This window comes from Klebsiella sp. RIT-PI-d (assembly GCF_001187865.1).
GTDB lineage: Bacteria > Pseudomonadota > Gammaproteobacteria > Enterobacterales > Enterobacteriaceae > Superficieibacter.
The window spans coordinates 1-57,671 of sequence record NZ_LGIT01000018.1 but is presented as its reverse complement, the minus strand read 5'-3'; the positions used below and the strand labels follow the sequence as shown (position 1 = coordinate 57,671).

The window sequence follows — 57,671 nt, the reverse complement described above, 5'->3', positions numbered from 1 at the left end:
AGTCAGTCATTTTTATTGGCAGAGCAAGATAGCTACTTCTGCATAATTTATGACAACGCCTAAAGGAAAAAAAGTGAAAAAAATAGCTCTGGTCGTAATGCTCGCTGGCAGCATGGTAAGCGGCACTGTAATGGCAGATGATCATTCAGTATCAGTAGGTTATGCTCAAGGTAAAGTAGAAGGCTCTAAAAATATTCGTGGTGTAAACCTTCAATATCGTTATGAATTTGATTCTCCACTCAGCGTTCTGGGTTCATTCACTTATTTGAAAGGCGACGACAGTCAGGATTATTATTTTGAAGGCGATGCTGTTCACAATAATATTGACGCTAAATATTATTCACTGTTGGCAGGGCCGGCGTACCGAATTAACGAATATGTTTCGCTGTATGCTTTAGGTGGGGTAGCGCGAACAAAAGTTGATGCCAAAACGACCTGGCGTAATGCCGGAGATGGGTATGTTGGGCGTGAAAGTTATAACGAAAAATCCACTTCATTTGCGTATGGTGCCGGGGTGATATTTAATCCGGTTGAGGACCTTAGCGTGAATGTCGGCTACGAAGGCACCAATATTGATATTGATGGCTCGCGTTCTATCAATGGATTTAATGTTGGCGTAGGCTACCGGTTCTGACATTGTGACGACGACACCGGCCGGTTGAAACGGCCAGTGTCGTTTTCGCTGTCACTACCGTTCACGCAGCGCCTCTTTCGCGCGGTTAAACGGTTTGATCAGATAATCCACAATCGTTTTTTCCCCGGTTTTAATATCCACTGTGGCGATCATCCCCGGTGCAATTGAGAACCGGCGACCAGCTTTATTGAGCAGAAAATCTTGATGGGTGCGGATAAACACGCGATAGTAAAAAATTTCCGGCTTCACTTTATCCTGAATAGTATCCGGGGAGATGGTTTCCACTTCACCTTCCATGCCACCGAAAATCGCATAATCGTAAGCGGTGATTTTGACCAGTGCCCGCTGACCAGGATGAATAAAGGCAATATCACGCGGCGATAAGCGGGCTTCAATTAATAACCGATCGTCGATGGGCACAATCTCCATCATCTCGCCGTTAGGCGGGATCACGCCGCCGATGGTCGTCACCTGAATATTCTTCACAATACCGCGCATAGGGGCACGTATCGTCAGACGGGTAACGGAATCTTCCCGGCCTTTAATGATCGCTGACAGCATCTCGACTTCGGCATTGGCTTTAGACAGTGCTTCGCGGGCCTGAACGTAATACTGAGAGCGCACATCGCTGAGTTTCAGGCCCAAATCGCTTTTTTGCCGCTGCAAACGCAGCACTTCGACATGGCTGGCCGCGCCGCTTTTCTCCAGCCGCTGGGTGATTGCCAGCTCTTTATTAACCGACGTCTGCGCTTCTTTAAGTTCGGATTGCGCATCAGCAAGCTGCGCCCGGCGGGAGGTATAAAGTCGGGTTTCAGCCGCGATCAGCTCTGGCCAGGCTTTTAGCGAATCCGGAAACACCAGCGGCTTGTCGCTGACCTCGGCATACAGACGCGCGCTGGAGGCCAAAGAAGCCCGGTAACGCGCCGCACTTTCGCCGACGTTGGATTCAGATCGTGTCGGGTCCAGGCGCGCCACAACCTGTCCGGCCTGAACCTGATCGCCCTCACGCACCATCAGTTCTGCCAGCACGCCACCGTCCAGCGACTGTAAAAGCTGTTCGCGTGAACTGGGCACCACCTTCCCCGTGCCGGTAGATACCTCGTCCAGAACGCCAAACCATGCCCAGATGCCCATGATGGCAAACAGCGCAGTGCACAGTACAATAATACGCGTTGCCCCGGAGAAAACATTCTCGCGCTGATCGTTGAGATCGTCAAAAGCGGCGTCACGCTGACTGGTTTTCATTATTCGCCTCCCGCCCGGTTGTTGGCATAGTCTTACGACTCTGGCTTAACGCCTGATTTTTCGGCGCGTCCATCACCAGTTGTCCCTCTTTCAACACCACTACTCGCTCGACCAGATCGAGTACCGGCACACGGTGCGTGGCGACGATGAGGGTGCGATGACCCAGCCATTCACCGAGCCGCTGGATAAATTCCCGCTCGGTATGTTCATCCAGCGAGGCGGTCGGCTCATCAAGCAGCACGATATTGGGCGAGCGCAACAGCATTCTGGCCAACAGGATCGACTGACGTTGCCCGCCGGAAAGCCCTGTACCGCCCTCCATAATCAGATGATCCAGTCCCTTCGGCTGGGTTTTAACAAAATGCGCCGCGCCGCTTATCTCCAGCACCTTAAAAATCTCGTCATCGCTGGCATGGGGCGCACCCAGCATCAGGTTTTCCCGCAGCGTACCGTAGAACAGGCGCGCATTTTGACTGAGAAAACCGATATTACGCCGCAGGTCGGCCATATCAATTTGCGCCAGACTCAGGCTGTCAAGTCGCGCCTCGCCGCCCGCCAGCTCTATACCACCCGCCAGCGCCTGAAGCAGCGTGGATTTCCCGGCACCGTTACGCCCGAGAATGGCCACGCGCTCGCCGGGCTTAATCTCCAGCCGATTCACCCGCAGCGGAATGCGCTGATCGTCGTTGTAATAGCGAAATTGCGCCGCCTCAAACTGGTAATGGCCGTGGAAAATCTCCTGATGAACCAGATTGTCATCGCGCTGCGTCTCGGTGGGCAGTTGCATAATGCTGTCCAGGCCAACCTTCGCTGCTTTGACCTGTTGCCAGCGGGCCAGCACGCCGCACAGGTTTGCCATTGGGGCAATCATTCGTGAGGCCAGCATTGACGCTGCGACCACTGCCCCGGTCGTCATGGTGCCTTCAATCACCAGCGGCGCACCGAACATCACTACCGCTGCGTACACCAGACTCTGGACAGTGATCCCCCAGCTGATCAGCCCCTGCGACAGCTCACGCGTGCGCAGGCCCGACTCGGCAGTGATCCGAATATAGTGATTCCACTGCTGTAAAAAGCGGTTTTCCGCCTGCATCAATTTGATATCTTCCAGCCCCTGCACGCTCTCGACCAGCACCGCATTGCGCAACGTGGCTTCGTGGGCCGACTGGTTCGCCAGCACCGCCAGCTTCTTCTGTAACAGCAGACCTGGCAGGATCATCATCAGCGCCGCGACTGGGGCAATCCACGCCAGCGGCGGGGCGATGATCGCCAGCACCACCATAAACAGCAAGAAGAAGGGCAGATCGACCACCGTTGACATGGTGGATGAGGTCACCATTTCGCGGATCTGCTCCAGCTCGCGTAACTGGGAGATAAAGCTGCCGGTCGAGCGGGGGATCGCGCTGTTGCGCAGGCGCAGGGCGTGGCTGAATACCCGGTCGGAGACACGCATATCGGCCCGTTTCCCCAGCAAATCCATAATATTGCCGCGCGCGATGCGCAGCAGGAAACCGAAGATCACCGCGATCAACACCCCGATAGCCAGAACGTACAGCGAGGGCCACGACTGCGCCGGGATCACCCGGTCATAAACCTGCATGGAAAAGATGATCCCGGAAAGCGACAGGACGTTGATTAGCAGCGCTGCCAGCATCACCGGGCCGTACGGTTTGAGATCTTTCATTACCAGGCTTTTCAGCCAGTCCGGGCGAAAGCGGGAGAGATAGCTATCAACCCGACTGTCCTTCAGCGCCGACAGTGGGCGCAGCGCCACCACGGAGCGGATCTCAGTCAGCAGGGCGCTTAACGCCACCCGGTTACGCTGCCGCTGGTCGCCAATAACGCTTATCTCAAGCGTGTCGTGACCGTCAAACTGTTCGATTATCGCCAGTTGATCGTCCGCCAGCACCGCTACCACCGGCAGTTGCCAGCGGGAGAGCGCCAGCTCAGGCTCCTTTAATGGCTGAAAAGAGAGCCCGCTCTGGCGCGCCATCTGGGTCAGTGCAGGCAGCCACGTCTTACCCTGAAACCACGGCGCACTGGCCTGAAGGGTTCCTGGTGAACAGGAGATACGGTAATGCGCGGCCACATCACTGATAGCCAGCGCCCAGCGCGCCAGTTTGTCGCGGGTTAAGGTGCTATCCTCGGGGATCGCGTTGTGCATCATGGCTGGATCTCCACAGACTGAATTCGACGGTTCTCAAGGCCAAACGCGCTGCGCAGTTTGCCGGTGTTATAGAGGCAGTTAAGCTGAAGCTGGTGGAGTTGACTCAGCGTTTGCTGCTGCGCGAATCGCGCCTGATAGACCTCCTGTTCGGCGTTCAGTACGTCCAGCAGCGGACGCGAGCCTAAATCCAGATATTGTTGCTGATAGAGCTGACGGGTGCGCTCACTGAGCGCCTGCTGACGGGCCTGCACCTGAAGCGAGGTCGCCAGGTTCAGGGCTTCGCTGCGTGCTTCGAGCAGCTTCTGGCGCACCTGGAGGCGCACGCGCTGGATCGTGGACTGGGCGGTGTCAACCGCATGACTGGCCGCACTGCGTCGTGCGGTAAGGCCGCCGCCCTGATAGATAGGCATCTGCACCCGTACCCAGGCAGAGTATTGCGTGCGATCCAGTTCGGCGTTGTTGGCATATTTATCATTAAGATAGTGTCTGACTTCCGGCTCCAGCGAAATGGTCGGCGTCATCTGGGCATCGGCATATTCCAGATTGGCCTGGGCGACGTTGGCCTGCGCCCACGCCGCCAGCACCGACGGCACCAGCCGGTCATCTGGCTGCGCGATATCGCAACTGCGGTTCAGTTTTGCGGGAAAATCGTTGCTGATGTCGTTGAGGTTATTCCAGCCAAGCCAGGTCATGAGCGTCGCCTGAGCGCTTTCAAGACTGGCCTGATACTGGACAAGCTGTGCCCGTGCGCCTTCGATACGCGCCTCGGTTTGGACCACATCAGACAGCGAACTGGCTCCTTCGTCGTTGCGCTGATGGGCAAGACGGCCAATCGTGCTCAGTGCGTCGAGTTGCTCCTGAGCAATAACCACCATCTGCTGCCAGGTCTGGACCTGAACCAGCGCCGTGGCGGTATCATGCCCGACGGTATCAATACTCAGCAGCACGTTAGCCTGCTCCTGTGCCACGCCCGCACGTTCGGCTTTGACCTGACTGGAGACCTTGCCAAAGTCATAGAGCATTTGTGACAGCGACAGCACCAGTGACGGGCTGAAACCGCTATCGGAGTAGGTATTGCTATAACCGTTGTTCATCCCGGCGTTAACCTGCGGATAATATTTCGCCCGGGCAACGTCAACTTGATCGTTTTGCGATGCCAGCTTGCCCACGGCTTCGCCAATCGACGGATGCCATGCCACGGCGCGATCAACGGCTTTTTCAAGGCTGAGCAGCCCCGGCGCAGCGGTCTCCAGCGGTAACGCGCTCACGCCGTCCAGAGACGGTAGCGCCTGCTGCCGGGCAAGTTCAGCTGAAGCGATAGTCGGCGGAGCTTCGGCGGCAGACAGTGGAAACGGACACAGACAGCTTACCAGCCATCCGACAACGGGCCGTAATTTTCGCATAGATTATCCCTAATAAAATGTTGCTGCTTGTCTTGCCCCGGACGACATCGTCCGGGGCTATTTTGTGTCTATCAGGTAATGATGTGATTTTGTTGAATCAGCTCCTCAAGGTTGGTCTGTACGTTCTCCAGGGTGACCAGATTGGTGGATTGATATGTGGTTCCGGCTCCGTCGCGGTCAATCGCGATAGTGATGTTATTGCCGCTGGTGGTGACAGTCAGGTAATTGCCCAGCGTGGCCTGATCGCCGTTCCAGCCCACCAGCAGGTCGCCAATGTCGATTTTGTCACCCTGCGCCAGCGAGAAGTTGCTCCACGTATCGTTGCCGTTACCGCCGGTAGCGCTGGTGGTATTCAGCAACTGATAAATCAGCGTATCTGCATAGGCTGTACCAATGACCGTATCGTTTTGCGCGGTGCTCACAAATTGCGGGGCCATGTCGATGGTCAGCGTGGCGTTATCGGTATGCCCGTTCTGGTCGTTGAGGGTGTAATTGAACGTCTCCCTGGTGGTCATGGAGGCCGTGGCGACGCCCGGTCGCAGCGCGTAGCTGTATGCGCCATCGCTGGCGATGGTCAGGGTGCCGTAGTGACCCTGAACCGTTCCACTGGCTCCGTTACTGGTAAACGGATCGAGCGTGACAGTACTGCCGTTAAAGCCGGTAATGGTCAGTCGGGTATCAACGGTGGAGAGCTGATCCACCACGCCGGCGGCATCACTGCCGTCATAGATATTGCCGTTGATGGTATGCACGCCGCTGGTTTCGAAGTTATCCAGATCCCAGGCGGTGCCGGTGATCCGCGGGGTGATGGTAATGTTGCCAACAGACAGCGCGCCGATACTGCCGGTATAGCTCAACGTATAGTTGCCGGAATGCAGTTCCAGCCCGCCGAGGCTCACTGCAATAGCGTTGCCGAGCAGAGCACCGCCGCCAAATGAACCGGTGCGCACGGCTGTTGCGCCGTCATACAGGGTCCAGTTGACGGTCAACCCTCCCAGAGCCAGACCGGAGGCAACGGTAAAGTTCAGTACCGCATCTTTCACCGCGGTCCCCGCTGCGACTTCAATAATGCCGCTGCCGGTCCCGCTGGTGCGCGAGATGAGCGAACTGGTCCAGGTGGCGCTGCCGACGGAATTGTCGGCAAAGGCTGTCGTATCCTGTAGCGTGGTGAAGGTCATTAGCGGGCTAACATCGTCGACGGCATTGACCGGCAGCGGGGTCGCAATAATGTTCAACGAGGCGCTGTCCGTGCTGCCATCCGGCGTACGCACGGTGTAAATAAAGCTGTCCGGTGCGTTAATACTGTCCGCCCCGACGCCGCTGCGCAGTGTATAGCTGTAATTCCCGGCCTGGTCGATGGTTAGCGTGCCGTGGCTGCCGGTGATGGTTGCGCCTCCTGCGCCCACCGCAACACCATTGACTTCCGTGACCAGCGTCCCGGCTGGCGCAACGTCGTTATCCAGAACATTACCGCTGGTGGTGGCGGTGAGGCTTTCCACGTTGTAGACGCGATCCTGAAGGATATTCAGGGTATAGCCGGTCAGCGCGGTCACCCCGGACGCATTATTCAGCAAGAACAGGTATTCACCGCCCGGCAGGGTCAGCGTGAGCTGGCCGGATTGACCGCCCAGGAGCGGCACCCGCAGCCAGCCGGGTTCCACCCGATATTGCTCAAACTGCTGAATCGCATCGTTAAAGCGATAGACGTACAGGTCGAAAGTGGAGAGCAGCGCCACGCCACCAGCGCTGGATTGCAGCGTCAGCGTGCGGGTAGAGCCCTCCTCAACATCGAACACAATCGGGTTAGTGATGTTATTCAAAATGTTGGCATTGAGCACATTGCCGAGCGCAATGCCGACCACCGAGAAGCTGCTCTGCGATGACGGGCCGTTATTAACGATCTCCACCTGCGTTTCATAGGTCAGCGTTGCGGTATTATCGACCGCCGTAACCGTGCTCCCTGCGGTTCCCGCGCCGAGAGCCACCACCAGCTGCGCGCTGTCACTGACGCCGTTATGCGTAATGGTGTAGGTGAAGCTTTCGGTGCGGCCCAGTACCGTGGGCGAGGTGCTGGTCAGCGCATAGCGATAGCTTCCGTCGGCATTAATGGTCAGCGTGCCGTACAGACCGTCAATGATGGCTCCGCCTGCACCCACGGTGACTGTCTGACCGCTGGCATTACTGACCTGGCTTACCACCGTACCGTTTGGCGCACTGTCTCCACCGCTCACCGGATCGATATCCTGGATAACGTTGCCGACGTGAACCGTTTCGCCGTTCAGCGTTCCGGCACTGGTTTGAACCACCGACACATTCAGGCTGGTGAAGGAGCCGGTCGCCAGCAGGTTAGAGTTATAGCTCAGCACGCGGTACGTGCCGCCGGTCAGACCGTCGAGGGTAAAGTTGACGCTGCTACCGTTGAGGGTCAGAAGATCGGCAAACTGCGGCTGGGAAGAATCTGCTACGGTCACCCATGCATTGCTGGTGGGGTCGAGGCGCTGCACGGCGATTTGCTGGGTATTAAGCAGTGACAGCACAATGCCGGTGGCCGCAGAATCAATACTCAGATCTGCCCGACCGCCCTGGGCGACAGTAAAGGTGACCTGCGCAGTGTCGTTACCCAGCACCGTCGCATTATTACCCAGCGCGCCGATCAGCAGGACGCCGTAGTCGGTATAGTTTTCCGTGGTCACGGTAGCGTCGGTGGTCAGATCCAGTTCCGTGACGTTATCGCTGGCTGAAAGCGGCAGCACCGGCGCGGTCAGCGTTGTTGCAGGCGAAACGTTACCTGCGCTGTCACGGGCGGTGACCGCAATGGCTTCGCCTTCGGTCTGCCGGTCGCTCAGGGAAATGCTCCATGCACCGCTGGCGCTGGCCGTGGTCGTGAGCTGAACGTTACCCGGCAGCGTGACAATAACCGTGCTACCGGCTTCGGCGGTTCCACCGATCGCGCCGCCGTCGGCACTAAGTGTTGCCTGCGGTGCTGGCGGGGCGAGGGTATCCACAATCACGCTATAGAGCGCCGATGCGCCGCCGGTATTACCTGCGGCATCCGTGGCAGTAGCGCTCAGATTATGTGTGCCCTGCGCCAGGTTGATGCCTGGCGTAAAGGACCAGCTACCGTCGGTTGCCACGGTAGTGGTGCCAATTTGCACGCCATTGTCCAGAATACGCAAGGTGGCTCCGGCCTCGCCGGTACCGTTCAGCGTCGGGCGGGCGTCGTTGGTGGCGGCACCGTTGCCCACGATGCCGGTGATCGGGGCGATATCATCGGTAATGCTGACAATAATCGGCACATCCGGCGCGGTCGTATCCACGGTCAGAGTGAAAGGCGCGGACAGCGCACTGGTGTTACCTGCCGCATCGGTCAGAGTAGCGGTGATGCTGTGCAGACCGCTGGCCAGCGCCGTGGCCAGTGTCAGGCTCCAGTCGCCGCTTGCCGCGACCGTTGTGCCGCCAATGTCCACACCGTTATCAAACAGCCGCAGGGTCGAACCCGGCTCGCCCCGGCCGCTGAAGGTAGGCTGGGTATCGTCGGTAGTGCGTCCGCTGACCAGCGGGCCGGTAACGCTGCCGACATCATCGTTAGCCAGGGCAATAACCGGGGCCGTCGGGGCGACGGTATCCACCACAATAGTGAAGGACGCTGACGCCGGGCCGCTGTTGCCTGCCGCGTCGGTAGCTGATGCCGTAAAGGTATGGCTACCGTTAGCCAGCGCGGTTTGCGGGGTGAACGTCCATCCGCCGGTATTGTCAGCCTGCGTGGTACCGATGACGACGCCATTGTCGATGATTTGTACCGTCGCACCGGCTTCGCTGGTTCCGGTCAGCAGTGGCCGGGTATCGTCGGTAGATTGACCGCCTGTCAACGTGCCGGTCACGCTGCCGACATCATCGGCAATGCTGGCGATGACCGGAGCCGCGGGCGCGCTGGTATCGACAGTAAAATTAAACGCGCCGGACGCCGGGCCGGTATTGCCTGCGACATCCGTAGCCACTGCGGTGATAGCGTGTGGCCCCTCGGCCAGCGGGGTTTGCGGCGTAAAGACCCAGCTGCCGGTGCCGCCAACGGTCACCACGCCGATCTGCACACCATTGTCGAACAGTTGCAGCGTGGAACCTGCTTCCGCGCTGCCGCTCAGCGTTGGCCGGGTTTCGTCGGTGGTTTGTCCCGCAGTCAGCGCCCCGGTCAGCGGACCGGTGGCGTCAACCACCGAAACCAGGGCCGGAGCCAGCGGGGCCTGGGTATCCACGTTGAGCGTAAAGGCCGGGGAGGCGGCGCTGGTATTGCCCGCCGCATCGCTGGCGGTGGCGGTAAAGCGGTGGACGCCATCGGCCAGTGCCGTTGTCGGTGTAAAAGTCCATGCGCCCGTGTTATCAACCTGCACGGTGCCAATCGGTGCGCCGTTATCAAGCACCTGCACCGTTGCACCCGGTATCCCGGTACCGTTCAGGGTCGGCAGATTATCATCGGTAACCTGACCTTCTGCCAGCGCGCCGGTGAGGGGGCCTGCATCATCAATAATGGTCGCAATGACCGGCACGGCAGGCGCGGTAGTGACAATGTTAATGTCAAAACCGGCGGTAGTCGGGCCGGTATTGCCTGCCGGATCGACGGCGCTTAGCGTAAAGCTGTGCGGACCGGCGGCCAGCGCCGTGGTGGGGGTAAAGGTCCACGCGCCGGTGCCGCTGACCAGCGCACCGCCAATCTGCACGCCGTTATCAAAAACCAGCACGGTGGCATTCGCTTCGGCGGTGCCGTTAAGGGTTGGAGTGGTGTCATCGGTACTCTGCCCGGTGGCGAGTGACCCGGTGACGGTTCCGGCGTCATCCACGACGTTTGTCAGCACCGGCAGCGGCGGAGCAAGGGGGTCGACAATCACCGTGAACGGTGCCGAGGCCGGGCCGCTGTTGCCTGCGGCATCGGTTGCCACGGCGGTCAGATCGTGCGGACCGTCGCCCAGCGCAGCCGCCGGGGTAAAGGTCCAGTTGCCCTCGGTATCAGCCACAACGCTGTCCAGCACTTGCCCATTATCATAAATGCTCACCGTTGCACCGGCTTCGCTAGTGCCAGTCAGCGTTGGCTGCGCATCGTTAGTGATTTGGCCGTTGACCAGCACACCTGTCTGGGCATCAACATCGTCAGCCACCTGGACTATCGCCGGCGCATCCGGCGCGACGGTATCGACAGTCAGGGTGATCGGCGAGGAGGTGCCGCCGGTGCCGTTCGCATTGGTTGCATTCACCGCAAAGGTATGCGGACCATCGTTGAGCGTACCGGGTAGCGTGTATGACCACGCGCCGTCGGCATCGGCCGTCACGCTATCAACAATTGCGCCATCAACGATGATCGTCACGACGACATTCGGCTGGGCGGTCCCGCTCAGTGCGAGTTGATTATCATCGGTGCTCTGCCCGTTGGTCAGATTGCCGGTGAGGGTGCCGACATCATCGGTAATGACCGTGATGGCAGGAACCGCAGGCAGGCCCGAGTTCGACGACGGGAAGGTCGTCGGCGAACTGATATTACCTGCCGCATCCTGTACCACAACGGTCAGTGTTCCGCCCCCGGTCTGCGCCGGGGTCAGCGTCACGGTAAAGTTGCCGTTTTCACCGGTGAGCGCGCGTCCCAGCACATTCCCCAGCGCGTCGCTGACTATAGCCGTCGTCCCCGCTTCGGCCGTGCCCGACACGGCGGTGCCGTCACCCGGCGTGGTCAGATCCTCCGGCGCATCAGGGGCGGTCAGATCCACATTAAAGGTAAACGGTGCGGAGAGAACGCTGGTGTTGCCCGCCGCATCTGCCGCGCTGACGGTCAGGGTATACAGACCTTCAGTCAGTGCGGTGAGGGGGGTAAAGGTCCAGTTACCGGCACCATCCACCTCTGCTGTGCCGAGTAGCGTGGTATTGGCGTAAAGGGTCACGGTACTGTTGGCTTCTGCCGTCCCGCGGATCAGCGGCAGGGTGTCATCGGTAAACCCGCCGTTTGTCAGCGCTGCCGTGAATGGCCCGATATTATCCTCAACCGCAGTGATGACTGGCGCGAGCGGGGCCGTGGCATCGATCGTCAGGTCAAACCCGGCGGTCGCCGGGCTGATATTGCCTGCGGCGTCAGTGGCGGGGGGCGGCTGCGGGTAATTACCGTCGGCCCGCGCCGGGGCGGGGGGAAAGTTCCAGTTTCCGCTGCCGTCGGCAAGGGTGGTGCCAATCGCAATCCCGGCATTATAAATCGTGACGGTGCTGTTGACGGGGGCAGTGCCTGTCAGCGTCGGCAGATTGTCATCGGACAATGCGCCACTGGTCAGCGGACCGGTTTCTGCACCGACATTATCATTGACGCTCAATAATACCGGCGTTTCAGGGAGGGCGGTCTGCACATTGATGATGAAAGGTAGCGACGGGTTGCTAACGTTGCCCGCCGGATCGGTGGCGGTTAACGTCAGGCTGTGTTCACCCATGCCAAGCGGCACCGGCGGGGTAAAGCTCCAGTTACCGTTGGCGTCCACCAGCGTGGTGCCCAGCGCATTATCAATGCCGTCATACACGGTGATGGTATCGCCCGGCGTGCCGCTTCCGCTTAACGCAGGTTGCGTATCATTAGTTTGTTGTCCGGATGTCAAATCACCAATGCCGTCCGGCACATCGTCAGTGACTGCGTTGAGAACCGGCGTCAGCGGCGCAGTAGTATCGACCACAATAACGAAGGCGGCAGAGGCCGGGCTGACATTACCCGCGCTATCTGTGGCGACGGCGGTCAGGGAATGAGGGCCTTCCGCCAGCGCCGTAGTCGGCGTAAAGGTCCAGTCTCCGTTCTGATCGACGGTGGTGGCCCCTAACAGGATGCCGTTATCGTACAGTGTGATATTTGCTCCCGGCTCAGCGCTGCCGCTGAGCGCAGGGCGTGTGTCGTCGGTGCTCTGACCGGCGGTCAGGTTACCGGTTACGCTACCCACATCGTCGGCAATGGTCACAATCGTTGGCGCGACTGGCGCAAGGGTGTCGACCGTCAGAGTAAAGCTGGCGGCCGGGCTGACGTTACCTGCGGCATCCGTCGTACTGACGGTCAGCAGATGTGCGCCATTTGCCAGTGGTGCGATCGGGGTAAAGCTCCAGTTGCCGTTATTGCCCACCTGCACCGTTCCGATGGCTGTACCGTTATCGAAGATCCGCAGCGTGCTGTTGGCCTCGGCCGTTCCGCTCAGGGCCGGACGGGTATCGTCGGTCACCTGCCCGGCGGTCAGCGGGCCGGTAACACTGCCAGTATCATCAATCACGGCGATAATTACCGGAGCCGCCGGAATAAGGGTGTCCACCGTCAGGGTGAACGGCGTGGAAAGGGCGCTGGTATTCCCCACCGTGTCGGTGATGCTGGCCGTCAAACGGTGCAGACCGTCGCTCAGTGCGGTGGTCGGAGTGAATGCCCAGCCGCCATTCAGGTCCGTCTGCACTGTCCCGATGGCCGTACCATTATCAAAGACCGTTACCGTAGATCCTGGCTCAGCGGTGCCAGAGAGCGCAGGGCGCGTGTCATTGGTGCTTTGACCGTTGGTAATTTGTCCGCTGACCGGATTAACATCGTCCGTGACCAGGGTAATCACCGGGGCCTGTGGAATTGCGGTGTCGACCACCAGACTGAATGCGGCAGAAGGCTCACTGATATTGCCATCGCTGTCCGTTGCGGTCACCGTCAAGACGTGTCCGCCAGCGGCCAGCGGCGTTAACGGCATAAAACTCCAGTTGCCGCTGGTATCTGCGGTGACCGACCCGATTTCCACGCCGTTGTCGAGGATGCGTACCGTGGCGTTCGCCTCCGCGGTGCCGTTGAGCGCTGGACGCGCGTCGTTAGTACTTTGCCCGTTGGTCAGCGCGCCGGTGAATTCCGGCACATCGTCCACAACGCTTGTGATGATCGGCGGCTGTGGCGCTGTGATATCCGGAGCATTCACCGTGCTGGCAGGCCCGGCATTGATGGCGGTGTCGGTTGCCGAGGCGCTCAGCAGTTCGCCGTTGGTTTGTGGCGTGGTCAACGTCACCGTAAACTGGCCGTTAGCATCCGCCGTCGCGTTGCCGAGCGGGATGTTATCTGGCCCAGTGACATTGACCGTGCTACCCGCTTCGGCGGTGCCGGACAAGATGGTGCCATCATCAGACACCACCAGGTCTGATGGCGCAGCGGGCGGCGTCAGGTCCGGCGAGGTAACATTTGCCGCCGGACCGGTGTTATCGGCAGCGTCGGTGGCGGTGGCACTTAATGCCTCACCGGTGATTTGCGCCGGAGTGAGTTCGATACGGAAATCGCCGTTGTCGTCCACCTGCCCGCTGCCTACGTTTTGATTACTGGCGTTAAGAATAGTCACCGTACTGCCTGGCTCAGCGCGGCCGGTGACGATAGCGCCATCCTGAGTGATCGCCAGCCCCTGTGGGGCATCCGGCGCAGTGGTATCCGCTGCACTGGTGGACGCCGACGGGCCGCTGTTGCCTGCCGCATCTGTTGCAATCGCCATCAGCGTCTGACCGTTGGTCTGCGGCGCATTGAGTGTGACGCTAAAATTACCGCCGTCATCTGCAATGCTGCTTCCCAGAGGCGCGCCGTTGGCCCCGGTAATAGTCACCAGGCTGCCTGCTTCTGCGCTACCGCTGACGGTCAGGCCGTCAGCGCTGACATTCAGATCCTCCGGCGCGTCCGGGGCGACAGTATCAACGACAATGGTAAAGGCAACAGAAAGACCGCTGGTGCCTGCTGCGGTAGTGGCGGTGGCGGTGAACGAATAAGGGCCATCCGCCAGCGCCGCTTGTGGTGTGAAAGTCCAGTTGCCGTTGGCATCGGCAGTCACATTACCTGTGGCTATTCCGTTGTTATAGACGGTAATTTGCGCATTGGCTTCGGCTGTTCCGCTCAGCAGCGGACGCGTGTCGTCGGTAGACTGGCCTGTAGTTAACGCCCCGGTGAGGGTACCCACATCGTCAGTGATGGCGATGATGGCAGGTGTATCCGGCAGGCCAGAGTCAGAGCCGGTAAACGGCGTCGGTTCGCCGACGTTGCCTGCACTGTCCTGAATGCGTGCTTCCAGCGGCTGGCTTTGCGTCTGCGACGGTGACAGCCGGACGGTAAAGTTTCCATTCTCGTCCACGATACCGCGACCAATTTGCACGTTATCAGCATTTACCACGGTGATGGTCGCCCCGACTTCTGCCGTGCCGCTGACGGTGGTTCCGTCTTCAGCAACAGCGTTAATTACTGCCGCATCCGGCGGGGTGATATCAATAATCACCGTGACGGCAGCCGATTGCGGGCTGACGTTGCCGACGCTATCGGTCTCCTGCACGGTGAGGCTGTGGCTGCCTTCGGCAAGCGGCGTGTCTGGCGTAAAGCGCCACTGCCCGTCGTTGCCGACCGTAACGCGGCCCAGTTCAACACCGTTATCAAACAACACGACTTGATTGCCCGCTTCGCCGCTGCCGCTCAGCGCAGGACGAGTGTCATCGGTACGTTGACCGTCTGCCAGGGTGCCGGTTAGCAAGCCCACGTTGTCGGTAACTACCGGGGCAATAACCTGCGGGGCGGTCAGGTCGATAGTCAGCGTAAAGGCCGCAGACAGCGGACTGGTATTGCCCGCGCTGTCGGTGGCGTTGACAGTAAGATTATGCGTCCCCTCCGTCAGCGCGGTTGCAGGGGTAAAGGTCCAGGTACCGCTGTTGTCGGCCTGAACGGTACCGATCGCCACGCCGTTATCGAAAATACGTACGGTGGCTCCGACTTCCGTCCTGCCGCTGAGCGCAGGCTGGGTGTCGCGCGTGAGCTGACCGGTAGTTAGCGGCTGCGCGGTCCCGCTGGCATCGTCAATCACGCTAATGATGACCGGCGCGGTCGGCGCAGTTATATCAATCAGCAGATTAAATACCGGCGATGCGGTACTGCTGTTTCCGGCAGCATCGGTGGCGGAAACCGTTAGCGGATGGTTACCACTGCCCAGCGGCGCGTCCGGCGCCAGGCTCCAGTTGCCATTAGCATCAACCTGAGCGGTGGCAATCTGCACGCCATTGTCGAACAGGCGAATGGTGGTGCCGGGATCGCCGCTGCCGGTCAATGTTGGGCGCGTATCATCACTGGCCTGTCCGCTGGTCAGCGGGCCGGTCACACTACCGCTGTCATCGTTGACGCTGCCAATCAGCGGCGTGGCCGGTGCCGTAGTATTAATCGTGATGGTGAAGGGGGCTGACGCCGGGCCGGTATTACCCGATGCATCCGTCGCCGTCAGGGTAAAGCTGTGTGGACCCTCGGCCAGCGCGGCGGTCGGTGTGAAGCGCCATTCACCGTCTGCGTTCACCGGTGCGCTGCCAATCAGCGCACCGTTATCGAGGATCTGCACATTCGAATTTGGCTCTGCCGTCCCGGTCAACGTTGGCCGGGTATCATCGGTTATCTGACCTGTGCTAAGTGCGCCGGTGACGCTGCCGACATCATCGATAACTGTCCCGAGAAGCGGTGCATCCGGGCCGCTGATATCAATCACCAGGGTAAAGCCGCCAGAAAGCGGGCCGCTGTTACCTGCTGCGTCGGTCGCCACGGCCGTAATAATATGGGGGCCATCGCCCAGCGGTTGCGCCGGGGTCAGCGTCCAGTTGCCGGCGTTACTGACCCGCGCGCTGCCAATCGCCACGCCGTCACTGTAAAGCGTAACGGTTGAGCCCGCCTCGGCGGTGCCGTTGAACAGGGGTTGAGTGTCATTAGTCGCCTGACCGCTGGTCAGCGGACCGGTGCCGGGCGCGATATCATCGGTTACCGTGACGATAACCGGCGCGGCCGGAGCAGTAGTATCCACTTGCAGCGTAAAGACGGCCGACGGCGCGCTGCTGTTACCTGCAACGTCTGTCGCGACTACCGTCAGCGGATGAGCGCCGCTGGCAAGTGGCGTTTGTGGCGTCAGACTCCAGACGCCATTGACATTCGTCACCGCGCTGCCCAGCACGCTGGTTCCTTCATAAAGCGTCACGGTTGCGCCAGGCTCTGCGGTGCCGCTAAGCGTTGGCTGAGGATCGTTCGACGGCTGGCCGCTGACCAGCGGGCCGGTATTGCCTTCGACGTCATCCACTACCTGAGCGATGATCGGCGCATCCGGCGCGACGGTATCGACGATCAGCGTGAACGGCTGAGAGCCATCGCTGGTGCCATTGCCGTTGGTGGCCGTGACGGTAAAGGTCACCGTATTGACCCCTTCCGGCAGCGGCGTATTCGGGGTAAAGGTCCAGTTACCGCCAGCGTTCGCCAGCGCAGTGCCAATTTCAGCCCCATTGTTGTAAACCGTAATGGTCGCGCCCGGCTCACCGGTGCCAGTCAGGGTTGGGGTGGTGTCATCGGTGCGCTGGCCGTTGCTCAGATTGCCCACGATCGGGCCAACATCATCACTGACGGCAATAATCACCGGCACTGCCGGGAAGCCCGAACTGGTGGCAGTGAATTCTGCGGCCGGTCCCGTGTTACCGGCTGCGTCGGCCGCCTGAGCCAGCAGCGCTTGTCCGGCAGTCTGCGCCGGGGAAATGCTGATGCTAAACGTACCGTTGGCGTCGGCGGTTCCGCTACCCAGTACCACATTGCCGCTGGCATTAGTGATCGTCACCAGGCTGCCGGCTTCCGCGCTCCCGGTCACCGTTGTTCCCTGCGGTGAAACCGCTAAATCGTCAGGGGCGGCAGGTGGCGTCAGGTCAACAACAAACTGAATGACGGCGGATGGCTGGCTGACATTTCCGATTGCGTCTGTGGCGGTAAATGTCAGGGCATGAGGGCCTTCAGCCAGCGCGCTGGCTGGCGTAAAGATCCAGTTGCCATCAGTGCCGACAGGAGCGCTGCCAAGCACAAGGTTGTTATCGTACAACGTGATGGTCGTGCCCGGCTCGCCGCGACCAGTGAAGGTTGGCTGGCTATCGTCGGTGCGCATGCCGTTAACGATGTTTTCGGTGATCGGACCGGCGTCATCACTGAGCGTCGGCAGCGTCGGAACCGCAGGCGGAGTAGTATCAACGGTAAATGTGACGCCAGCCGACGGTGCGCTGGTGTTACCCGCCGTATCGCTGGCGATCACCGTAATGGCGTGCGGCCCCTCGCCCAGCGGACTGGCCGGGGTAAAGGTCCAGTTGCCTTGTTCATTGACCTGCGCAGTACCGATTTCGCTGTCGTTATCCAGAATGCGGATGGTGGCTCCCGCCTCCCCGGAACCGTTAATCACCGGCTGGGTGGCATCGGTGGACTGACCGTCCAGCAGAGGTCCGGTTATTGCGCCCTGATTATCAATAATGGCGGAGATGACCGGCGTGGCCGGCGCAAGGGTATCGACGATGAGTGCTATCGCCGGGGATGCCGGGCCAACATTGCCCGCTGCATCGGTTGCGCCAACCGTTAATGAATGCGCGCCGTCCGCCAGCGGTGCGTCAGGCGTGAGACGCCAGTTTCCGTCAGCATCTACCGTGGCGCTGCCGATGGCGGCACCATTGTCATAAAGAGTCACGGTGGTGCCCGCTTCGCCGCTGCCGGTAATCACAGGCTGCGTGTCGTCGGTACGCTGTCCGTTAACCAGCGGTCCGGTGATCGTGCCTGCGTCGTCGAGGATCTGATCGGGTACGGGTGCAACCGGAGCGCTGACATCCACCGTCAAGGTAAAGACCGCAGACAGCGCGCTGGTGCCATTCGCATTGGTGGCGGTGGCGGTAAAGGTATGCGCGCCTTCCGCCAGCGCGGCGGCTGGGGTAAAGCTCCACCGGCCGTTGGCACCGGTCAGAGCAGTCCCGAGCAGGACACCGTTATCATAAAGCGTCAGGGACGAGCCTGGTGCCGCGGTGCCTGCGAGCAGCGGACGCGTATCGTCCGTAGCTTGCCCGCTGCCCAGCGTGCCGGTCACTGCGCCGATATCATCAGTCGCAGAAACAATCACCGGCACCGTCGGGAAGCCCGAGCTGGTGGCGGTAAAGGTTGCCGCCGGGCCGCTGTTGCCTGCGCTGTCCTGTGCGCTGGCCGAGAGGGATTGCCCGGCCGTCTGCGCCGGAGAAATTACAATCACAAACGTGCCGTCATTGCCCGCGCTGCCGGAACCCAACACCGTGCCGCCAGCATCAACAATCGTCACCTGGCTGCCTGCTTCAGCACTCCCGGTAACGTTAACGCCGTTTTCACTCACTGCAAGCCCGGTGGGAGCGGCAGGCGGCTGAGTATCGATCACGAAGGAGAACGGTGCCGGGAGCGGACTCACGTTACCTGCAGGATCGGTCGCGGTAAAGGTAAGAGTATGCAGTCCCTCGGCAAGCGCCGCACCCGGTGTAAAGCTCCACTGTCCATTGTCGTCAACCGTCACTGTGCCGGTGACTGTCTCACCGTCATAAATAGTGATCAGACTTCCCGCTTCGCCCGTTCCGCTTAGCGTTGGACGGGTATCATCGGTGGCCTGGCCGTTAGTCAGCGGGCCGGTAATGCTTCCCACATCGTCAGTCACCACAGGAATTGCAGGCGCGACTGGCGCAGTGACATCAACAATCAGAGTGAATACAGGTGACGCTGCGCTGACATTACCCGTAGCATCGGCAGCGGTAACGGTAAAGTCATGATTGCCTTCACTCAGCGCCACATTCGGGGTAAAGATCCAGCGTCCGTCACCGTCTGCGATGGTGGTGCCCAGTTGCACGCCATTATCGTAGATAATAATCTGGCTGCCGATGGCCGCTGTACCGCTCAATTGCGGTTGCGTATCGTCGGTGGTTTGTCCGCTGCTGAGCGTACCGGTAAGGGGGCCGATATCATCAACAACGGCCGTAATGGCTGGTGCATCAGGGGCCGTGATTGCCACGGTGAAACCAAAGGCCGGTGAGGCGACACCGACATTGCCTGCGGTATCTGTCGCCGTCACGGTGATGCTGTGCGCCCCTTCGTTCAGCGGCGAAGAGGGGGTAAAGTGCCAGTTGCCGTTGTTATCCGCCAGTACGCTACCGATTTGCACGCCGTTATCATAGAACGTCAGTGTGGCACCCGGTTCGCTACTGCCGTTAAACGTTGGCTGACGATCGTCCGTCATCTGCCCGTTGGTGAGCGCGCCAGTGAGGGTCCCGGCGTCGTCAATCACCTGTGCGATCGTCGGGGCATCCGGGGCAAGGGTGTCAACAACCAGGGTGAAAGGCTGAGACTCGCCGCTGGTGCCGTTATTGTTGGTTGCCGTGACGGTAAAGGTAAACGCATTTTCCCCTTCCGCCAGCGGGGTCGCCGGGGTATAGCGCCAGTTGCCGGCGGCATCAGCCAGCACGCTATCGACGGCTTCACCGTTAAGATAGACGGTGATGGTCGCGCCCGGCTCGCCAGTCCCGCTCAGCGTCGGCCGGGTATCATCGGTATGCTGGCCGTTGCTCAGATTCCCTCTGATTGATCCTACATCATCGGAGACGGCGAGGATCGTCGGCACGTCAGGGTAGCCTGATGTCGAACCGCTGAACGCGGCGGTCGGACCGCTGTTGCCGGCGCTGTCGCGGGCTATCGCCAGCAGCGATTCGCCGTCAGTTTGCGCCGGGGAAATCGTGACAGAGAAAGTACCATCGCCGCCTGCCGTCGCTGAACCCAGACGGTTACCGTTAATATCACTGATCGTGACCAGGCTTCCGGCTTCCGCTGAACCGGTGACGGTGGTGCCATCGAGGGAAACAACCAGCGCGGTCGGCGCCGCAGGTGGCGTGATATCGATGTTAATGTTCAGCGTTGCGGAGAATTCGCTGACGTTACCGGCCGGATCGGTGGCCGTAAAGCGCAGGGCGTTGATCCCCTGCGCCAGCGGCGTATTCGGGATCAGGCTCCAGTTACCCTGAGCGTCAACCACCGCGCTGCCCACGATGACATTGCCTTGCCAGGCGGTGATTGTCGTTCCCGCCTCGCCGCTGCCGGTCAGGCGCGGGCGCGTTTCATCCGTCGGCTGACCGTCTGCCACCGGACCGGTGATCGTACCGGTATCGTCATTAATTACCGGAACGGCAGGCGCATCCGGTGCGATTGTATCGACCTCAAGCGTCAGCGCCAGCGATGGCGCACTGATATTTCCGGCGGCATCCTGAGCGGTGAGAGTGATGGTATGCGCACCCTCGGTCAAATCGTTCGCAGGCGTAAAGGTCCAGCGGCCGTCAGCCGCTACTACCACGCTGCCCGCAGGTAGGCCGTTATCGTAAAAGGTGAGGGTGGTCCCGGCTTCGCCAGTCCCGCTAAAGGTCGGGCGAGGATCGTCGGTGATCGGCGCGTTAATGGTCGATCCTGAACTGTCGACGATGGTCTCAATAACCGGCATCGGCGGGGCCAGGGTATCCACGACCACATTAAAGGCCGGGCTGGCGGCGCTGGTATTATTTGCTGCATCCGTTGCAGTAACGGTCAGCGCGTGGTTACCCTCTGTCAGCGGCAGCGTCGGCGTAAATATCCAGCTTCCTGCGGCAGTGGTTTGTGTTGTGCCGAGCAGCGCACCGTTATCATAAACCGTGATGATCGTGCCAGGCTCGGCGCTGCCGCTGAGGGCTGGACGGGTATCATCAGTGCTCTGACCGCCGGTCAGCGGCCCGGTTAACGGACCGCTGTCGTCAGTCACTGCCTCAAGTGTGGGAACTTGCGGCGGCGTGGTATCAGGCGCAGTGGTGCTGGCGGCTGGACTGTTGTTGCCGGTCGGGTCGCTGGCCACAACATTCAGCGTTTCACCGTTGGTCAGCGGCGGGGTCAACGGCAAGGTAAACGTGCCATCTGGTGCCGCGGTGGTGGTGCCCAGCGACTGACCGTTGCCATCGGTCACCGTTACAGTACTGCCGGCTTCGGCATTACCGGTGAGCGTTGTTCCGTCTTCTGAAATGGCCAGGCCGTCCGGTGCCGCCGGAGCGGTAATATCCGGTGCGCTAATGTCTGCGCCCGGACCGGCGTTGCCTGCCAGGTTGGTCGCCGTGGCGGTCAACGCTTCACCGTTAATCTGCGCAGGTGTCAGCGTGGCGCTAAAGGTGCCGTCCGGGCCTGCCACGCTAGTGCCAATGATATTGCCACTGGCATCAGTAATCGTCACGGTACTGCCCGCTTCAGCCGTCCCGGTGAGGGTCGTCCCGTCCCCGGTTACCGCCAGATCGCCCGGCGCGGCAGGCGGCGTAGTATCAACAATAATCGTCAGCGGTAAAGAGATGCCGCTGGTGCCGTTACCGTTAGTGGCCGTCAGGGTAAAGGTAAATGTATTCTCCCCTTCCGGCAGAGCCGGGGAAGGGGTAAAACGCCAGTTGCCGGCGTCATCCACCGAGGTCGTACCAATAGCAATGCCATTGTTGTAAACCGTGATGGTGGCATTAGGTTCGCCAGTACCGTTGAGGGTCGGGGGTGGTATCATCCGTGGTTTGTCCGTCGCTCAGATTGCCGGTAACACTCCCCACATTGTCGACGATAGCGACCAGCAGCGGCACATCCGGGACACCGGAGAGTGCACCGCTGAAGGCCGCCGAGGGACCCTGATTACCCGCCGCATCACGGGCTATCGCCGTCAGCGCCTCGCCGTCGGTCTGCGCCGGAACAATGCCAATACTGAAACTGCCGTTTTGATCGGCGGTGCCGCGGCCAAGCATATTGCCGCCCGCATCGGTAATGGTCACGGTGCTGCCCGCTTCCGCGCTGCCGGTGACGGTCGTGCCATCTTCAGAGGTCGTGAGATCGACTGGCGCAGCAGGCGGGGTGGTATCCACCACAAAATTCAGTGCTGATGACGGCGGGCTGATGTTGCCTGCGACATCGGTGAGGGTAACGCTCAGCGCGTGTGCGCCTTCGCCCAGCGGTGTCGTTGGCGTAAAGCGCCAGTTACCCGCGTCGTTAATAATCGCGGTCCCCAGCAACGTCGCTCCATCGTAAATGCTTACCGTCGCACCCGCTTCGCCGCTACCGCTCAGCACCGGGCGCGTTTCATCGGTGAATTGACCTTCAGCAATGGCTCCGGTGATGCTACCTGACGCATCGGTTGCCGCAGGGGAGAGAGGCGCATCTGGCGCAACGGTATCGATAATCACCGTCCACGGGGCTGAGAGCGCGCTGGTATTTCCCACTGCATCGGTCGCGGTAATGGTAAAGCTGTGACTACCGTCAGCCAGGGCTGTCGTCGGCGTGAAGGTCCAGCTCCTGCTGTTATCGACCGTCGCCAGGCCGATAACTGTGCCGTTGTCATACAGAGTGATGGTGCTGCCAGGCTCGGCGCGACCGGCAAATGTCGGCTGAGCATCATCACTGACTTGCCCGTTGATCAGCGGACCGGTCAGCGTGCCTGCATCATCGGTCAGGCTGGTAAAGACCGGAACGGCCGGCGCGTTAGTATCTACTGTCAGGGTAAAGACACCGGATGCCGGGCTGGTGTTGCCCGCCGTATCAGTCGCCGTCACGGTAAGCGCATGATTGCCGTTGCCCAGCGGTGCAGTAGGAGTAAAGCGCCAGCGGCCCGCGCTGTCGATGAGCGTCGAGCCGATTTCAACGCCGTTGTCATAGACAGTAAGCGTTGCGCCCGGCACGCCGCTGCCGGTGAGGGTTGGCGTGGTGTCATCAGTGCTTTGACTATTGCTCAGTGGCCCCGTCTGAGGGCCTGCATCATCAATCGCCACCTCAATCACCGGTGTACCCGGTGTCGCACCATCTGGTGCAGTGACGGTAGCAGTCGGACTGCTATTGCCTGCCGGATCGGTTGCCACCACGTTCAGCGTCTGCCCGTTAATCTGTGCCGGCGTCAGCGAAACTGTAAAACTGCCGTCAGTTCCGACGACAACACTGCCGAGCGGCTGGCCGTTTCCATCGGTCATAGTGATGGTGCTGCCTGCCTCGGCGCTGCCGGTGACGGTGGTGCCGTCTTCGGAGGTGATTAAATCGATCGGGGCTGTCGGCGGAACAGTGTCAACGGTGAGGGTAAAGCTGGCGGAGGTCCCGCTGGTGCCGCTGGCGTTAGGGGCGGGGGGGGTAAACGTATGCGGGCCGTCGGCAAGCGGAGTGGCCGGGGTAAAGCGCCAGTTGCCGGAGGCATCGACCAGCACGGTGCCCAGCAAAACATCATCGCTGTACAGCGAGACGGTGGAGCCGGGTTCGCCGCTGCCGCTGAGGGTCGGCGTGGCGTCATCGGTACTCTGGCCGTTGCTCAGGTTGCCGGTCAGGGTGCCGGCATCGTCGAGCACATTCACAATCACCGGGACGGCCGGCACCTGTGAGTCAGAGCCAGCGAAGGTGGCCGATGGCCCGGTATTCCCGGCCGCATCCTGCGCCACGGCGGTCAGGATCTCGCCGTGGGTCTGCGCCGGGGTGATGCCAATGCTGAAGCGTCCGTCTGCCCCGGTGATGCCACTCCCCAACACGTTGCCGCTGGCGTCGGTCAGGGTCACGGTGCTGCCTGCTTCTGCGCTGCCGGTGACGGTGGTGCCGTCTTCGGAGGTGATTAAATCGATCGGGGCTGTCGGCGGAACAGTGTCAACGGTGAGGGTAAAGCTGGCGGAGGTCCCGCTGGTGCCGCTGGCGTTAGTGGCGGTGGCGGTCAGGGTGTGCGGGCCGTCGGCAAGCGGGGTGGCCGGGGTAAAGCGCCAGTTGCCGGAGGCATCGACCAGCACGGTGCCCAGCAAAACATCATCGCTGTACAGCGAGACGGTGGAGCCGGGTTCGCCGCTGCCGCTGAGGGTCGGCGTGGCGTCATCGGTGCTCTGGCCGTTGCTCAGGTTGCCAGTCAGGGTGCCGGCATCGTCGAGCACATTCACAATCACCGGGACCGCCGGCACCTGCGAGTCAGAGCCAGTGAAGATGGCCGATGGCCCGGTGTTCCCGGCCGCATCCTGCGCCACGGCGGTCAGAGTCTCGCCGTGGGTCTGCGCCGGGGTGATGCCAATGCTGAAGCGTCCGTCTGCGCCGGCAACTCCGCTCCCCAGCACGTTGCCGCTGGCGTCGGTCAGGGTCACGGTGCTGCCCGCCTCGGCGCTGCCGGTGACGGTGGTGCCGTCTTCGGAGGTGGTTAAATCGGTCGGGGCTGTCGGCGGAACAGTGTCAACGGTGAGGGTAAAGCTGGCGGAGGTCCCGCTGGTGCCGCTGGCGTTAGTGGCGGTGGCGGTAAACGTATGCGGACCGTCGGCAAGCGGGGTGGCCGGGGTAAAGCGCCAGTTGCCGGAGGCATCGACCAGCACGGTGCCCAGCAAAACATCATCGCTGTACAGCGAGACGGTGGAGCCGGGTTCGCCGCTGCCGCTGAGGGTCGGCGTGGCGTCATCGGTGCTCTGGCCGTTGCTCAGGTTGCCAGTCAGGGTGCCGGCATCGTCGAGCACATTCACAATCACCGGGACCGCCGGCACCTGCGAGTCAGAGCCAGTGAAGATGGCCGATGGCCCGGTGTTCCCGGCCGCATCCTGCGCCACGGCGGTCAGAGTCTCGCCGTGGGTCTGCGCCGGGGTGATGCCAATGCTGAAGCGTCCGTCTGCGCCTGCAACTCCGCTCCCCAGCACGTTGCCGCTGGCGTCGGTCAGGGTCACGGTGCTGCCCGCCTCGGCGCTGCCGGTGACGGTGGTGCCGTCTTCGGAGGTGATTAAATCGGTCGGGGCTGTCGGCGGGGTGGTATCTACAATCAGCGTAAACGGTTCTGAGAATGTCCCGGTATTGCTAAAAGAGACGGTTAAAATATGCGTGCCTTCACTCAGCGGGGTCGCCGGGGTAAAACTCCACGCACCACGAGCATCCACCAGGGTACTGCCGATAGCGATACCATTGTCGTAGAACGTAATGGTTGCCCCAGGCTGACCGCTACCCGTGAGGGTAGGGCGAGTATCGTCGGTGAGCTGGCCATTGCGTAACTCGCCGGTAATCGATCCCACATCGTCCAGCACGTGGTCAAATGTTCCGGCATCTGACGATAGAAGATCCGGGGCGATGACAGTAGCCGAAGGACTCGTATTGCCAGCCGCATCGGTAGCGCTGACGTTAAGTGTTTCACCATGATTCTGGACCGGGCTGAGCGTCAGGCGGAAATTACCCTCCGCATCAGCGACCCCACTACCAATGAGTTTCCCGCTGGCATCAGTAACCTTAACCGTACTGCCAGGTTCCGCTTTACCGGTCAGCGTTGCGCCTTCATCGCTAATTAAGAGATTGGTCGGCGCAGCCGGGGCTGTCAAATCCGGCGTATCTACGCTGGCAGAAGGGCCAGTATTGCCTGCGGGATCGGTCGCCACGACGTCAATAGGCCGACCGTCGGTCTGCGGCGTATCAAGACCAATTGTAAACTGACCGTCACTACCGGTTTCACCGGAGCCAATCACATTACCATTGGCATCGGTGACCGTAATGGTACTGCCGGGTTCAGCGCTGCCGGTAAGCGTTTTGCCATCACCGCTGATCAGCAGATTTTGAGGCACATCAGGAGGTGTATTATCTACTCCCGTTTCGCTTCCGGGTGGTAATGTAGGGAGGTGATCGTCATCTTTGCTGCTGCTTCCGCCACTCGATGCGGCGACGGCGGCCAGTCCGCCTCCGCCTAATAATCCACCCAGTACCCAGGGCCATACCGGTGCGGCGCCCTCTGCTGCTGTCGTACCTGTCGCGACGATAAGATCATCAATACTGCCTATCTGCACCCAACTAAGCCCGGCTGCGGCAGGATCTTCAACCCACCATAGCGCGCCCTGACCGTCTTCAAGCACCAGTGAGCTATGCGTTGCTCCATCGGCCAGGTAAAAGTTTTTAATAGTAATGGTTTCGCCGGAGCGCAAATGGACAATCAGGTCATTGTTGGTTCGGGCAAGGGAGGCGATATCAGCCCGCTCAACCTGAAGTTTTACAATGGCAGGATGGCTCAACGTAACTTCAGAAGCAGTCGTAGACGTTTCTACACCCGTTAAAGCAGAGATAACAGATATCGACACCATTGATTCTTACTCCCGAAAATATGGATAAAGCGCTCTGATAGCGCCTCGTCGTAATTAGAGGTAAAGGGTTTCCGCGGCAGAGATTCTATTGTTAAATAGTTTCTCACCGTCATTTTATTAACATTTCATTAAGGCTACTGCTGTGCGGCATTAGCGATATAAAAGCAATTGGTTTTTTTGGTCGCTGATGAGTTTCTCAGTGACTCTCAGGTAGAAGGTAGGCTCCTCACGAACGTTATCTATCGTCTGGCTTATTCATCATATAGCCAGATAAATAAGAAAGAGCAAATTTATGAATACTAAAGCTTACTTTAGCCTGAATAATAAATGTTGTTTTTTGTGATATTGATCAATGTGGATTAAAAGGAGTTTTGTTTGTAATTTATTGTTTTTAATTAAATTTATTGTTTGTGCTTTCTGGTGGTTATTGATGAGCGGGATTCAGTGAAATTTAATAATAATCGGTATTTAAGAAAGGTTAATTTCTAATTTGAATAAACTTCATGATGAAGATTAAAGGTCGCATAAAGGTATTGTAATAATTAATGTGACGTATAACCTTTTATGCTGAAAGGATTCAACAGAGAACAAATATATAACCAGGTAGGTTTTAAAGGGTATATTACGGCGCTGCTTTATTGTAAGTGAATGATGTAGGGGTAATTGTGTTGAAAATAACCCTTGATTTTATCGGTCTATTTCTATTTGGATTTCGCTAAGATAAAAACTTTTATCATTATTTAATAGTAATGTGTGTTAACTATTTAAATTCTAACTATTAACCCGTTCGCATATACCATTCGCGGGTAACACCACCGCGTTGTACTTACGGTTTTTTCATTTCAGTCAACAGATGTGTACTTGCTGTTTCAGAACAGAACGGTGAGAAGCCACTCTTTAACTACTCACCATCCCGCATATTTATGCTCCAAAAGCGCCATCGATCGTATGCATTGCACCGGTTACAAAACCCGCCTCGGGTCCCGCCAGCCACGCCACCATACCAGCCACCTCTTCAGGGCGCCCATGTCTTTTGATAGCCATGAAACTGTGCATAAGATCTTTCATAGGGCCGTTTTCCGGATTCGCATCGGTATCAACAGGCCCCGGCTGAACGACATTAATGGTGATCCCACGTGGACCGAAATCACGGGCCAGCCCGCGAGCCAGACCTTGTAATGCAGACTTGCTGAGTGCGTAAGACGCCATGCCCGGAATCGGCATTCGATCGCCATTTACGGAACCGATGATGATAATGCGTCCACCTTCAGGCATATGCCGGGCAGCTTCTACAGCAGCATGATAGGGCGCATGAATGTTAATCCGGAAGAGGCGATCGATTGCATCCGGATCCTGCTCCAGAGCATCGCCAAATATAGCGATACCGGCATTAACCACAAGTATGTCCAGGGGGCCACTTTCGCGTACAGTTGTAATGACCTCATCACGGATCGAACTGTCACTATGAACGGCAGTAGAGCCTGTTTCATTCGCCAGCTGTTCGGCTGCATCCTTCGATCCGGCAAAAGAAAATTTGACCCGGGCACCATCACTGGCAAAACGCCGAACGATAGCTGCGCCAATCCCCCGGCTCCCACCAAGAACCAGAACCTGCTTATTCTGAAATGCGCTCATGAAAATGTCCTTGTATGATTTCGTAGTATGCATTACAAAATAGTCCCGGATTGATGTCAATAGGTTTTGTAGTGATCACTAAAAAACAGGTAAGAACGCCTGGACGCCCCCGAAAATTCGACGCTGAACACGCCGTTGCTGTTGCTCAGAGATTATTTCATGCAAAAGGTTATGACGCGGTCAGCATCGTTGATGTTACCGATACCCTTGATATTAATCCTCCGAGTTTTTATGGCGCTTTTGGTAATAAGGCCGGATTGTATTCCCGCGTGCTGGATCGCTATGCCAAAACAGGCGCGATCCCCCTTACTCAACTGCTGCGTGACGATCGAACCGTGGCGGAAGCGTTGACCGATCTGCTGACCGAGGCAGCCCGGCGCTATGGTGAAGATGAAGTGTGTACTGGCTGCCTGGTTATTGAGGGGACACGGTGTAATGATCAACAGGCTCGTCAGGCCTCAAACGTTTTCCATAGGGCCGCTGAGGACACTATTCGCCGTTTTATAGCGACTCGCTATCCGCAAGATGCCGGACGTCTGACCGACTTTGTCAGCACCGTTATGTCCGGACTGTCTGCTAAGGCTCGTCAGGGTCACAGTGTTGAGCAGCTTCTCTCAAGCGCCCGTCTTGCGGGGCTGGCACTGGCCGCCCTTATCAAGGATTAAGCAACGTTTTAATTCATTGGTTGCCGGGAAAATATGGGATTCCGGCATAAAACTCCATTAAGAACGTTTCAGCAATACTCATCAATATGAGCGTATTGGTTTTAGGCCAGGTGAACAGCGCAGCTGTTCTTATGAATGCGCCTGAGGAGCGATTTGTTTCGCGAGGAGAGAGCGATACTCTTCCTGCATCGGCAAGAGTAACTGTCGAGGAGGGGCCTGACAGATTCGGATTTAATGAGTTCTCTTCGGACTTCGCAGGACAAATTGCAGGCACAAAAAAGCCCGCAGGGCTTGCGCCGTGCGGGCTTTCAGGACTTCATATCAGGCTCTGGTGACCATCAACAAAGGATTTTGGTGGAGCAATGCTAAATACTATCAAGCTGAATATTCTATAAATACTAATGGAATCAATGTCATATATTTCATGTCAGAGACATGGTGCAAAAATCAAGACACCGGTTTAATCACATGGGTACAATGAGGATGGTCAGGAATTTTAGGTGTTTTGTCCCAGTTGCCATGCTCATAAGAGGCAACAAGTAATTTAAGTAAATGGCTCGTGTCGTGAGTACGTCCGGCAAGAACTTGTGAGCACTGAGATGAAGCTTGTTCATGAGAAGACGGTGGAACAAAACATTCATTGTGTCCTTTGGCTATCTCCATTTCTAGTACGGCTTGGTTATAAAATCGACTGAATTGTGTTCGTGTCAAACGTTCTGACCAGCCACTAGCAAAGACCCGATTATTGTCAGAATGGATTGATGTATAACGTGGGATACGAGATTCAACGGCTTCGATGGCCTCATCCAATTGCAATTCGCCTTTAGTTAGCTGGGATAAAATTTCTCTGAACTCCTCTAGCCTGCCTGCACCTTCCGTTACTTTACCCTCAATATTTTTACTGAGAATTAAAGATAACATTTTTTCTTTTAGTTCAGTATTATTGTTTAAAGCATTAGGTATTTCATTGAAATCAGAAGCATAGGTTACCATTTGGGATTCCTTTTCAAATAATAAAACTTACAGAGTATGCATGCCTAACCACGCGGGTTTCGGATGTAATACTCGTTTAAACCGTCGGTATATCCTTGATAGTAAGCTACCCGAGGGCTCCGGTGACGCACTCTCGCAGCCTGGCTTTCTAAGATGGAATCAATAGCAATAGCTGCCTCAGGTTCCTGGTTTAAGACTCCTGCCTCAAACCCCAATTCATATGCACACCCGGCACATTTATGGCGGAATGGGTAGCTTTGATCTTCAGGAAGAGTGGCGAACATCATGTTGTATCTGTGTGAAGCCTGGCAAGTTGTCATAATTAACCTTACATATAGAGCGGACTTTGCTATTATATGAGCACGACCTTTCCACGCATCAAACGCATTAGAGTGATTTCTCTTTTTTTCACATAATGTGAGCTGCTTCGCTTTTTGTAAGTGAATTAAGAAAGAAACGAATAAATCCGTATGGCTAAACATAAAGCAGCACTAGCGGCCTCTAAACTAGTTTCTCTTTGGCATATTTCGTTGAGAATGCCCTCGATATCGTCAGTAATCTCAAAAGAGAGCTGCTTACTACATCCATGTTGGTTGAGGTCATAGGATAATACATAGCAGGTATAGGTGAACTCTCCTGATGTATATGAAGTTTTTCCCTGATTGGACTCGAATAACCTTACATAGCAGACGAGCACAGTTTTGGAGTTCGGGGGCAGTCTCTGGCTGCGGTCGTTACCGTGAAAGTAGCACTATAAATGCCATGATTAAGCGTTATTTTTATCTTAAATAATTGATAAAAATAATTATTATGTAGTGATGTGAGCTTTTATGATTGTTAGCAGTTTTTTAGTAAATGACTATGTTCAAAAATACGTGTAATCTGAACGTATATAAATAGAGAGGGGTGGCTGGCATGAAACAACGTACTACTCAGAGTGTTACCGTCACACTGGAACGCGATTTGATCGCTGCCGCCCGTGCTGCTGGGTTGAATATGAGTCAGACTCTGGCCACAGCCCTTGATGCCGAACTGAAAATGCACGCCGCCACTCGCTGGAAAGAAGAAAATCGGGAAGGGCTGGAGGCACTTAACCGCTTCCATGATGAGCATGGACATTTCAGTGATGACTACAGGACGTTCTAAATTATGCAATTCGTCATTTATCGCAATTCTGGAAGAAGCATACTGTACCCGCTGCTCATAAATGTGACGAGCGATATCATTGGCACATTGAATACACGCTTGGTGATCCCATTGTTGCCTGTAGGGCGTTATCCAAATCTTGAGGTACGCCCGGCGCGATTAAATCCCGTACTGGAACTCATTGATGGTAACCAGTATGTCATGATGACCCATGAACTGGCGAGTATCCCGTTAAAGGCTCTCGGCGCTGAGTTTTGTGATGGTAGTATATATCGCCAGACTGTAAAAGATGCTCTGGATTTCATTCTGGATGGTATCTGAGAGAACTGTCAGTATAAATGAAAAAATGTTCTGTGAACGCTCCAGAATGCGGATTTCATGATTTATTTTTTCGGCGATGGGCTGGTAGAGACTTACCGCCGACAGTAACGTCAGAAGTTAAGTGATTTATTATTTTGCTTCATCAAATTCTACCGTTTTTGCGTTAATGTCATCAGGTGGAATAACTTTGTATCCCGCTTGCTTTGCTAACCAAAAAAAGTGTCCAATGATGCAATAATTTCACCCTTTTGAATCTGACGAACAGAGGTAACAACACCATTTTTAATCGTTAACTCAATATCAAACGCTTTATGTTCGATTTCCATTATTTAATCCTTATGTAGTTGCTTTTAGATAACATGGTGTTCTTAAAGTTGAGAGGCTTTCGTGAGCCTGGTTAACACTATACGCTTGTCCATTTTTTATATTGCGTGTTAGTGCAAAAATAATCAGAAATGGTTATGGTTTTATTTATATATACCATAAATAATTTGAGCAGGAGGAAGGCAGCGGCGCAGTGAATCTACAGAATCGTACACTAATACATGACTGGGGTGAGCGAGGAAAGCTAACGCACATGCAACCTGAAATATGATGGGTATAGAATAATTGTTATTACGTATCGGATAAAATATGAAGTATAAAAACTGTATCCAAAACTACGGCAGCTAGTTGATCCGTCAAATAAAAATCAGGTTTTACTGTAATATACTAAATATGTGAACATCGCTGTGGCAGGATGTACACGCATTATTATCACCGGTAGGTAAATGCTGGGATAACTGGTTTGATGGTGATTGCGTGACTGATCCCACCTATGTAATATGAGCACAGCCCTAAGCGAGGCTCTGGTTTTCAAACTGTCCTGGACTGAGACCGCCACAGGCACTGTGACGACACCACTGATTGTAATCACGCCCGCTACAATTAGATATCGTCGTCCACATTATTTCCCGGCTGATAAAACGTTAGCCGTGAATGCATTCAACTTTCAGTGAATAGAAGAAATTTTCAGCACAAGCATTATCGTAATAGCAACCCTTTACACTTATGCTATCGTAGCAGGCTACGCCGCTTCAGCAGCGCCTGATAATCCGCTGGTCAGTACTGACCGCCACGATCTGTGTGGACGATGACATTTTCCAGGCGTTTACCTCGCCACAACACCATCTGTAGCGTATCGCAGGTCAACTGTGCCGTCATCCGCGATGACATTGGCTAGCCAATGATGGCTCGCGACCACATGTAGATGACGACTGTCCGATACAGCCAGCCTTGCTCCGTACGTAAGTAGGGGCCTATGCTCTTCTTCGCACGTTTCTTGCTAACAGGTCGAATGTAGCGAAGCTGCCAGATTTTACTCCCGCTGGATTTGATCAGTAGCTCAAGGCCATCGCCATCATAGAGAACGTAGTCCGCTTCCTTGGGTTTGGCAGATTCGATTTCTTTAACTGAGAGAGGTTTGGTTTGTCTTGCCATTGCCGGGTTTCCATAGTTTTAGGCACCTCAAAAACAATAAAGCTTTATAAGGTGCCTAACAAGGTGTCTAAAAGGTTCGGATTTAATTAGTTGGCATCAGACTTCGCGGGACAAATTGAGGGCACAAAAAAGCCCGCAGGGCTTGCGCCGTGCGGGCTCTTAGGACTTCATCGGATGACTCTGGTAATCACCGATGGAGAATTTTGGTGGAGCTGGCGGGAGTTGAACCCGCGTCCGAAATTCCTACATCCTCGGTACTACATGCTTAGTCCAGTCTTTACATTCGCCGGCCAGCTGCGAACGGACACGCTACTGACAAACTAGCCTGATTAGTTTTAACGCTTCAACCCCAGGCAGGGCATCCACGCGATCTCTTTTGGGTTTGACCTCTCTTGATCCCCGTCCTAAGAGCGGAGGCTAGGGAGAGAGGGCTCTTAGCAGGTTATTAAGCTGCTAAAGCGTAGTTTTCGTCGTTTGCGACTATTTTTTTGCGGCTTTTTACGAGGCCAACCGCCCCTCGGCATGCACCTTGGGTTTCGCAAATCCCGTCGAATCCAGAATCAGCCCCAATGTGTTGCGTTGAGTATAACAGATTTATGACGTTTGATGCCAGTTTCTGAGATTGAGTTTATTATTTTTCTGATTGCGTGTTTTTTGCGCAATGCTGAGCGCTTACAAAGGGATAGCTGTGCGTTTGGGCAGAAGGTAGAACGTAGAGGTTAAGATACCCGGCAGGATAGATTGTGCTGCCGGGTAGACTATTTAGCGGCCTGCATGTTTCATGATGCGGGCTTTATCAACTTGCCATTCGCGATCTTTAATATCGGAGCGCTTGTCGTGTTGTTTCTTACCTTTAGCCACGCCAATTTTGACTTTGCACCAGGCATTTTTCCAGTACAAAGAAAGCGCAACCACCGTATAGCCTTCGCGATTAACGCGACCATACAGCGAATCCAGTTCGCGCTGGTTTAGCAGCAGTTTACGTGTACGGGTCGGGTCGCAAACAACGTGTGATGAGGCGACCATCAGTGGGGTAAAGTTTGCGCCAAACAGATAAGCTTCACCGTCAATTAAGATGACGTAGCTGTCACTGATGTTAGCTTTACCAGCACGCAGACATTTTACTTCCCAGCCTTGTAGTACCAGGCCCGCTTCAAACTCATCTTCGATAAAGTATTCGTGACGGGCGCGTTTATTCAGCGCTATGGTGGCTGATCCAGGTTTGTGGGTTTTTTTCTTAGTCATAGTATCCTGAACATCGCTAATCTGATCTTAATCAGCCTCAACTGTCCCTCGAGGCGTAATGAGCTATCTTAGCACGAGTTGCGGCAGAGCGTTTTTTTTAACTTATGATAAATGTTATTCTTTCTGACGTGTATGTACCTGGGAATCGCTATGCCACAGATTAATCGTACTGCGCTGGTCCCGTTCAGCGCGGAGCAGATGTATAACTTAGTGAATGACGTGGATTCTTATCCTGAGTTTATTCCGGGGTGCACCGGAAGTCGGGTGCTTGAGTCCGGGCCATCACAGATGACCGCGGCGGTCGATGTGTCGAAAGCCGGGATCAGTAAAACGTTTACTACGCGTAATACGCTCAGCAGTAATCAAAGTATTCTGATGCATTTGGTTGACGGGCCGTTCAAAAAATTAATTGGCGGCTGGACGTTTACTCCACTCGGTCAGGATGCCTGCAAGATTGAGTTCCAGCTCGATTTTGAATTTACCAATATGCTGATCGAACTGGCATTTGGGCGCATATTTAAAGAGCTGGCCGCCAGTATGGTTCAGGCTTTTACCACGCGAGCGAAAGAGGTTTACAGTGCCGGGTAAGATTGCGGTTGAAGTCGCTTATGGCTTTCCCCAGAAGCAATATTTGCTGAGAGTGAGTCTGGAAGAGGGGGCGACGGTTGAAGACGCCATTCGCGCTTCTGGATTGCTGACGCTGCGTACGGAAATCGATCTTAGCCAGAATAAAGTTGGTATATACAGCCGTCCGGTAAAATTACAGGATGGCGTTCAGGATGGTGACAGAGTGGAGGTTTATCGGCCGCTGATTGCCGATCCTAAAGAGCTGCGTCGCCAGCGGGCAGAGAAGTCGGCCAAAAAGTAAACCCTGGCTCGCTTTCCGGGATTGAGTGATAGCCCGATGTAATGTATTACCAGACAAAAAAAGGAGCCATCTGGCTCCTTTTTATATGAAACGCGATTACTTGCTGGTAAGCGCAGGTTTGTTATCGATATTCGTTAACGTGCCGGCGCTGTTAAAGGTCAGCGTCAGCGTCTGCTGGGTAACATCTTCATGGCCTGGCTGCTGGCGGAAAACGTAGAACCACGTGTTGGTGCCAAACGGATCGGACATCATCGGTGTACCCAGTGCATAAGCAACCTGCTGCTGCGTCATACCGACACGAATTTTTGAAACATCATTAGGTGCCAGATAGTTTCCCTGGTTGATGTCAGGACGGTAAACCACTCGCTCCAGAGTGGAACAGCCTGCGGTCAACATCAGAAGAACCGCTGCGGCAGCAGTTAGCGTTTTACAGCGCATAGTGATTTGATTCCTTTTCGGGCCCGAGCAGTACGCGGCTCATATGTAATATGCCGATGATAATAGACCTTTAATCACTTTAAAACCTTTGATACCTGGTCATACGGCTATTTTATTGTGAACTCAGACCTTCAGAGATCAAAAAAGTTTATGCCGCCAGCAGTTCTTTCGCATTTGCCAGGGTATTACGTGTGACTTCACTTCCGCCAAGCAGGCGGGCTAATTCCTGGAGTCGGGCACGTTTATCCAGCGGATGCATGTGGGTTTCGGTCATTTCACCATCGGTTTCTTTGCTTACCACAAAATGATGATGCCCGCAGCCTGCAACCTGCGGCAGGTGAGTAACACACATTACCTGTGTCGATTCACCTAGCTGACGCAAAAGCTTACCGACGACCGCGGCGGTCGGTCCGCTAATACCCACGTCAACTTCATCGAAAATGAGTGCCGGCGTTTCCATTTTACGGGCAGTAATCACCTGAATAGCCAGCGCAATACGCGACAGCTCACCGCCGGAAGCGACTTTGGCAATAGGTTGCAGCGGCTGCCCCGGGTTAGTAGTGACCCGAAATTCTATGCGGTCTGCGCCTTCTGCCGTCAGGTGATGCTCATCAAAGCTAACCTCGATGGTAAATTGCCCGTGCGGCATTGAAAGCGTATGCATACTGTCAGTAATCAGCGTGGCCAGTTCCTGTGCGCTGGACAGACGGCGTTGATGAAGCTGGCGAGCTGTTTCAAGGGCCAATGCATGATGTTTATTAACGGCCAGACTTAATGTCTCAAGTGAATCAGCCTGGTCGTCAAGCTGCTGCTGTTCGTCGAGCAGCGACTGATGGTACACAGGCAGTTCTTCCGGGCTAACATGATGTTTACGCGCCAGGGTAATTTGCCGTGAAATACGCTGTTCCAGTTCAAACAGACGATTAGGATCCAGATCCAGGCGATCGCTATAATGACGCAGTTCTTCACTGGCCTCACCAATCTGGATGGTGGCTTCTTCAAGCATATCCAGCACGCCTGAAAGTTTACTGTCCATGCTGACCAGTTCGCTAACCAGCTGCTTTGCCGTATAGAGCTGGCTTTGCAGATTGGCGTCTTCTCCGTCAGCGAGAAGATCCAGCGCCTGCTGGCTGGTGCTCAGCAACTGACCGCTGTTAGCAAGACGCTTATATTCTTCATCAATCTGTTCAAATTCACCCGCCTGAGGATGGAATTCATTCAGTTCTTTGAGTTGATACTGCAGCAGTTCGGCGCGTGCCGCACGTTCCTGGCTTTGCTGCTGATGCTGGGCCAGTGCCCGACAGCTTTGGTGCCACAGGCGGTAATGCTCCGCCATCCGCTGAGTGAGTTCAATTTCTCCGGAATAACCGTCGAGCAAATTCTTCTGGTGATCGGATTTAATCAGAAGCTGGTGAGCATGCTGACCGTGGATCTGGATCAGAAGCTGGCCTAGTTCGCGCAGTTGCGACAGTGGAACGGCGGTGCCGTTGATAAATCCGCGGGAGCGCCCGTCACTGCTGATAACGCGACGCAGCAGGCACTCGCGGCCCTCTTCAAGCTGATTAGCTTCAAGCCAGCGCAGCGCTGCCGGCGTATCTTTCAGGGAAAAGCGGGCGCAGAGATCGGCACGGTTAGCACCGGCACGGACAATATCGCCTTCGGCGCGGCCACCCAGACACAACCCTAACGCATCAATTGCAATAGATTTACCCGCGCCGGTTTCACCGGTGATAGCGGTCATCCCGCTGTGAAAATCGATTTCAAGCTCACGAACGATGGCAAAATTGCTGATGGTAAGTTGTGCCAACATAGCTGCCTTCCTGTATGAAAAACCATAACTGTGTTTACGTACAGTATAAACTGGTTTTTTATCCAGTAAAGGCCTGCGATACAAAATCAGAACAATTTTTTTGACCAGCCCAGTTTCGCACTTAGCGTATTGAAATAGTTATAATCTTTAGGATGAATAAGGTTCAGATAGTAGTCGCTACGGCGAATCAAAACATCTTCATCTTCCTGAATCGGCAGTGCAATTTGGCTATCACAGCTAATTTCCAGATCGCTGCCGTGATGCGAAAACCGCAGGCGAATGGTGCTGCAGCTGTTGATGACCAGCGGGCGAGCAGAAAGGGTATGGGGAAACATCGGCACCAGCGTAATGGCATCCAGCGAGGGCGTCAGGATGGGACCTCCTGCTGAGAGGGAATAGGCCGTTGACCCGGTAGGCGTAGAAATAATTAAACCATCAGAGCGCTGTGAGAAGGCAAAAACCTCGTCGATATAGACTTCAAATTCAATCATATGAGCGACTTTACCGGGATGCAAAACCACCTCATTAATGGCCGTGCTGATCCGTTTCTGACACGCTTTCTGGCATACCTGGGCTTCCAGCAGGAAACGCTTCTCGGTGATATATTCCCCTTCCAGAACATTGGCCAGCTGCTGGTGCGCATTATCCGGGTCAAGATCGGTCAGAAAGCCGAGGTTGCCACGGTTAATACCAATGACTTTGATGTCATAGCGGGCCAGAGTGCGCGCGGCACCCAGCATGTTGCCATCGCCGCCGACAACGACGGCCAGATCCGCCTGCTGACCGATTTCCGCCAGCGTGCCGGTGCGGACCTCGTTTAAATTCAGCTCACGTGCGATTTGCTGCTCAATCATTACCTCATAGCCCCGGGAACTGAGCCAGCGATAGAGCATTTCATGTGTGGTGAGCGCGGTAGGGTGACGCGGATGTCCGACTATACCAATGCACTTGAAATGAGCGTTCATTTTCTGGTGGTCCTTGTGCCAATGATTGATGACAATGTGATTGCTTCCCTTGAAACCAGGAAACCGATCCCCATAATAAGCGAAGTTAGCGAGATGAATGCGAAAAAAACGCGGAGAAATTCATGAGTAGTAAAGAACAGAAAACGCCTGAGGGGCAAGCCCCGGAAGAAATTATCATGGATCAGCACGAAGACGTTGAGGCCGTTGAACAAGAGGCTTCTGCTGAACAGGTGGATCCGCGCGATGAAAAAATTGCGAGTCTTGAAGCGCAGTTAGCTGATGCTCAGACCCGCGAGCGCGAAAGCCTGCTACGCAGCAAAGCGGAAATGGAAAACCTGCGTCGTCGCACTGAACTGGATATCGAGAAAGCACATAAGTTCGCGCTGGAGAAGTTCGTCAACGAACTGCTGCCGGTGGTGGACAGCCTCGATCGTGCGCTGGAAGTGGCCGATAAAGCAAATCCTGACATGGCATCCATGGTCGAAGGTATTGAGCTGACCCTGAAGTCAATGCTGGATGTGGTACGTAAGTTCGGCGTAGAAGTCATTGCCGATACCAACGTTCCGCTGGACCCGAACGTACATCAGGCTATTGCAATGGTGGAGTCTGACGATGTTGCTGCCGGCAATGTGCTGATGGTGATGCAGAAAGGCTATACGCTTAACGGTCGTACTATTCGCGCTGCGATGGTAACAGTCGCAAAAGCAAAGTAAGCCGCGTAGACAGGTCGGTTTTCGGCTTGTTTGCCTTCTGGCGGAAATAATGCTGAGCAGCAGCGACGTGCTTTGCTGCTGCTCAGGTCAGTGCCGCTATTCTATTCCGCAATGCTCTCGCGAATCGGTTTCACCGGCATTACTCTTACCTGCTTAATCATATTGTCCTGCACGTCGAGAATATCAATATCGTACTGTTTGATGCGCACACGCGTGCCGGAGGCCGGGATCTCTTCCAGCGCTTCAAGAATGATACCGTTGACCGTACGCGCATCTTCTTCCGGCAACTGCCAGTTAAACGCTTTATTCAGCTCGCGCACGTTAGCGCCACCTTCAATAATCACCGAGCCGTCATTTTGCGGCGTGACTTCTTCCGCCAATGTCGGTGACATTGACGTGGTAAAGTCGCCGACAATCTCTTCGAGAATATCTTCAACTGTGACCAGTCCCTGAATATCGCCATATTCATTGACCACCAGGCCCACTTTCTTTTTGTTCCGCTGAAATTTAATCAGCTGGGTACTGAGCGGCGTGCCTTCCGGGACGTAGTAAATTTCGTCGGACGCCCGCAGCATAACTTCTTTAGTAAACTCTTTCTTCTCCTGCATCAGCCGCCATGCTTCGCGCACGCGCAGCATACTGATGGTGTTATCCAGAGAATCACGGTACAGAACAATGCGTCCGTGAGGGGAGTGGGTAAGCTGGCGGACGATGGATTTCCAGTCGTCGTTAATATCGATGCCGACAATCTCGTTACGCGGGATCATGATGTCGTCGACGCTGATTTTCTCCAGATCGAGGATCGACAGCAGCATGTCCTGATTACGACGTGAAATCTGTGAGCGGGATTCGTTAACCAGCGTGCGCAGCTCATCTTTACTTAACGATCCGCTGATCGCGATATCGGTTTTAAGGCCCATTAAGCGCATCAGCATGCGGGTAATCGTATTCAGCAGCCATACCAGCGGCATCATCAGAATTTGCAAAGGAGCCAACAACAGGCTGCTGGGGTAGGCCACTTTTTCCGGATACAGCGCGGCAATGGTTTTCGGTAAAACTTCAGCAAAAACCAGCACGATAAAAGTCAGGATCCCGGTGGCAATGGCTACGCCTGCATCACCGTACAGGCGCATCCCGACGATAGTGCCCAACGCCGACGCGAGGATGTTGACCAGGTTATTGCCAATCAAAACCAGGCTTATCAGCCGGTCAGGTTTACGTAATAACGCTTCTACACGTTTTGCCGCACGGTTGCCTTTTTTCGCCAGATGCCTCAGCCGATAGCGGTTGAGCGTCATCATGCCGGTTTCTGAACCGGAGAAATAAGCGGAGATAACCACCATGACGATCAATGTGACGATCAGCGTGGTGGTAGAAATGTGTTCCAGGGGGGACTCCTTAGCTGACGAACTGCTGCACGACGCGGCTACCAAAGTACGCCAGCGTCAGGATGCAGGCACCCGCGACGTTGAACCAGACCACGCGACGACCGCGCCATCCTTTATGATAGTGGCCCCACAGCAGAACGATATAGACAAACCATGCAATAATCGACAGGATCGCTTTGTCGATATTTTCCATGCTGAATAAGTTATGCATGTAAAACAATCCGGTACATAACGTCAGGGTCAACAGCACCACACCGATTTGAGTGATGTGAAACATTTTGCGCTCAATGCTCATCAGCGGTGGCATTTCACTGTTAAAAGCCAGCTTCTTATTTTTTAGCTGGTAGTCAATCCACGCCAGCTGCAACGCATAGAGTGCGGCAATGATCAGCGTCGCGTAAGAGAACAGCGACATTCCAATATGCACCATGACGCCGGGCGTCGCTTCCAGATGGGTAATGTACTCATTGGGTACGAAACTGGCGAAAGCCAGATTGATGAAGGCGAATGCGTACACCACCGGCAGCAACAGCCAGCCGCGATTGCGCGAGGCAACGATGGTCATCACCGTACAGATCATCAGGCTGACCAGTGAACCGACATTCAACAGGCTAAGATTCTGGCCGCCATCTCCGTCAGGAAAAATGCGCGCTTCCAGCGCAAATGCGTGGCAAACCAGCGCGATAACCGCCGACAGGATCGCCATGCGCCGCCAGCCGCTATTTTTCTGAAGCAGGCCGGGAATGATCAGCGCCAGGCTGAATGAATAGGCAACAAGAGCGAGCAGCGCAAAAACAGGCATAAGTGTATTGAGAGTTCACCGGGAAGAAAGAGGATCAGTATAACGTTACGCGACCTTCGCTCCAACCGTTGCATAACAACAAAGGCGGCTTCATGTTATACTCCGGCAAAATTCTGTAGACGCGTCGCGTAAGCGACCGACCGTTTCCACCTCAGGCGAGAGACAATGTTTGATAATTTAACCGATCGTTTGTCGCGCACGCTGCGCAATATCAGTGGCCGTGGACGCCTTACTGAAGAAAACGTTAAAGAGACGCTGCGTGAAGTGCGTATGGCGCTGCTGGAGGCTGACGTTGCGCTGCCGGTAGTGCGTGAATTCATCAACCGCGTAAAAGAAAAAGCGGTTGGTCATGAAGTGAATAAGAGCCTGACGCCGGGTCAGGAATTCGTCAAAATCGTGCGCAACGAGCTGGTTGCGGCGATGGGCGAAGAAAACCAGGTGCTGAATCTGGCTGCGCAGCCGCCAGCCGTAGTGCTGATGGCGGGCCTGCAAGGTGCCGGTAAAACCACAAGCGTCGGCAAGCTGGGTAAGTTTTTACGCGAAAAGCACAAGAAAAAAGTGCTGGTGGTTTCGGCTGACGTTTATCGCCCTGCGGCGATAAAACAGCTTGAAACCCTGGCCGAACAGGTTGGCGTGGATTTCTTCCCGTCTGACGTCGGGCAGAAACCGGTCGATATCGTTAATGCCGCGTTAAAAGAAGCGAAGCTCCAGTTCTACGACGTGCTGCTGGTGGATACCGCCGGTCGTCTGCACGTTGACGAAGCGATGATGGACGAGATCAAACAGGTCCATGCATCAATCAACCCGGTAGAAACGCTATTTGTCGTAGATGCCATGACCGGTCAGGATGCGGCCAATACGGCTAAAGCGTTTAACGAAGCGCTGCCGTTAACCGGTGTGGTACTGACCAAAGTTGACGGTGATGCCCGCGGCGGTGCGGCACTTTCTATTCGTCACATTACCGGTAAGCCGATCAAGTTCCTTGGCGTCGGTGAGAAAACCGAAGCGCTGGAGCCGTTCCACCCGGACCGTATTGCGTCTCGTATCCTCGGCATGGGTGATGTGCTGTCGCTTATCGAAGATATCGAAACGAAAGTTGACCGCGCGCAGGCCGAGAAATTAGCCAGCAAGCTGAAGAAGGGCGACGGTTTCGACCTGAACGACTTCCTTGAGCAGCTTAAGCAGATGAAGAACATGGGCGGTATGGCGAGCCTGATGGGCAAGCTGCCGGGCATGGGGCAGATCCCGGATAACGTTAAATCGCAGATGGACGATAAAGTCCTGGTGCGGATGGAAGCCATCATTAACTCCATGACGCTGAAAGAGCGTGCGAAGCCGGAAATCATTAAAGGTTCCCGTAAGCGTCGTATCGCGCAGGGTTGTGGGATGCAGGTGCAGGATGTAAACCGTCTTCTGAAGCAGTTCGACGACATGCAGCGCATGATGAAGAAAATGAAGAAAGGCGGCATGGCTAAGATGATGCGTGGCATGAAAGGGATGATGCCGCCCGGTTTTCCAGGCCGCTAAAATCAGGGCATAAGGCTATCTTGTTTGCCACTTAATCCCCGGGGTGTGCTCGACAAAACATGAACGTGTTTTGCACGCCCTTGAGGGGGGCCGAAGGGCGAGCAGAGTGAGTTAATGCTCACGTATTGCGCGCACGCCAGAACTAAACTGGCTGCACCGATATACACCTTCTGTCTCTTGTTTCGTGCTCAGCAGCAAGATGCTGATTGCAATTTCCCCAGAAATCAGTAAAATTTTCGGGCTTTTAATATGACACCGGGACCCTTCCCTCGAGGGGGCCCGGTGTTTTATTCACACAAGAGGATGTTATGGTAACTATTCGTTTAGCTCGTCACGGCGCAAAAAAGCGTCCGTTCTATCAGGTTGTTGTCACCGACAGCCGTAATGCACGTAACGGCCGCTTCATTGAGCGCGTTGGCTTCTTCAACCCGATCGCTAGCGAAAAAGAAGAAGGCACTCGCCTGGATCTGGATCGCATCGCTCACTGGGTTGGCCAGGGCGCGACCCTTTCCGATCGCGTTGCCGCGCTGATCAAAGAAGCAAAAAAAGCAGCTTAATCTGTCACGGTGGTCATGATGAGCAAGCAACTCGCCGCACAAGTTCCCGTTGAACCGGTTGTACTGGGAAAAATGGGTTCTCCCTACGGAATCCGTGGTTGGCTCAGAGTGTTTTCTTCCACTGAAGACGCCGAAAGCATTTTTGACTATCAGCCCTGGTTTATCCAGAAGGCGGGTCAGTGGCAGCCAGTACAGCTGGAAAGCTGGAAGCACCACAATCAGGATTTGATCATCAAGCTGCATGGCATTGACGATCGTGATGCCGCGAATGTACTGACTAATTGTGAAATTGTCGTAGATTCTTCGCAGTTGCCCGCGCTGGAAGACGGTAGCTACTACTGGAAAGACCTTATGGGTTGCCAGGTAGTCACCACCGAAGGCTACGAGCTGGGCAAAGTCATCGATATGATGGAAACCGGCTCCAATGACGTTATCGTCATTAAGGCAAACCTGAAAGATGCGTTTGGTATCAAGGAACGTCTTGTACCGTTCCTCGATGGACAGGTTATCAAGAAAGTCGATCTCGCTACTCGGACTATCGAAGTAGATTGGGATCCTGGTTTTTAAACCACCGGATAAACGGTAAATGACGGCGTAATGGGGATAGGCTGGTGTTTATAGGTATTGTGAGCCTGTTTCCAGAAATGTTTCGTGCAATTACCGAATACGGGGTAACTGGCCGGGCTGTAAAAAATGGCCTGCTGAACATCCAGAGCTGGAGTCCTCGCGACTTCGCTCATGACCGGCACCGTACCGTGGACGAACGTCCTTACGGCGGCGGACCGGGGATGTTAATGATGGTGCAACCTTTACGGGACGCCATTCATGCAGCAAAAGAAGCGGCAGGGGAAGGCGCTAAGGTGATTTATCTGTCACCTCAGGGACGCAAGCTTGATCAAGCGGGCGTCAGCGAACTGGCAACGAATCAGAAACTGATTCTGGTGTGTGGTCGCTACGAAGGCGTAGACGAGCGCGTGATCCAAACCGAAATTGACGAAGAATGGTCTATCGGCGATTACGTACTCAGCGGTGGTGAGTTACCGGCAATGACGCTGATTGACTCGGTTTCCCGGTTTATCCCGGGGGTTCTGGGCCATGAAGCCTCAGCAACGGAAGATTCCTTTGCTGACGGATTGCTGGACTGCCCGCACTATACCCGTCCTGAAGTGTTAGAAGGGATGGAAGTACCGCCGGTATTGCTGTCGGGAAACCATGCTGAGATACGTCGCTGGCGTCTGAAGCAGTCGCTGGGCCGCACCTGGCTTAGAAGACCTGAACTTCTGGAAAACCTGGCTCTGACTGAAGAGCAAGCAAGGTTGCTGGCGGAGTTCAAAAAAGAACACGCACATGAGCAACATAAACATGATGGGATGGCGTAAGCCCCCGAATATCAGTTTACCCAGGATAAGAGATTAAATTATGAGCAACATTATTAAGCAAATCGAACAAGAGCAGATGAAGCAGGACGTACCTTCCTTCCGTCCGGGTGACACCGTAGAAGTGAAAGTATGGGTTGTTGAAGGTTCCAAAAAACGTCTGCAGGCATTTGAGGGCGTGGTTATTGCTATTCGTAACCGCGGTCTGCATTCTGCATTCACTGTTCGCAAAATTTCCAACGGCGAAGGCGTTGAGCGTGTTTTCCAGACTCACTCTCCGGTAGTTGACAGCATTGCTGTTAAACGTCGTGGTGCTGTACGTAAAGCTAAACTGTACTACCTGCGTGAGCGTACTGGTAAGTCTGCTCGTATCAAAGAGCGTCTTAACTAAGATATCGCTTTTGCGACATCCGTATAAGAGGGCTGGCCTGCGGGCTGGCCCTTTTTTTATGCGTAAAAAAACGCATTGCGTTAACTGATTAGTCATAAATCATTTACACTGTCCGCTCGCAGCAGGAGGGGAAGTGGTCCATAACGCACGACGTCAATCAGGTAAGTTACGCACAGCGGCAGGGTTCGCGCTGTTTGCGATCCTGTTGATTATTGTGGCCCCGCTGATTTCTGTCGCGTTGCAAAAAGATCCCATGAGCGCCATGCCCGGGATGCATCATGACATGAGTATGATGGCCGGACATGGGGAACACGATCCTGCGCCAGTGACGATGCCTGTCGATCACGGTGAAGCCTGCGGCTATTGTGTCCTGCTGGTTCACGTTCCGGGACTGCTGCTGGCGCTGGTGATGGTGCTGTACGCCGTGCTGCTGCGCCAGAAAAATCGCCCGCCGCGTCCCGTCATAACGTACTGGCACTTCTTCCCTTGGTTATATCCCGATACCCGCGCGCCGCCCGGCGAGTCTGCTTTATCCCCATTCTGACATAACGATTATGCGCATCTGCGTATAACGCCGTTTGACCTTATCTGAGGAAAAGTATGACAACCTGCACTCCACGCGCGGCATGGATAACATTACTGCGCCGTCTTCATTTCTATATTGGCCTGTTTGTCGGCCCGTTTATTTTCGTGGCGGCCTTAACCGGTACGCTTTACGTGGCAACGCCACAGCTTGAAGCATGGCTCTACGCCGATGCCTTACACGGGAGTGTCGAAGGAGAGCAACAGCCGCTGGCGCAGCAAATCGCGGTAGCCGAACAGGTTACAGGGGGACAGTTGTCACTTCTGGCAGTACGGCCCGGGCTGGCATCTGGTGAGACAACCCGGGTAATGTACACTGACCCGACGCTCGGCGCTTCGGAAAGCCGCGCAATCTTTATCGATCCGGTTACGCTTGCAGTAAAAGGTGATATGACCGTTTACGGCACCAGCGGCATTTTACCGCTGCGTCAGTGGATCGACTATGCACATCGCTCGCTACTGCTGGGCGATGTCGGCAGAAATTACAGCGAACTGGCCGCCTCGTGGATGTGGATTGCCGCGCTGGGTGGCATTGTACTGTGGTTTTTCACCCGTCCTAAGCGGCGCATAAATAACTGTGTTCAGAACACACGCCGGTTACATGTTACGCTCGGCTGGCTATTGCTGGCAGGTATGCTGCTGTTTTCCGCCACCGGGCTCACCTGGTCGCAGTGGGCGGGCGGAAACGTCGATAAAATGCGTACGGCATTTAACTGGCTTACCCCACAGGTCAATACCCAACTTAAGGGGGAGGCCGATGTTCACGATCCCCATGCAGAGCATCATGCGCATCACGGCGACATGTCCGGGATGGAAACTAAGTCTGAGTTAACGGACTTCGATACTGTGCTGCATATTGCGCAGTCGGCGGGGATTGACGCGCGCTACGTTGAGATCCGCCCGGCCCGCAGCGCCGATCGTGCGTGGACCGTTACGGAGATCGATCGCCGCTGGCCGACTCAGGTGGATGCGGTGGCAGTGGATGTGAAAAATATGAATATCATCGACCATACCTATTTTGCCGCCTTTCCGCTGATGGCTAAACTGACCCGATGGGGAGTAGATTTCCATATGGGCGTTCTGTTTGGCCTTGCAAACCAACTGCTGCTGATTGCATTCGGCGCAGCGCTTTGTGTCAGCATTGTAATGGGCTACCGGCTATGGTGGCTCCGGCGTCCGGTGGCGGGTATGCAGAATCCGCTAAATTCGCTGTTGCAAAGCATGGCGCAGTTATCCCCCTCAGGGCAAATAGGGTGCACGCTCTGCGCACTGGTGCTGGGTATTGCGATGCCGGTAATGGGCGTTAGCCTGGTGATTTTTCTGCTGGTTGACTGTTTACGCTGGAAAATGCGCCGTTCACGCGGCATTCAGCAGGTTATGTAACGTCCGGAGGATGTAGCTAATCTCGATTTCTCGGGTTAGCTACATTGCTTGTAAATAAATATTTACTATTTAGTAAGCTTTTAGCCCCATTTATTTTGTTTGTGTAAAGTAATGTGTACGTATTTTGTATTGAATTCTTTACCTCTTATGGTATGGTGAGCTCTCCTCTGTTGAGGATACTTATATCGCAAACGAGCCAGACAGGATTGCCATCATGCAAAAAGACGCGCTGAATAACGTACATATTGTCGACGAACAGATTTTAATCACCCCAGACCAGCTTAAAGCGGAATTCCCGCTCAGCGCTGCGCAAGAAGCGCAGATCGCGCAGTCGCGTAAAACGCTCTCCGACATTATTGCCGGTCGCGATCCGCGTTTGCTGGTGGTGTGTGGTCCTTGTTCTATCCACGATCCGGAAACGGCGCTGGAATATGCACATCGATTTAAGCAACTTGCCGCAGAGGTCAGCGATAGCCTCTACCTGGTGATGCGCGTCTATTTTGAAAAACCCCGTACCACCGTTGGCTGGAAAGGATTGATTAACGATCCGCATATGGATGGCTCGTTTGATGTTGAAGCCGGTTTGAAAATTGCGCGTCAGCTGCTGGTAGATCTGGTGAACATGGGGCTACCGCTGGCGACTGAAGCATTAGATCCAAACAGTCCGCAGTATCTGGGCGATCTGTTTAGCTGGTCTGCTATTGGTGCGCGCACCACCGAATCGCAAACTCACCGCGAAATGGCCTCCGGGTTATCGATGCCGGTTGGGTTTAAAAACGGAACCGATGGCAGCCTGGCAACAGCGATCAATGCAATGCGTGCGGCGGCACAATCCCACCGCTTTGTGGGCATTAACCAGGCCGGTCAGGTTTGTCTTCTGCAAACCAGGGGCAACCCGGATGGTCATGTGATCCTGCGCGGCGGTAAAGCGCCGAATTACAGTCCGGCAGACGTGGCACAGTGCGAAAAAGAGATGGCCCAGGCGGGACTCAAACCGTCGCTGATGATAGATTGCAGCCACGGGAATTCGAATAAAGATTACCGTCGCCAGCCTGCGGTTGCAGAATCTGCCGTTGCACAAATTAAAGATGGTAACCGGTCGATTATCGGCCTGATGATTGAAAGTAACATTCATGAAGGAAACCAGTCTTCTGAGCAACCGCGCAGCGCAATGCAATACGGCGTTTCGGTGACTGATGCCTGCATCAGCTGGGAAACTACCGAGGCACTGTTGCGCGAAATCGATCGCGATTTAAAAGGCCATATGGCGACGCGTCTGGCATAAGAGGTTGGTTATGGTTGCTGAGTTGACCGCGCTGCGCGATCAAATTGATGAAGTAGATAAAGCGCTACTGGGATTACTGGCGCGCCGTATGGCGTTAGTTGCCGAAGTCGGCGAAGTTAAAAGCCGGTTTGGACTGCCGATTTATGTCCCCGAGCGTGAGGCGTCAATGCTGGCTTCTCGCCGTGAAGAGGCGGAAGCGCTGGGCGTACCGCCTGATTTGATTGAAGATATATTACGCCGGGTGATGCGCGAATCGTATTCCAGCGAAAACGATAAAGGTTTTAAAACGCTCTGTCCGACGCTGCGCCCGGTGGTGATCGTCGGCGGCGGCGGCCAGATGGGGCGGTTATTTGAAAAAATGCTGACGCTGTCCGGTTATCAGGTCAAAATCCTTGAAAAAGAGGACTGGTCACGCGCGGCTGAAATGGTGGCCGATGCCGGAATGGTTATCGTCAGTGTGCCAATCCACGCCACTGAACAGATTATCCGTCAGTTACCGCCGCTATCTGAAGACTGTATTCTGGTGGATCTGGCGTCGGTAAAAAATGGGCCATTACAGGCTATGCTGGCCGTACATACGGGTCCGGTAGTTGGCCTGCACCCGATGTTCGGTCCGGACAGCGGCAGTCTTGCCAAGCAGGTGGTGGTCTGGTGCGATGGCCGTCAGCCAGAAGCGTATCAGTGGTTTCTGGAGCAGATCCAGGTCTGGGGAGCGCGTCTGCATCGTATTAGCGCGGTCGAGCACGATCAGAACATGGCGTTTATTCAGGCGCTGCGTCACTTTGCTACTTTTGCCTATGGGCTACATCTGGCCGAAGAGAACGTACAGCTTGAGCAGTTGCTGGCACTCTCATCACCGATTTATCGTCTGGAACTGGCGATGGTGGGACGGCTGTTTGCTCAGGATCCGCAACTTTATGCTGATATTATTATGGCCTCCGGGGATAATCTGGCCCTGATAAAGCGCTACTATCAGCGGTTTGGTGATGCGATTAAATTACTGGAGCAGGGTGACAAACAGGCGTTTATCGACAGCTTCCGCAAAGTTGAACACTGGTTTGGCGATTATGCCCGGCGCTTTCAGAGTGAAAGCCGCGGTCTGCTGCGCCAGGCCAATGATAGCCGTCAGTAATTTAAAATCCTGTATATACTCAAAAGCCAGAGGGGAAACCCGCTGGCTTTTTTTATAAGGGAGAAGGGCATGACCGTACTGCAAACACTGTTTGATTATACCGGGCACCTGCCTGAGTGTCCGACCTGGAGCGAGGATGAGCAGGCGCTCTATTGGGCGGATATTATTGAAGGCGAAATTCATTGCTATCATCCTGAAAGCGGCGAGCATCGGGTACTTCAGTTCCCCGAAGAAGTCGGCTGTTTCGCATTAAGAGAGAAGGGCGGCTTCATCGTTGCGCTACGCAATGCTATCTGGCTGGCAGATGCGCGCGGTCTGTTAACGCACAAAGTCTGCGATAATCCGTCCAATCCGCAGCTGGCAAGATTTAATGACGGCGGCACCGATCGTCGTGGACGATTTTATGCCGGTACGTTCTGGTCACCCGGCGATTATAATGGCGCGATGTTGATGAGAGTCGGCAACGATCTCACGCCGCAGGTGATCCAGAGTGATATTCAGGGTTCTAACGGTCTTGCTTTTAGCGAAGATGAAAAGTGGATGTACAGCTCTGATACGCCAAATAACGTTATTTACCGTACGCCGCTGGATGAGCGGGCAGAGCCGGGCCAGCGTGAGATTTTCCGTCAGTTTGCTGAGGGCGAAGGCAGTCCGGACGGTGCGGCTGTCGACACAGAAGGCTGCTACTGGAGCGCGCTGTATGACGGCTGGCGTATTGCCCGTTTTTCACCGCAGGGTGAACAACTGGAAGAGTACCGGCTGCCGGTACGTTGTCCAACGATGGTCTGTTTCGGCGGGCCGCAGATGAAAACATTGTTTATCACCACCACGCGGGAAAATATGGATGCTGAGGAAATCGCGCAATATCCGTTGTCCGGCGCAATCTTCACCCTGCCGGTCAGCGTGGCAGGCGTGAAGAAATTGCCTTTCATCGAACGTTAAATCGGATCGACAGGCACAACGTTTTCGCTGGGATAGCAGCCCAGCACTTTCATGGAGCGGGTGATTGCAGACAGCTCTTTTAGCGCTTTCTGCATTGCCCGTGAGTGTACATTAGCCTGAATATCCAGATAAAACATCTCTTCCCACGGATTACCGTAAATCGGACGCGATTCAAGCTTGGTCATAATCAGATTGTGATTACGCAATACCAGTAACGCTTCAACCAGCGCACCGGCCTGTTGGCCCGTCGCGATCAGCAGTGTGGTTTTCGCGGGTACCTGCTCTGAGACATCCACCGCTTTACGTGCCAGCACCACAAAGCGGGTAAAATTCTGCGTCTGATTGGCCTGAATACGCTCCAGCACCTGCAAACCGTACAGCGCGCCGCCGGCTTCGCTGCCCAGCGCGGCGACGTCCGCAGAGCCTATCTGGGCCACTTTCTCCATTGCGGCAGACGTGCTTTCGGTATATTCGATTTTCCAGTGCGGATAGCGGTTAATAAACTGACTACACTGCTGGAACGGCTGCGGATGGCTATAAACCGTTTTAATTTGGCTGACATCTGTAGCGGCGGACACCAGCAGGCAGTGATCGATAGTTACCGTCATTTCACCCACAATCGAGAGCGAGGTATGTTGCAGCAGATCGTAAACATCGTTGATGGAGCCCGAACTGGTATTCTCAACAGGCACAACGGCATAATCAGCCTGACCGGTTTCAACCTGATTAAAAATATCTGCGAACTTCGCGCAGCCGCTTTCAATAAACTGATCAAAATGACGCGCCGCATACTGGCGTGCCGCCAGATGAGAATAAGAACCCTTGGGACCCAGAAACGCAACGCGTGCAGAATGCGGATTGGTTTTATTCAGGTGCTGCTGAAGTAGCGCCTGCTGTGTGAGGACAGAGTCTTCGATAATGAGCTGGAACAGGCGGGTGATATAGTGGGCGTCAAGATGATGCGTTTTACCGAGCTGAATTAATCTTTCCAGCAGGGCGCGTTCGCGGTCAATATCCCGCACCGGACGGTGAGAAGTCAGTTTTGCCTTACCAACCTCTACCGCCAGTCCACGACGCTCGGCCAGCAATGCCAACAGTTGTTCATCCAGCGCGCTAATTTTGTCGCGCAGGGCCAGTAACGGGTTTTCCTCAATCATAATATCGCCTGTCTCATGTCCATAAAAAAGGCCCCCCGGAGTGGGAGGCCTTATTGTTCGTCTTCGCATTGTTTATCACACGACGGAACGCCTCCCATTCAGGGGAAGGTAAAAAAGAATGCGAAGAAAAACGGGATAATTTTCATAATAACGTCCTGATGTCGATAGAGGTAAAGTACCCGCTCTGTTTTAACTCTGTCAACAAAAAACGCGCCCGGAGGCGCGTTGGCGATACACTCAATATAAGGGTTACTTCTCTTGTTCTTCAACTTCTTCAACATCATCTTCGACATCTTCAACGAAGTTGGCGTCTTTCACCGACGTGGCGGCCCGGCGCGCTTCGCCTTTGTGCTGTACTTTATTGAGCTGTCTTTCCAGCTTGTTGATCAATTCGTTGATGGCGGCGTACATATCTTCATGTTTCGCACTGGCGACAAGGTGGCCGTTTGGCGTATTGATTGTCGCGTCAGCCGTAAACCCCTGCGGTTCTTTGGACAGAATAATGTGCGGGTTTATCAGGTGAGTTTGCCATTTATCAAGTTTGGCGAGACGGTCGGCGACATGTTGGCGTATTGCCGGGGTGATTTCCATTTGCTTGCTGGTAATGTTCATTGTCATAAATTTTACCTCTTGTCTTTCCGTCTTGGTAATTTCAGCATAACGCGCTCAATGGCAATTTGCGTGATTAAAATCACATTTTTTTGTCACTTTTTGTCAAGAAAGGCTTTTTGTGAGGCAGAACATGAAGATGTGCTTTTTTGCTTGAAGTGGCGAGAATTCCCGGCCATATTTGATCGGATGATCCGCGTAAAATAAGTCAGTATGCGGTAAAAAAACGGCAGCCCGCAGGCTGCCGTTGTGCATTTCAGCGCGAAAATCAGGTGTTGCTGCTGTTGGCGGCGATAATTTTAGCGACCTTGTCGGCCTGAGTGTTCATTTGCATTTCACGATACGCATTTTCCATCAGCGGCAGCGCATCACGAGTGGCCTGGGTATCCGGGTAGTCGCGCAGCATTCCCTCAACGCGGTTAACGACCGCGACCCATGCGCCACGTTCGGTATAGTATTGCGCCACCGAATACTCATATTTGGACAGGCGATCTTTCAGGAATACCAGACGCTTAGTGGCATCGGTAACATACTGGCTATTTGGATAACCGCGTACCAGTTTAGAGAAATCGTTAAACGAATCGCGAGCGTGCTGCGGATCGCGATCGCTACGATCGACGCCGAAGAAGCCCTGCAATGCGCTGTCATCCAGCGCCATATTGGTTAACCCACGCATATACATAACATAATCAATGTTAGGATGGGTTGGATTCAGACGCATGAAGCGATCGATAGAGGCCTGAGCCAGCGGTAAATCGGCATTCTTATAGTATGCGTAGATTAGATCCAGCTGTACCTGCTGAGAATAAGGGCCGAATGGATAGCGATTATCCAGTGCTTCCAGTTGCGTTATTGCCTGTTTCCAGTTACCGTCCTGCAGTTTTTGCTGAGCAGTCGCGTAGATTTCCGCAGGTGGATTATCGGGCACCTCTTCCTTTGAGCCGGAGCACCCCACCAAAGCCAGGCTCAGTGTGGCAGCTGCCACCAGATATTTCATGCGCATCATGACGTTTTGACTTCCTCAGAATGTTTATGCGGGAGATTAACGGTTCCTGCTCCCGATTAAGACCAGCTACAATAGCACACTATATTATACGGCAAAGCCGTAAAACCCAACGTTAAACGAAGAAGCTGTCTATGGCACAACTAGTACAACTCACCGCAACGGTGTCCGAAACACAACTCGGTCAACGCTTAGATCAGGCTTTGGCCGAATTGTTCCCTGATTATTCGCGCTCGCGAATAAAAGAGTGGATTCTTAGCCAACAGGTCAAGGTTAACGGCAAAATTTGCGATAAGCCAAAAGAGAAAGTATTTGGTGGAGAAAACGTCGCCATCAATGCTGAAATTGAAGAAGAAGCGCGCTTTGAGCCGCAAAATATCCCGCTGGATATCGTGTACGAAGACGATGACATTCTGGTGATTAACAAACCGCGCGATTTTGTCGTCCATCCGGGGGCCGGTAATCCTGACGGAACAGTGTTAAATGCGCTGTTGCATTACTATCCGCCTATCGCTGACGTTCCGCGTGCAGGTATTGTTCACCGTCTGGATAAAGACACCACTGGTCTGATGGTGGTAGCGAAAACCGTTCCGGCGCAAACCCGGCTGGTGGAATCGCTCCAGCTGCGCGAAATCACCCGTGAATATGAGGCGGTGGCTATTGGTCATATGACGGCAGGCGGGTTAGTCAATGAACCGATCAGCCGTCATCCGACCAAACGTACGCACATGTCCGTTCACCCAATGGGTAAACCGGCGGTAACGCATTATCGCATTATGGAGCATTTCCGTATCCATACGCGGCTGCGGCTGCGTCTGGAAACCGGGCGTACGCACCAGATCCGCGTGCACATGTCGCACATCACTCATCCTCTGGTGGGCGATCAGCTCTACGGTGGCCGTCCGCGTCCGCCTAAAGGTGCATCGGAAGAGTTTATTGCCGCATTGCGCAAATTTGATCGTCAGGCGCTGCACGCGACGATGCTGCGCCTGTATCACCCGATCAGCGGTATTGAAATGGAGTGGCATGCGCCTATCCCTCAGGATATGGTCGATCTTATCGACGCCATGCGCGCCGATTTTGAAGAGCATAAGGATGATGTTGTCTGGTTATGACTAATATGATCGTTCCGCAGTGGCCCGCGCCGGAAGGTGTGGCGGCCTGTAGCTCTACGCGTATCGGCGGTGTAAGTCTTCCGCCGTATGATTCGCTGAATCTGGGGGCCCATTGTGGGGACAACCTCGATCATGTAGAGGAGAACCGCAAGCGTCTGTTTGCTGCGGGCGGTCTGCCGTCCAGGCCAGTCTGGCTTGAACAAGTTCATGGTAAAGGTGTTTTGCAGCTTGATAGCGCACCGTATCTCTCAAAACGTGCCGATGCCTCGTATAGTGCGACGCCAGGCACGGTTTGTGCGGTCATGACGGCAGATTGTTTGCCCGTCTTATTTTGTAATCGGGCGGGAAGCGAAGTGGCGGCCGCCCATGCAGGCTGGCGCGGACTTTGTGAAGGTGTGCTTGAAGAAACGCTTGCGTGCTTTACAGACCAGCCGGAAAACATTCTGGCGTGGCTGGGACCGGCTATCGGCCCGGATGCATTTGAAGTCGGTGAAGAGGTACGTGAGGCATTTGTGACAAAGGCAGCAGAGGCAACGCACGCTTTCCGCCCGACAGGCGAAAAATACCTTGCTGATATTTATCTGCTTGCTCGTCAGCGGCTGGCACGCGCCGGAGTAACTAACGTATACGGCGGCGATCGCTGTACCTTCCATGAAGAGCAACATTTCTTTTCTTATCGACGTGACAAAACCACGGGCCGTATGGCGAGTTTTGTCTGGCTGAAATAACGTATAGAATAAAGACGATCCAGGCGTATTTTTTTTCACATACTCAGGTCTTAAACCTTGAATAATTGAGGGATGACCTCATTTAATCTCCAGTAGCAAATTTGATCTGTTATGGGAGGAATCATGCGTCTGGATCGTCTTACTAACAAGTTCCAGCTTGCCCTTGCCGATGCACAATCTCTTGCGCTTGGACAAGACAATCAATTTATCGAACCCCTGCACTTAATGAGCGCCTTGCTGAATCAGGAAGGGGGATCGGTGCGTCCGTTACTCACCTCCGCAGGCGTTAATGCAGGCCAGCTTCGTACCGCCATCGACCAGGCATTGAGCCGTTTACCACAGGTAGAAGGCACCGGCGGCGATGTGCAACCGTCACAGGATCTGGTGCGCGTACTCAATCTTTGCGACAAGCTGGCGCAAAAACGCGGTGACAACTTTATCTCGTCAGAATTATTCGTTCTGGCGGCGCTTGAATCACGTGGCACACTGACCGATTTACTGAAGTCGGCGGGTGCAACCACAGCAAATGTGACTCAGGCGATTGAAAATATGCGCGGAGGTGAGAGCGTGAACGATCAGGGAGCCGAAGACCAGCGTCAGGCTTTGAAAAAATACACCGTCGATCTGACCGAGCGTGCCGAGCAGGGCAAGCTTGACCCGGTTATCGGTCGCGATGAAGAAATCCGCCGTACTATTCAGGTTCTGCAGCGGCGTACCAAAAATAACCCGGTATTGATTGGTGAACCTGGCGTTGGTAAAACCGCGATTGTCGAAGGACTGGCGCAGCGGATTATCAACGGCGAAGTTCCGGAAGGCTTAAAAGGCCGCCGCGTGCTGGCGCTGGATATGGGGGCGCTGGTGGCAGGGGCCAAGTATCGCGGTGAGTTCGAGGAGCGGCTGAAAGGCGTGCTTAACGATCTGTCAAAACAGGAAGGAAACGTCATCCTGTTTATTGACGAACTGCATACGATGGTCGGGGCTGGTAAAGCGGATGGCGCAATGGATGCCGGTAATATGCTGAAACCGGCGCTGGCGCGCGGTGAGTTGCACTGCGTGGGCGCGACAACGCTGGACGAGTATCGTCAATATATTGAAAAAGATGCGGCGCTTGAGCGTCGTTTCCAGAAAGTGTTTGTTGCCGAACCATCAGTAGAAGACACCATTGCTATTTTACGCGGCCTGAAAGAACGTTATGAACTGCACCATCACGTGCAGATCACCGATCCGGCCATTGTCGCCGCCGCAACGTTATCGCACCGTTATATCGCGGATCGTCAACTGCCGGATAAAGCCATCGACCTGATTGACGAGGCGGCATCCAGCATTCGTATGCAGATCGACTCGAAACCGGAAGAGTTAGATCGGCTTGAACGTCGTATTATCCAGTTGAAGCTGGAACAGCAGGCGCTGAAAAAAGAGTCTGACGATGCCAGTCTGAAGCGTCTGGATATGCTTAATGATGAATTAAACGATAAAGAGCGTCAGTATTCCGGGCTGGAAGAAGAGTGGAAAGCTGAAAAAGCGTCTCTGTCAGGTACCCAGACGATTAAAGCTGAACTGGAGCAGGCGAAGCTGGCTATTGAACAGGCGCGGCGAGTTGGCGATCTGGCACGAATGTCTGAATTGCAATATGGCAAAATCCCGGAGCTGGAAAAACAGCTGGCTGCTGCCACGCAGTCCGAAGGCAAAACAATGCGCCTGCTGCGTAATAGAGTAACAGACGCCGAAATTGCTGAAGTGCTGGCGCGCTGGACGGGTATTCCGGTTGCCAGAATGCTTGAAGGTGAGCGGGATAAACTGCTGCGTATGGAGCAGGAACTGCACAGCCGCGTCATCGGTCAGAATGAAGCCGTTGAGGCAGTATCGAATGCGATCCGCCGTAGCCGTGCCGGACTCTCCGATCCGAATCGTCCTATCGGGTCCTTTCTGTTCCTCGGTCCGACCGGGGTAGGTAAAACGGAGTTGTGTAAAGCGCTGGCTAACTTCATGTTCGACAGTGACGATGCCATGGTGCGAATCGACATGTCTGAATTCATGGAGAAACATTCGGTGTCGCGACTGGTCGGTGCGCCTCCGGGATATGTGGGTTATGAAGAAGGGGGCTATCTGACGGAAGCGGTTCGCCGTCGTCCTTATTCTGTCATTCTGCTGGATGAAGTGGAAAAGGCGCATCCTGATGTGTTTAACATTCTGTTGCAGGTACTGGATGATGGTCGGTTGACTGACGGGCAGGGAAGAACGGTCGATTTCCGTAATACGGTCGTCATTATGACATCTAACCTCGGTTCAGATCTGATTCAGGAGCGTTTTGGCGATCTGGATTACAGCAGTATGAAAGAAATGGTGCTGGAGGTGGTTAGCCATAATTTCCGTCCGGAGTTCATCAACCGTATTGACGAGGTAGTCGTATTCCATCCGTTGGGTGAGAGCCATATTGCCTCAATTGCCCAGATCCAGCTGCAACGTTTGTATAAACGTCTGGAGGATCGCGGTTATGAAGTTCATATCTCTGACGAGGCGCTGCAGTTGTTAAGCCACAACGGTTATGACCCGGTATATGGTGCACGGCCACTGAAACGCGCTATTCAACAGCAGATTGAAAACCCGCTGGCGCAGCAAATCCTTTCCGGAGAGTTAATTCCGGGCAAAACGATTAAGCTGATCGTGCAGGATGATAAAATAGCTGCGGTTCAGTAACCCATAAAAATGACAAAAACGGGCTGCAAGGCCCGTTTTTGTTTAAATAAGTAGCAAAAAGTCACGGGTGTAGCGGGTTTTGCCTGAAAAACAAGCTAACGATAAGTTTTTTTAAATTTATGCTTGTCATCACGAAAGAACTCCCTATAATGCGCCTCCACTGACACGGAACAACGGATTACAAACCGCCGGGTCAGCAGGGATTCTTCCGGGAATGCCGGCGGAGAAAAGCGAAAATAAACGCTTGACTCTGAATGAGGAAAACGTATTATACGGGACCTCGCAACGGTGAGCGAAAGCCGCGTTGCACTGCTCTTTAACAATTTATCAGACAATCTGTGTGGGCACTCGAAGATACGGATTCTTAAA

The 57,671-nt window shown here is 54.8% G+C and carries 37 protein-coding genes, 1 other RNA gene, 3 pseudogenes and 1 other annotated feature; of the genes and pseudogenes, 20 read left to right on the top strand and 21 right to left on the bottom strand.

What is annotated here, in order from left to right; all coding sequences use genetic code 11:
* Nucleotides 1–73: 73 nt before the first annotated feature.
* A complete protein-coding gene (locus tag AC791_RS19120; RefSeq protein WP_199485524.1) occupies nucleotides 74–634 on the top strand; it encodes an Ail/Lom family outer membrane beta-barrel protein in 561 nt (186 codons plus the stop codon).
* Nucleotides 635–688: 54 nt separating this feature from the next.
* On the opposite strand, the gene AC791_RS19115 is transcribed toward AC791_RS19120, so the two are convergent.
* The 7 genes and pseudogenes from AC791_RS19115 to bdcA form a co-directional block, all read right to left on the bottom strand.
* Nucleotides 689–1,879 carry an HlyD family efflux transporter periplasmic adaptor subunit gene (locus tag AC791_RS19115; RefSeq protein ID WP_049842078.1) on the bottom strand — a complete coding sequence of 397 codons (1,191 nt, stop codon included), beginning with the start codon at nucleotides 1,877–1,879 and terminating at the stop codon, nucleotides 689–691.
* Nucleotides 1,860–4,046 carry a type I secretion system permease/ATPase gene (locus AC791_RS19110; protein ID WP_049842077.1) on the bottom strand — a complete coding sequence of 729 codons (2,187 nt, stop codon included), beginning with the start codon at nucleotides 4,044–4,046 and terminating at the stop codon, nucleotides 1,860–1,862. The genes AC791_RS19115 and AC791_RS19110 overlap by 20 nt, the downstream gene beginning before the upstream one ends.
* Nucleotides 4,043–5,449 (bottom strand): TolC family outer membrane protein, encoded by a 1,407-nt coding sequence (locus AC791_RS19105; protein ID WP_049842076.1) that lies wholly within the window; start codon nucleotides 5,447–5,449, stop codon nucleotides 4,043–4,045. The genes AC791_RS19110 and AC791_RS19105 overlap by 4 nt, the downstream gene beginning before the upstream one ends.
* Before the next feature lie 71 nt (nucleotides 5,450–5,520).
* Complete coding sequence (locus tag AC791_RS21000) at nucleotides 5,521–8,766, bottom strand: BapA/Bap/LapF family large adhesin (protein ID WP_416202317.1); 3,246 nt, start codon at nucleotides 8,764–8,766, stop codon at nucleotides 5,521–5,523.
* Nucleotides 8,767–8,769: 3 nt separating this feature from the next.
* Nucleotides 8,770–21,819 (bottom strand): annotated as a pseudogene (locus AC791_RS20115) (Ig-like domain-containing protein); the annotation flags it as partial.
* The gene (locus AC791_RS20505) at nucleotides 21,779–26,350 is read right to left on the bottom strand and encodes an Ig-like domain-containing protein (RefSeq protein ID WP_148677843.1); all 4,572 of its coding nucleotides are present in this window, start codon (nucleotides 26,348–26,350) and stop codon (nucleotides 21,779–21,781) included. The pseudogene AC791_RS20115 and the gene AC791_RS20505, both read right to left, overlap by 41 nt.
* A 921-nt stretch (nucleotides 26,351–27,271) precedes the next feature.
* The gene (bdcA, locus tag AC791_RS19090) at nucleotides 27,272–27,985 is read right to left on the bottom strand and encodes an SDR family oxidoreductase (RefSeq protein WP_049842073.1); all 714 of its coding nucleotides are present in this window, start codon (nucleotides 27,983–27,985) and stop codon (nucleotides 27,272–27,274) included.
* A gap of 71 nt (nucleotides 27,986–28,056) precedes the next feature.
* On the opposite strand from bdcA, the gene AC791_RS19085 reads away from it, so the two are divergent.
* Nucleotides 28,057–28,650, top strand: a complete 594-nt coding sequence (locus AC791_RS19085) for a TetR/AcrR family transcriptional regulator (protein ID WP_199485525.1) — start codon at nucleotides 28,057–28,059, stop codon at nucleotides 28,648–28,650.
* Between the two features lie 447 nt (nucleotides 28,651–29,097).
* Here AC791_RS19085 and AC791_RS19080 read toward each other — a convergent pair whose 3' ends face one another.
* The gene (locus AC791_RS19080) at nucleotides 29,098–29,643 is read right to left on the bottom strand and encodes a hypothetical protein (RefSeq protein ID WP_049842072.1); all 546 of its coding nucleotides are present in this window, start codon (nucleotides 29,641–29,643) and stop codon (nucleotides 29,098–29,100) included.
* A 915-nt stretch (nucleotides 29,644–30,558) separates the two neighbouring features.
* Between AC791_RS19080 and AC791_RS19070 the strand changes: the two genes are divergently transcribed.
* On the top strand, nucleotides 30,559–30,789 hold the full coding sequence (locus AC791_RS19070) for a type II toxin-antitoxin system CcdA family antitoxin (RefSeq protein WP_049842071.1): 231 nt from the start codon (nucleotides 30,559–30,561) through the stop codon (nucleotides 30,787–30,789).
* 3 nt (nucleotides 30,790–30,792) lie between these two features.
* Nucleotides 30,793–31,110, top strand: coding sequence for a CcdB family protein (locus AC791_RS19065; protein ID WP_049842070.1), 318 nt, complete (start codon nucleotides 30,793–30,795; stop codon nucleotides 31,108–31,110).
* A gap of 836 nt (nucleotides 31,111–31,946) precedes the next feature.
* On the opposite strand, the pseudogene AC791_RS20105 reads toward AC791_RS19065, so the two are convergent.
* From AC791_RS20105 to smpB, 4 genes and pseudogenes are all read right to left on the bottom strand, one after another.
* Nucleotides 31,947–32,403: pseudogene (locus AC791_RS20105) on the bottom strand (DDE-type integrase/transposase/recombinase); the annotation flags it as partial.
* Nucleotides 32,401–32,589: pseudogene (locus AC791_RS20650) on the bottom strand (integrase arm-type DNA-binding domain-containing protein); the annotation flags it as partial. The pseudogenes AC791_RS20650 and AC791_RS20105, both read right to left, overlap by 3 nt.
* Nucleotides 32,590–32,793: 204 nt before the next feature.
* Nucleotides 32,794–33,157, bottom strand: a transfer-messenger RNA (tmRNA) gene (gene ssrA, locus AC791_RS20100).
* Nucleotides 33,158–33,351: 194 nt separating this feature from the next.
* Nucleotides 33,352–33,834 carry an SsrA-binding protein SmpB gene (gene smpB / locus AC791_RS19055; protein ID WP_049842068.1) on the bottom strand — a complete coding sequence of 161 codons (483 nt, stop codon included), beginning with the start codon at nucleotides 33,832–33,834 and terminating at the stop codon, nucleotides 33,352–33,354.
* Nucleotides 33,835–33,984: 150 nt separating this feature from the next.
* On the opposite strand from smpB, the gene AC791_RS19050 reads away from it, so the two are divergent.
* Entirely contained in the window at nucleotides 33,985–34,422 is a 438-nt protein-coding gene (locus tag AC791_RS19050) for a type II toxin-antitoxin system RatA family toxin (protein WP_049842067.1), read from the top strand.
* Nucleotides 34,412–34,702, top strand: a complete 291-nt coding sequence (locus AC791_RS19045; RefSeq protein ID WP_049842066.1) for an RnfH family protein — start codon at nucleotides 34,412–34,414, stop codon at nucleotides 34,700–34,702. The genes AC791_RS19050 and AC791_RS19045 overlap by 11 nt, the downstream gene beginning before the upstream one ends.
* 96 nt (nucleotides 34,703–34,798) lie before the next feature.
* Here AC791_RS19045 and bamE read toward each other — a convergent pair whose 3' ends face one another.
* The 3 genes from bamE to nadK all read right to left on the bottom strand — a co-directional run bounded on the left by bamE (nucleotide 34,799) and on the right by nadK (nucleotide 37,915).
* On the bottom strand, nucleotides 34,799–35,140 hold the full coding sequence (bamE, locus tag AC791_RS19040; protein ID WP_049842065.1) for an outer membrane protein assembly factor BamE: 342 nt from the start codon (nucleotides 35,138–35,140) through the stop codon (nucleotides 34,799–34,801).
* 148 nt (nucleotides 35,141–35,288) lie between these two features.
* Nucleotides 35,289–36,950 (bottom strand): DNA repair protein RecN, encoded by a 1,662-nt coding sequence (gene recN / locus AC791_RS19035; protein WP_049842064.1) that lies wholly within the window; start codon nucleotides 36,948–36,950, stop codon nucleotides 35,289–35,291.
* 86 nt (nucleotides 36,951–37,036) lie between these two features.
* Nucleotides 37,037–37,915: an NAD(+) kinase gene (gene nadK / locus AC791_RS19030; RefSeq protein ID WP_049842063.1), complete on the bottom strand. Its 879-nt coding sequence runs from the start codon at nucleotides 37,913–37,915 to the stop codon at nucleotides 37,037–37,039.
* Between the two features lie 122 nt (nucleotides 37,916–38,037).
* Here nadK and grpE point away from each other — a divergent pair, with 122 nt between their 5' ends.
* Complete coding sequence (gene grpE / locus AC791_RS19025; protein ID WP_049842062.1) at nucleotides 38,038–38,628, top strand: nucleotide exchange factor GrpE; 591 nt, start codon at nucleotides 38,038–38,040, stop codon at nucleotides 38,626–38,628.
* Nucleotides 38,629–38,729: 101 nt separating this feature from the next.
* Here the strand turns inward: grpE and AC791_RS19020 are convergent, their stop codons facing one another.
* Together AC791_RS19020 and AC791_RS19015 are read right to left on the bottom strand one after the other, a co-directional pair.
* On the bottom strand, nucleotides 38,730–40,016 hold the full coding sequence (locus AC791_RS19020) for an HlyC/CorC family transporter (RefSeq protein ID WP_049842107.1): 1,287 nt from the start codon (nucleotides 40,014–40,016) through the stop codon (nucleotides 38,730–38,732).
* 10 nt (nucleotides 40,017–40,026) lie between these two features.
* Nucleotides 40,027–40,818: a cytochrome C assembly family protein gene (locus AC791_RS19015; RefSeq protein ID WP_049842061.1), complete on the bottom strand. Its 792-nt coding sequence runs from the start codon at nucleotides 40,816–40,818 to the stop codon at nucleotides 40,027–40,029.
* A gap of 165 nt (nucleotides 40,819–40,983) precedes the next feature.
* Here AC791_RS19015 and ffh point away from each other — a divergent pair, with 165 nt between their 5' ends.
* The 10 genes from ffh to AC791_RS18965 all read left to right on the top strand — a co-directional run bounded on the left by ffh (nucleotide 40,984) and on the right by AC791_RS18965 (nucleotide 49,993).
* Nucleotides 40,984–42,345, top strand: coding sequence for a signal recognition particle protein (gene ffh / locus AC791_RS19010; RefSeq protein ID WP_049842060.1), 1,362 nt, complete (start codon nucleotides 40,984–40,986; stop codon nucleotides 42,343–42,345).
* Between the two features lie 308 nt (nucleotides 42,346–42,653).
* A complete protein-coding gene (gene rpsP, locus AC791_RS19005; RefSeq protein WP_049842059.1) occupies nucleotides 42,654–42,902 on the top strand; it encodes a 30S ribosomal protein S16 in 249 nt (82 codons plus the stop codon).
* 18 nt (nucleotides 42,903–42,920) lie between these two features.
* On the top strand, nucleotides 42,921–43,469 hold the full coding sequence (rimM, locus tag AC791_RS19000) for a ribosome maturation factor RimM (RefSeq protein ID WP_049842058.1): 549 nt from the start codon (nucleotides 42,921–42,923) through the stop codon (nucleotides 43,467–43,469).
* A 44-nt stretch (nucleotides 43,470–43,513) separates the two neighbouring features.
* Nucleotides 43,514–44,281 (top strand): tRNA (guanosine(37)-N1)-methyltransferase TrmD, encoded by a 768-nt coding sequence (gene trmD / locus AC791_RS18995; RefSeq protein WP_049842057.1) that lies wholly within the window; start codon nucleotides 43,514–43,516, stop codon nucleotides 44,279–44,281.
* A gap of 40 nt (nucleotides 44,282–44,321) precedes the next feature.
* On the top strand, nucleotides 44,322–44,669 hold the full coding sequence (gene rplS, locus AC791_RS18990) for a 50S ribosomal protein L19 (protein ID WP_006178051.1): 348 nt from the start codon (nucleotides 44,322–44,324) through the stop codon (nucleotides 44,667–44,669).
* A gap of 133 nt (nucleotides 44,670–44,802) precedes the next feature.
* On the top strand, nucleotides 44,803–45,213 hold the full coding sequence (locus AC791_RS18985; protein ID WP_049842056.1) for a DUF2946 domain-containing protein: 411 nt from the start codon (nucleotides 44,803–44,805) through the stop codon (nucleotides 45,211–45,213).
* Nucleotides 45,214–45,269: 56 nt separating this feature from the next.
* Nucleotides 45,270–46,634, top strand: coding sequence for a PepSY-associated TM helix domain-containing protein (locus AC791_RS18980; RefSeq protein WP_049842055.1), 1,365 nt, complete (start codon nucleotides 45,270–45,272; stop codon nucleotides 46,632–46,634).
* A gap of 214 nt (nucleotides 46,635–46,848) precedes the next feature.
* Nucleotides 46,849–47,919 (top strand): 3-deoxy-7-phosphoheptulonate synthase AroF, encoded by a 1,071-nt coding sequence (gene aroF / locus AC791_RS18975; protein WP_049842054.1) that lies wholly within the window; start codon nucleotides 46,849–46,851, stop codon nucleotides 47,917–47,919.
* A gap of 10 nt (nucleotides 47,920–47,929) precedes the next feature.
* Nucleotides 47,930–49,051 (top strand): bifunctional chorismate mutase/prephenate dehydrogenase, encoded by a 1,122-nt coding sequence (tyrA, locus tag AC791_RS18970; RefSeq protein ID WP_049842053.1) that lies wholly within the window; start codon nucleotides 47,930–47,932, stop codon nucleotides 49,049–49,051.
* 69 nt (nucleotides 49,052–49,120) lie between these two features.
* Nucleotides 49,121–49,993 (top strand): SMP-30/gluconolactonase/LRE family protein, encoded by an 873-nt coding sequence (locus AC791_RS18965; protein ID WP_049842052.1) that lies wholly within the window; start codon nucleotides 49,121–49,123, stop codon nucleotides 49,991–49,993.
* Here the strand turns inward: AC791_RS18965 and pheA are convergent.
* From pheA to bamD, 4 genes are all read right to left on the bottom strand, one after another.
* On the bottom strand, nucleotides 49,990–51,150 hold the full coding sequence (gene pheA, locus AC791_RS18960; protein WP_049842051.1) for a bifunctional chorismate mutase/prephenate dehydratase: 1,161 nt from the start codon (nucleotides 51,148–51,150) through the stop codon (nucleotides 49,990–49,992). The two genes, AC791_RS18965 and pheA, sit on opposite strands and share 4 nt — an antisense overlap.
* Before the next feature lie 21 nt (nucleotides 51,151–51,171).
* Nucleotides 51,172–51,297 (bottom strand) — a sequence feature (Phe leader region).
* Nucleotides 51,249–51,296 (bottom strand): pheA operon leader peptide PheL, encoded by a 48-nt coding sequence (gene pheL, locus AC791_RS20645; RefSeq protein WP_103678196.1) that lies wholly within the window; start codon nucleotides 51,294–51,296, stop codon nucleotides 51,249–51,251. Its footprint overlaps the feature before it by 48 nt.
* A gap of 102 nt (nucleotides 51,298–51,399) precedes the next feature.
* On the bottom strand, nucleotides 51,400–51,768 hold the full coding sequence (gene raiA / locus AC791_RS18955; protein ID WP_049842050.1) for a ribosome-associated translation inhibitor RaiA: 369 nt from the start codon (nucleotides 51,766–51,768) through the stop codon (nucleotides 51,400–51,402).
* A gap of 259 nt (nucleotides 51,769–52,027) precedes the next feature.
* Nucleotides 52,028–52,765, bottom strand: coding sequence for an outer membrane protein assembly factor BamD (bamD, locus tag AC791_RS18950; protein WP_049842049.1), 738 nt, complete (start codon nucleotides 52,763–52,765; stop codon nucleotides 52,028–52,030).
* Nucleotides 52,766–52,896: 131 nt separating this feature from the next.
* On the opposite strand from bamD, the gene rluD reads away from it, so the two are divergent.
* The 3 genes from rluD to clpB all read left to right on the top strand — a co-directional run bounded on the left by rluD (nucleotide 52,897) and on the right by clpB (nucleotide 57,302).
* Nucleotides 52,897–53,877, top strand: coding sequence for a 23S rRNA pseudouridine(1911/1915/1917) synthase RluD (rluD, locus tag AC791_RS18945; RefSeq protein ID WP_049842048.1), 981 nt, complete (start codon nucleotides 52,897–52,899; stop codon nucleotides 53,875–53,877).
* On the top strand, nucleotides 53,874–54,605 hold the full coding sequence (gene yfiH / locus AC791_RS18940) for a purine nucleoside phosphorylase YfiH (protein WP_049842047.1): 732 nt from the start codon (nucleotides 53,874–53,876) through the stop codon (nucleotides 54,603–54,605). Before rluD ends, yfiH begins: the two co-directional genes overlap by 4 nt.
* Before the next feature lie 123 nt (nucleotides 54,606–54,728).
* Nucleotides 54,729–57,302: an ATP-dependent chaperone ClpB gene (clpB, locus tag AC791_RS18935; RefSeq protein ID WP_049842046.1), complete on the top strand. Its 2,574-nt coding sequence runs from the start codon at nucleotides 54,729–54,731 to the stop codon at nucleotides 57,300–57,302.
* Nucleotides 57,303–57,671: the final 369 nt, after the last annotated feature.

Coding starts and splice junctions, on each gene's coding strand:
- AC791_RS18965 (WP_049842052.1), top strand. CDS start 49,121: ATGACCGTACTGCAAACACTGTTTGATTATACCGGGCACCTGCCTGAG.
- rplS (WP_006178051.1), top strand. CDS start 44,322: ATGAGCAACATTATTAAGCAAATCGAACAAGAGCAGATGAAGCAGGAC.
- aroF (WP_049842054.1), top strand. CDS start 46,849: ATGCAAAAAGACGCGCTGAATAACGTACATATTGTCGACGAACAGATT.
- rpsP (WP_049842059.1), top strand. CDS start 42,654: ATGGTAACTATTCGTTTAGCTCGTCACGGCGCAAAAAAGCGTCCGTTC.
- AC791_RS19110 (WP_049842077.1), bottom strand. CDS start 4,046: ATGATGCACAACGCGATCCCCGAGGATAGCACCTTAACCCGCGACAAA.
- AC791_RS19115 (WP_049842078.1), bottom strand. CDS start 1,879: ATGAAAACCAGTCAGCGTGACGCCGCTTTTGACGATCTCAACGATCAG.
- tyrA (WP_049842053.1), top strand. CDS start 47,930: ATGGTTGCTGAGTTGACCGCGCTGCGCGATCAAATTGATGAAGTAGAT.
- AC791_RS19050 (WP_049842067.1), top strand. CDS start 33,985: ATGCCACAGATTAATCGTACTGCGCTGGTCCCGTTCAGCGCGGAGCAG.
- rimM (WP_049842058.1), top strand. CDS start 42,921: ATGAGCAAGCAACTCGCCGCACAAGTTCCCGTTGAACCGGTTGTACTG.
- nadK (WP_049842063.1), bottom strand. CDS start 37,915: ATGAACGCTCATTTCAAGTGCATTGGTATAGTCGGACATCCGCGTCAC.
- AC791_RS19080 (WP_049842072.1), bottom strand. CDS start 29,643: ATGGTAACCTATGCTTCTGATTTCAATGAAATACCTAATGCTTTAAAC.
- AC791_RS19070 (WP_049842071.1), top strand. CDS start 30,559: ATGAAACAACGTACTACTCAGAGTGTTACCGTCACACTGGAACGCGAT.
- raiA (WP_049842050.1), bottom strand. CDS start 51,768: ATGACAATGAACATTACCAGCAAGCAAATGGAAATCACCCCGGCAATA.
- pheA (WP_049842051.1), bottom strand. CDS start 51,150: ATGATTGAGGAAAACCCGTTACTGGCCCTGCGCGACAAAATTAGCGCG.
- recN (WP_049842064.1), bottom strand. CDS start 36,950: ATGTTGGCACAACTTACCATCAGCAATTTTGCCATCGTTCGTGAGCTT.
- yfiH (WP_049842047.1), top strand. CDS start 53,874: ATGACTAATATGATCGTTCCGCAGTGGCCCGCGCCGGAAGGTGTGGCG.
- ffh (WP_049842060.1), top strand. CDS start 40,984: ATGTTTGATAATTTAACCGATCGTTTGTCGCGCACGCTGCGCAATATC.
- grpE (WP_049842062.1), top strand. CDS start 38,038: ATGAGTAGTAAAGAACAGAAAACGCCTGAGGGGCAAGCCCCGGAAGAA.
- AC791_RS19015 (WP_049842061.1), bottom strand. CDS start 40,818: ATGCCTGTTTTTGCGCTGCTCGCTCTTGTTGCCTATTCATTCAGCCTG.
- bamE (WP_049842065.1), bottom strand. CDS start 35,140: ATGCGCTGTAAAACGCTAACTGCTGCCGCAGCGGTTCTTCTGATGTTG.
- AC791_RS20505 (WP_148677843.1), bottom strand. CDS start 26,350: ATGGTGTCGATATCTGTTATCTCTGCTTTAACGGGTGTAGAAACGTCT.
- bamD (WP_049842049.1), bottom strand. CDS start 52,765: ATGATGCGCATGAAATATCTGGTGGCAGCTGCCACACTGAGCCTGGCT.
- AC791_RS19065 (WP_049842070.1), top strand. CDS start 30,793: ATGCAATTCGTCATTTATCGCAATTCTGGAAGAAGCATACTGTACCCG.
- clpB (WP_049842046.1), top strand. CDS start 54,729: ATGCGTCTGGATCGTCTTACTAACAAGTTCCAGCTTGCCCTTGCCGAT.
- AC791_RS19105 (WP_049842076.1), bottom strand. CDS start 5,449: ATGCGAAAATTACGGCCCGTTGTCGGATGGCTGGTAAGCTGTCTGTGT.
- AC791_RS18980 (WP_049842055.1), top strand. CDS start 45,270: ATGACAACCTGCACTCCACGCGCGGCATGGATAACATTACTGCGCCGT.
- bdcA (WP_049842073.1), bottom strand. CDS start 27,985: ATGAGCGCATTTCAGAATAAGCAGGTTCTGGTTCTTGGTGGGAGCCGG.
- smpB (WP_049842068.1), bottom strand. CDS start 33,834: ATGACTAAGAAAAAAACCCACAAACCTGGATCAGCCACCATAGCGCTG.
- rluD (WP_049842048.1), top strand. CDS start 52,897: ATGGCACAACTAGTACAACTCACCGCAACGGTGTCCGAAACACAACTC.